The 57,671-nt window shown below is 52.2% G+C and carries 51 protein-coding genes and 1 other annotated feature (2 of these 52 cut by a window edge); of the genes, 9 read left to right on the top strand and 42 right to left on the bottom strand.

Annotation, left to right across the window (positions count from 1 at the left end; all coding sequences use genetic code 11):
• From rsmB to KZ483_RS12795, 11 genes are all read right to left on the bottom strand, one after another.
• On the bottom strand, positions 1-1,446 hold the 5' portion of the coding sequence (gene rsmB, locus KZ483_RS12845) for a 16S rRNA (cytosine(967)-C(5))-methyltransferase RsmB (protein ID WP_220353030.1). The gene continues 9 nt to the left of window position 1, outside the view; only the first 1,446 of its 1,455 coding nucleotides appear in the window; it begins with the start codon at positions 1,444-1,446; its stop codon lies off the left edge, out of view.
• A 35-nt stretch (positions 1,447-1,481) separates the two neighbouring features.
• Entirely contained in the window at positions 1,482-2,429 is a 948-nt protein-coding gene (fmt, locus tag KZ483_RS12840) for a methionyl-tRNA formyltransferase (RefSeq protein WP_220353416.1), read from the bottom strand.
• A gap of 4 nt (positions 2,430-2,433) precedes the next feature.
• Positions 2,434-2,919: a peptide deformylase gene (gene def / locus KZ483_RS12835; RefSeq protein ID WP_220353029.1), complete on the bottom strand. Its 486-nt coding sequence runs from the start codon at positions 2,917-2,919 to the stop codon at positions 2,434-2,436.
• Between the two features lie 30 nt (positions 2,920-2,949).
• On the bottom strand, positions 2,950-5,523 hold the full coding sequence (gene priA, locus KZ483_RS12830) for a primosomal protein N' (RefSeq protein ID WP_220353028.1): 2,574 nt from the start codon (positions 5,521-5,523) through the stop codon (positions 2,950-2,952).
• Complete coding sequence (gene coaBC, locus KZ483_RS12825; protein WP_220353026.1) at positions 5,520-6,731, bottom strand: bifunctional phosphopantothenoylcysteine decarboxylase/phosphopantothenate--cysteine ligase CoaBC; 1,212 nt, start codon at positions 6,729-6,731, stop codon at positions 5,520-5,522. Before coaBC ends, priA begins: the two co-directional genes overlap by 4 nt.
• Before the next feature lie 94 nt (positions 6,732-6,825).
• On the bottom strand, positions 6,826-7,035 hold the full coding sequence (gene rpoZ, locus KZ483_RS12820) for a DNA-directed RNA polymerase subunit omega (protein WP_220353025.1): 210 nt from the start codon (positions 7,033-7,035) through the stop codon (positions 6,826-6,828).
• Positions 7,036-7,051: 16 nt separating this feature from the next.
• Positions 7,052-7,669 (bottom strand): guanylate kinase, encoded by a 618-nt coding sequence (gmk, locus tag KZ483_RS12815; protein ID WP_220353023.1) that lies wholly within the window; start codon positions 7,667-7,669, stop codon positions 7,052-7,054.
• 14 nt (positions 7,670-7,683) lie between these two features.
• Positions 7,684-7,944 carry an extracellular matrix/biofilm regulator RemA gene (remA, locus tag KZ483_RS12810; protein WP_020615370.1) on the bottom strand — a complete coding sequence of 87 codons (261 nt, stop codon included), beginning with the start codon at positions 7,942-7,944 and terminating at the stop codon, positions 7,684-7,686.
• Positions 7,945-8,265: 321 nt separating this feature from the next.
• Positions 8,266-10,140: a bifunctional homocysteine S-methyltransferase/methylenetetrahydrofolate reductase gene (locus tag KZ483_RS12805; RefSeq protein WP_220353021.1), complete on the bottom strand. Its 1,875-nt coding sequence runs from the start codon at positions 10,138-10,140 to the stop codon at positions 8,266-8,268.
• Positions 10,141-10,161: 21 nt separating this feature from the next.
• Entirely contained in the window at positions 10,162-10,992 is an 831-nt protein-coding gene (gene dapF / locus KZ483_RS12800) for a diaminopimelate epimerase (RefSeq protein ID WP_220353019.1), read from the bottom strand.
• A 462-nt stretch (positions 10,993-11,454) separates the two neighbouring features.
• Positions 11,455-14,247 carry a calcium-translocating P-type ATPase, SERCA-type gene (locus tag KZ483_RS12795; protein ID WP_220353018.1) on the bottom strand — a complete coding sequence of 931 codons (2,793 nt, stop codon included), beginning with the start codon at positions 14,245-14,247 and terminating at the stop codon, positions 11,455-11,457.
• A 222-nt stretch (positions 14,248-14,469) separates the two neighbouring features.
• Here KZ483_RS12795 and KZ483_RS12790 point away from each other — a divergent pair, with 222 nt between their 5' ends.
• Positions 14,470-16,320, top strand: coding sequence for an Rqc2 family fibronectin-binding protein (locus KZ483_RS12790; RefSeq protein ID WP_220353017.1), 1,851 nt, complete (start codon positions 14,470-14,472; stop codon positions 16,318-16,320).
• Positions 16,321-16,433: 113 nt separating this feature from the next.
• Here KZ483_RS12790 and KZ483_RS12785 read toward each other — a convergent pair whose 3' ends face one another.
• From KZ483_RS12785 to KZ483_RS12740, 10 genes are all read right to left on the bottom strand, one after another.
• Positions 16,434-17,279 (bottom strand): PHP domain-containing protein, encoded by an 846-nt coding sequence (locus tag KZ483_RS12785; protein ID WP_220353016.1) that lies wholly within the window; start codon positions 17,277-17,279, stop codon positions 16,434-16,436.
• Entirely contained in the window at positions 17,270-18,181 is a 912-nt protein-coding gene (locus tag KZ483_RS12780; protein ID WP_220353014.1) for a selenium metabolism-associated LysR family transcriptional regulator, read from the bottom strand. Before KZ483_RS12780 ends, KZ483_RS12785 begins: the two co-directional genes overlap by 10 nt.
• A gap of 129 nt (positions 18,182-18,310) precedes the next feature.
• A complete protein-coding gene (locus KZ483_RS12775; RefSeq protein WP_220353012.1) occupies positions 18,311-18,748 on the bottom strand; it encodes a hypothetical protein in 438 nt (145 codons plus the stop codon).
• Between the two features lie 181 nt (positions 18,749-18,929).
• Positions 18,930-19,193, bottom strand: a complete 264-nt coding sequence (locus KZ483_RS12770; RefSeq protein WP_220353011.1) for a YlbG family protein — start codon at positions 19,191-19,193, stop codon at positions 18,930-18,932.
• A gap of 29 nt (positions 19,194-19,222) precedes the next feature.
• The gene (locus tag KZ483_RS12765) at positions 19,223-19,723 is read right to left on the bottom strand and encodes a YlbF/YmcA family competence regulator (protein ID WP_397376198.1); all 501 of its coding nucleotides are present in this window, start codon (positions 19,721-19,723) and stop codon (positions 19,223-19,225) included.
• Positions 19,724-19,838: 115 nt separating this feature from the next.
• The gene (locus KZ483_RS12760) at positions 19,839-21,599 is read right to left on the bottom strand and encodes a helicase-associated domain-containing protein (protein ID WP_220353009.1); all 1,761 of its coding nucleotides are present in this window, start codon (positions 21,597-21,599) and stop codon (positions 19,839-19,841) included.
• A complete protein-coding gene (locus KZ483_RS12755; protein WP_220353008.1) occupies positions 21,592-23,328 on the bottom strand; it encodes a DNA repair helicase XPB in 1,737 nt (578 codons plus the stop codon). The genes KZ483_RS12760 and KZ483_RS12755 overlap by 8 nt, the downstream gene beginning before the upstream one ends.
• 107 nt (positions 23,329-23,435) lie before the next feature.
• Complete coding sequence (locus KZ483_RS12750; RefSeq protein ID WP_220353006.1) at positions 23,436-24,167, bottom strand: thermonuclease family protein; 732 nt, start codon at positions 24,165-24,167, stop codon at positions 23,436-23,438.
• Between the two features lie 143 nt (positions 24,168-24,310).
• Positions 24,311-24,754, bottom strand: coding sequence for a CBS domain-containing protein (locus KZ483_RS12745; protein ID WP_220353005.1), 444 nt, complete (start codon positions 24,752-24,754; stop codon positions 24,311-24,313).
• Positions 24,755-24,842: 88 nt separating this feature from the next.
• Positions 24,843-26,051 carry a M20 metallopeptidase family protein gene (locus KZ483_RS12740; RefSeq protein WP_220353004.1) on the bottom strand — a complete coding sequence of 403 codons (1,209 nt, stop codon included), beginning with the start codon at positions 26,049-26,051 and terminating at the stop codon, positions 24,843-24,845.
• A gap of 248 nt (positions 26,052-26,299) precedes the next feature.
• Here KZ483_RS12740 and KZ483_RS12735 point away from each other — a divergent pair, with 248 nt between their 5' ends.
• The gene (locus KZ483_RS12735) at positions 26,300-26,644 is read left to right on the top strand and encodes a YugN family protein (RefSeq protein ID WP_220353002.1); all 345 of its coding nucleotides are present in this window, start codon (positions 26,300-26,302) and stop codon (positions 26,642-26,644) included.
• 17 nt (positions 26,645-26,661) lie between these two features.
• Positions 26,662-27,819 carry a putative lipid II flippase FtsW gene (gene ftsW, locus KZ483_RS12730; RefSeq protein ID WP_220353001.1) on the top strand — a complete coding sequence of 386 codons (1,158 nt, stop codon included), beginning with the start codon at positions 26,662-26,664 and terminating at the stop codon, positions 27,817-27,819.
• A gap of 80 nt (positions 27,820-27,899) precedes the next feature.
• Here ftsW and KZ483_RS12725 read toward each other — a convergent pair whose 3' ends face one another.
• A complete protein-coding gene (locus KZ483_RS12725; protein WP_220353000.1) occupies positions 27,900-28,280 on the bottom strand; it encodes an Asp23/Gls24 family envelope stress response protein in 381 nt (126 codons plus the stop codon).
• A gap of 163 nt (positions 28,281-28,443) precedes the next feature.
• Here KZ483_RS12725 and cax point away from each other — a divergent pair, with 163 nt between their 5' ends.
• Positions 28,444-29,505 carry a calcium/proton exchanger gene (cax, locus tag KZ483_RS12720; protein WP_220352998.1) on the top strand — a complete coding sequence of 354 codons (1,062 nt, stop codon included), beginning with the start codon at positions 28,444-28,446 and terminating at the stop codon, positions 29,503-29,505.
• Between the two features lie 99 nt (positions 29,506-29,604).
• Here the strand turns inward: cax and KZ483_RS12715 are convergent, their stop codons facing one another.
• The 5 genes from KZ483_RS12715 to KZ483_RS12695 all read right to left on the bottom strand — a co-directional run bounded on the left by KZ483_RS12715 (position 29,605) and on the right by KZ483_RS12695 (position 34,370).
• Positions 29,605-29,892: an Fpa/YlaN family protein gene (locus tag KZ483_RS12715; protein WP_220352997.1), complete on the bottom strand. Its 288-nt coding sequence runs from the start codon at positions 29,890-29,892 to the stop codon at positions 29,605-29,607.
• Between the two features lie 138 nt (positions 29,893-30,030).
• The gene (locus KZ483_RS12710) at positions 30,031-30,273 is read right to left on the bottom strand and encodes an HPr family phosphocarrier protein (protein WP_220352995.1); all 243 of its coding nucleotides are present in this window, start codon (positions 30,271-30,273) and stop codon (positions 30,031-30,033) included.
• A gap of 85 nt (positions 30,274-30,358) precedes the next feature.
• The gene (locus KZ483_RS12705; RefSeq protein WP_220352994.1) at positions 30,359-31,474 is read right to left on the bottom strand and encodes an aminopeptidase; all 1,116 of its coding nucleotides are present in this window, start codon (positions 31,472-31,474) and stop codon (positions 30,359-30,361) included.
• Positions 31,475-31,570: 96 nt separating this feature from the next.
• On the bottom strand, positions 31,571-32,296 hold the full coding sequence (locus KZ483_RS12700) for a hypothetical protein (protein WP_220352993.1): 726 nt from the start codon (positions 32,294-32,296) through the stop codon (positions 31,571-31,573).
• Positions 32,297-32,435: 139 nt separating this feature from the next.
• Complete coding sequence (locus tag KZ483_RS12695) at positions 32,436-34,370, bottom strand: sensor domain-containing diguanylate cyclase (protein ID WP_220353415.1); 1,935 nt, start codon at positions 34,368-34,370, stop codon at positions 32,436-32,438.
• Positions 34,371-34,736: 366 nt separating this feature from the next.
• Between KZ483_RS12695 and rpsD the strand changes: the two genes are divergently transcribed.
• Positions 34,737-35,336 (top strand): 30S ribosomal protein S4, encoded by a 600-nt coding sequence (rpsD, locus tag KZ483_RS12690; RefSeq protein WP_220352992.1) that lies wholly within the window; start codon positions 34,737-34,739, stop codon positions 35,334-35,336.
• Positions 35,337-35,531: 195 nt separating this feature from the next.
• Here rpsD and KZ483_RS12685 read toward each other — a convergent pair whose 3' ends face one another.
• The 5 genes from KZ483_RS12685 to tyrS form a co-directional block, all read right to left on the bottom strand.
• A complete protein-coding gene (locus tag KZ483_RS12685) occupies positions 35,532-37,082 on the bottom strand; it encodes a flotillin lipid rafts scaffold protein FloT (protein WP_220352990.1) in 1,551 nt (516 codons plus the stop codon).
• A 48-nt stretch (positions 37,083-37,130) separates the two neighbouring features.
• Complete coding sequence (locus tag KZ483_RS12680) at positions 37,131-37,658, bottom strand: NfeD family membrane protein (RefSeq protein WP_220352989.1); 528 nt, start codon at positions 37,656-37,658, stop codon at positions 37,131-37,133.
• A gap of 197 nt (positions 37,659-37,855) precedes the next feature.
• A complete protein-coding gene (locus KZ483_RS12675; protein WP_258881675.1) occupies positions 37,856-38,509 on the bottom strand; it encodes a rhamnogalacturonan acetylesterase in 654 nt (217 codons plus the stop codon).
• 77 nt (positions 38,510-38,586) lie between these two features.
• A complete protein-coding gene (locus KZ483_RS12670) occupies positions 38,587-39,849 on the bottom strand; it encodes a rhamnogalacturonan lyase family protein (RefSeq protein WP_220352987.1) in 1,263 nt (420 codons plus the stop codon).
• A gap of 209 nt (positions 39,850-40,058) precedes the next feature.
• Positions 40,059-41,312, bottom strand: a complete 1,254-nt coding sequence (gene tyrS, locus KZ483_RS12665; protein WP_220353414.1) for a tyrosine--tRNA ligase — start codon at positions 41,310-41,312, stop codon at positions 40,059-40,061.
• A gap of 47 nt (positions 41,313-41,359) precedes the next feature.
• Positions 41,360-41,627: a binding site (T-box leader), on the bottom strand.
• A gap of 184 nt (positions 41,628-41,811) precedes the next feature.
• Here tyrS and KZ483_RS12660 point away from each other — a divergent pair.
• Entirely contained in the window at positions 41,812-44,928 is a 3,117-nt protein-coding gene (locus KZ483_RS12660) for a transglycosylase domain-containing protein (protein WP_220352986.1), read from the top strand.
• Positions 44,929-45,002: 74 nt separating this feature from the next.
• Here KZ483_RS12660 and acsA read toward each other — a convergent pair whose 3' ends face one another.
• The gene (gene acsA / locus KZ483_RS12655; protein WP_220353413.1) at positions 45,003-46,727 is read right to left on the bottom strand and encodes an acetate--CoA ligase; all 1,725 of its coding nucleotides are present in this window, start codon (positions 46,725-46,727) and stop codon (positions 45,003-45,005) included.
• 178 nt (positions 46,728-46,905) lie between these two features.
• On the opposite strand from acsA, the gene KZ483_RS12650 reads away from it, so the two are divergent.
• On the top strand, positions 46,906-47,538 hold the full coding sequence (locus KZ483_RS12650; protein WP_397376171.1) for a GNAT family N-acetyltransferase: 633 nt from the start codon (positions 46,906-46,908) through the stop codon (positions 47,536-47,538).
• A 19-nt stretch (positions 47,539-47,557) separates the two neighbouring features.
• A complete protein-coding gene (locus tag KZ483_RS12645) occupies positions 47,558-48,736 on the top strand; it encodes an acetoin utilization protein AcuC (protein WP_220352985.1) in 1,179 nt (392 codons plus the stop codon).
• Positions 48,737-48,905: 169 nt separating this feature from the next.
• Here KZ483_RS12645 and KZ483_RS12640 read toward each other — a convergent pair whose 3' ends face one another.
• The 4 genes from KZ483_RS12640 to KZ483_RS12625 form a co-directional block, all read right to left on the bottom strand.
• Positions 48,906-49,604 carry a 5'-methylthioadenosine/adenosylhomocysteine nucleosidase gene (locus tag KZ483_RS12640; protein WP_220353411.1) on the bottom strand — a complete coding sequence of 233 codons (699 nt, stop codon included), beginning with the start codon at positions 49,602-49,604 and terminating at the stop codon, positions 48,906-48,908.
• Between the two features lie 2 nt (positions 49,605-49,606).
• Positions 49,607-50,614 carry a catabolite control protein A gene (gene ccpA, locus KZ483_RS12635; protein WP_220352984.1) on the bottom strand — a complete coding sequence of 336 codons (1,008 nt, stop codon included), beginning with the start codon at positions 50,612-50,614 and terminating at the stop codon, positions 49,607-49,609.
• A gap of 120 nt (positions 50,615-50,734) precedes the next feature.
• Positions 50,735-51,136 (bottom strand): hypothetical protein, encoded by a 402-nt coding sequence (locus KZ483_RS12630; RefSeq protein ID WP_220352982.1) that lies wholly within the window; start codon positions 51,134-51,136, stop codon positions 50,735-50,737.
• 134 nt (positions 51,137-51,270) lie between these two features.
• The gene (locus KZ483_RS12625) at positions 51,271-51,714 is read right to left on the bottom strand and encodes a VanZ family protein (protein WP_220352980.1); all 444 of its coding nucleotides are present in this window, start codon (positions 51,712-51,714) and stop codon (positions 51,271-51,273) included.
• A 102-nt stretch (positions 51,715-51,816) separates the two neighbouring features.
• Between KZ483_RS12625 and KZ483_RS12620 the strand changes: the two genes are divergently transcribed.
• Positions 51,817-52,341 (top strand): type 1 glutamine amidotransferase domain-containing protein, encoded by a 525-nt coding sequence (locus KZ483_RS12620; RefSeq protein WP_220352979.1) that lies wholly within the window; start codon positions 51,817-51,819, stop codon positions 52,339-52,341.
• Between the two features lie 27 nt (positions 52,342-52,368).
• Here KZ483_RS12620 and ptsP read toward each other — a convergent pair whose 3' ends face one another.
• The 5 genes from ptsP to aroA form a co-directional block, all read right to left on the bottom strand.
• Positions 52,369-54,132: a phosphoenolpyruvate--protein phosphotransferase gene (ptsP, locus tag KZ483_RS12615; protein ID WP_220352977.1), complete on the bottom strand. Its 1,764-nt coding sequence runs from the start codon at positions 54,130-54,132 to the stop codon at positions 52,369-52,371.
• Positions 54,129-56,012 (bottom strand): glucose PTS transporter subunit IIA, encoded by a 1,884-nt coding sequence (locus KZ483_RS12610; protein WP_220352976.1) that lies wholly within the window; start codon positions 56,010-56,012, stop codon positions 54,129-54,131. The genes ptsP and KZ483_RS12610 overlap by 4 nt, the downstream gene beginning before the upstream one ends.
• 135 nt (positions 56,013-56,147) lie before the next feature.
• Positions 56,148-56,807 (bottom strand): hypothetical protein, encoded by a 660-nt coding sequence (locus KZ483_RS12605; RefSeq protein WP_220352975.1) that lies wholly within the window; start codon positions 56,805-56,807, stop codon positions 56,148-56,150.
• A gap of 123 nt (positions 56,808-56,930) precedes the next feature.
• Positions 56,931-57,365 carry a CoA-binding protein gene (locus KZ483_RS12600; protein WP_220352974.1) on the bottom strand — a complete coding sequence of 145 codons (435 nt, stop codon included), beginning with the start codon at positions 57,363-57,365 and terminating at the stop codon, positions 56,931-56,933.
• Between the two features lie 29 nt (positions 57,366-57,394).
• Positions 57,395-57,671: the end of a 3-phosphoshikimate 1-carboxyvinyltransferase gene (aroA, locus tag KZ483_RS12595; RefSeq protein WP_220352973.1), read on the bottom strand. The gene runs 1,016 nt beyond the window's last position; only the last 277 of its 1,293 coding nucleotides appear in the window; its start codon lies off the right edge, out of view — the gene reads right to left on this strand; it ends in the stop codon at positions 57,395-57,397.

Genomic DNA, 57,671 nt, shown 5'->3' with positions numbered 1-57,671 from the left:
TCGCTTAAGGCGAGCGATAAAGAAGCCGTCGGTGCCGAAGTACTGAGGCAGCAGCTGCACGAAACCGGGGAACGATTCGTCGACAACACCGCGTTCGCGCAGCGGCACCAATACATGCTCCGGCCATGCCGTGTCCAGACGAAACGACGGATGCTTCTGAAGAAAGCCGGCAATCTGCTCCTCATTCTCTTCCCGCTCAATCGTACAGGTGCTGTAGACAAGCGTTCCACCCGGCTTCACCAATTTGGCTGCTTCAACGAGCAAACGCGCTTGCAGTTCCGCGATTGCATGAACGTCCTCGGGCGTCTTCGTCCATTTGATTTCGGGCTTACGCCTGATTACCCCGAACCCGGTGCACGGCGCATCGAGCAGCACAAGATCGAAGGATTGCTGCGGATATGTGCCTGCCAGTTGCGCTGCATCGCCTGTAACCGCCTGGACTGAAGTAAGTCCAAGCCGCTTTGCCTGCTCCTCGATCAGCGCACGCTTGTGCTCATGCACATCATTCGCAACAATGCGTCCGCGGTCTTCCATAATCTCCGCAAGGTGGGCGGTCTTCCCTCCAGGCGCCGCGCAGCAATCAAGCACCGTCATTCCGGGCTGCGGAGCGCATACCTCGGCGACGAGCATCGAGCTTTCATCCTGCAGTGACCATAAGCCTGTGCTATAGCCGTCCGTTTGTGCGAGATTTCCGCCGCCGCTCACAACGACTCCGCTTGAGACTAAGGGCGATTCAGCCGCTTCATAACCGGATTCCAGCATGCCTGTCATCGCCTTCTCCCGGGAAATGCGGAGCCGGTTAATCCGCAGGCTGGAATGCGGCGGCTCGTTACCGGCCGCGCATATCGCTTCCGCTGTCTGTTCTCCGTACAGCTCTATCCAACGTTTTATCAGCCAATCCGGATAAGAGTGGGCAATACCGATCCGTTTAACAGGATCCGCTTCTTGAATAGGCTGCTTGATTTCATCCATCCGCCGTTCCATATTGCGAAGCACGCCGTTAACCATGCCGGAAATTCCGGCGTGACCCCGCTTTTTCGCGATTTGAACCGCTTCGTTCACCGCGGCATGGGCCGGAATGCGGTCCAAATACAGCAGCTGATAGGCGCTCATCCGCAGCAGCTGGTGCACCCATGGTGCGAGCTTGTCCAGCCCTTTGGCGACAAGTCCGCCCAGACGGTAATCCAGCGTCCTCTGGTGCTGGATCGTCCCGTACACCAGCTCGGTCGCAAGCGCCGCGTCCGGCCTTGAGAGCTGCGCCTCCTGCAGCGCGCGGTTCAGCTGCAAATTGCTGTAGGCGCCCGCTTCCGCCACCTTCACCAAAGTGTGAAGCGCAACCTCGCGCGCAGTGCGGCGGATTGGTTTGCGCTTAGCCACGCCTTGTCCGGCAGAGCTTGCAGACTCTTGGCCCGCTCGTTCGCGGCCTGCGCCTTTTCCCTTCTTCACATCAGGCCGCCCAACGCCTTTATTACCAGGGCCGCTCAAGATTTCTCACCGCCAAGCATGGTCCCTGCCGGAAGCCGCGCGCCTTTCAACCATTCAGACGCCGGCATCGCTTTCTTCCCGGCAGGCTGTATGACGGTTAGCAGCAGCGCTCCCTCTCCGGTTTGTACGAGAATGCCCGTTTCGTCGGTCTTTATAACGGTTCCCGGCAGCGTACCTGCAGTTCCGCCGCTGTTGACCGGCTTGCAGCCCCAGACCTTAAACGGCTCGCCGCCCAGCAGCGTGAAAGCGCCCGCCATCGGCGACAGACCGCGCACCTGATTGAATACGCTTCGCGCCGTACGGCTCCAATCGATGCGTTCATCCTCCCTCGAAAGATTGGTCGCATAGGTCGCATCGGCGGCATTTTGCGGGATCGCCCGGACTGCTCCATTCTCAATTGCGGGCAGTGTCTGCATGAGCAGCTCCGATCCCGCCAAGCTCAGCTTCTCAAACAGAGTGCCGGACGTATCCTCGTCGGTAATCGGTACCTCCACTTTGCTTATCATATCGCCTGTATCCAGCCCCTCGGCCATATACATAATCGTAACGCCTGTCATGGTCTCGCCGTTCATTACCGCTCGTTGTATCGGCGCGCCTCCACGATAGCGGGGCAGCAGGGAGCCGTGCACATTGATGCAGCCGAGGCTCGGCGCGTCAAGCACAGCCTTGGGCAATATTTGTCCATAAGCGGCCGTAACGATCAAATCCGGCTTTAAGTCCGCGATGCAGGAGACCGTATCCGAACTCCGCAGCCGCTCGGGCTGCTCGACGGGAATACCGCGAAGAAGCGCCGCTTCCTTAACAGGAGGCGGCGTCAATGTTTTTTTGCGGCCTTTGGGCCGGTCCGGCTGCGTTACGACAAGCACGATTTCGTGCCCGGCGTCCAGCAGCGCTTCAAGCGATGGAACGGCAAATTCAGGCGTTCCCATAAATACGATGCGCATATTATCACTCTCCGCGATGACGCGGACGTGTTTCCTCGTCATATATAGAATCGGCAATGTCCGTAAACAGTACGCCGTTTAGATGGTCAACCTCATGCTGGAACGCGCGCGCGAGGAAATCGGTCGCTTCCAATTCGAACGGTTCCCCGTTGCGGTCTAAACCTTTAATCTTGATGCGCTGGGCGCGGCGGACGTCTCCATTGAGGTTGGGAATGCTCAGACACCCCTCCGGACCGAGCTGCTCGCCTTCGGATTCCACGATTACCGGATTGACCATTTCGATTAAGCCATGGTCGTCTCCGACATCGACAACGATTACACGCTTGGAAATGCCAACCTGCGGCGCGGCAAGGCCGACACCGTGAGCGTCATACATCGTTTCCGCCATGTCGGTTAACAATTTATGCAAATTTCGGTTAAACTTCGTCACTTCGATCGCTTTCTCCCGCAGGACGGGATCCGGATTTTTAACAATAAGCCTGATGGCCACGGCCATTCCTCCTACACCTGATGGTTCAACCTATAAAATAACTTGCGGATCAACATCCACGCTGAGCTGCACCGGCGGCTGTCCCTGTGCTCCGGGAAGAGCACCAATCGCCTGCTTCAGCAAGCCTACAGCATCGATGTTTCCCCGATATTTTATCATACATTGAAAACGATAGCGATCTTTCATCCTGGGGATCGGCGATGCGACGGGTCCCAGAATATCGATAAACCGGCCGCCTTCGTTACCAGATCCCTGCACGCCCGCTTCAACAGCAAATTGCCTGAGCAGCGACGCAAATTTCTCGCCTGTCGATATAAGCAGCGGAAGCTGTTCATGCGACAGCGTCACCAAGATGAGCCGGCAAAATGGAGGGTAAGCCATAAAGCGCCGATGTCCCAGCTCCTCCTTTACGAAAGCCGAATAGTCGTGACGCTGTGCAGCGGTCACAGCATAATGGTCCGGATTATAGGTCTGCACGATTACCTCTCCGGGCAGCTCATGCCTGCCTGCTCTGCCGGCCACTTGGGTGAGCAGCTGGAACGTTTTCTCCGCCGCTCGGAAATCCGGCAAATGCAGCGACGTATCGGCAGCGATCACGCCTACTAATGTAACATATGGAAAATCAAGCCCTTTGGCGACCATTTGCGTCCCGAGCAGTACATCCGCCTTCCGCTCTCCGAACAGGGTGAGCCATTTCTCGTGCGAACCCTTCTCCGTAGTCGTGTCAACATCCATCCGAATGACACGGATGCCTGGAAACAGCTTCGAGAGCTCCTCCTCGACCCGCTGCGTGCCTGTTCCGAAAAACCGGATATGCTCGCTTTCGCAGGCCGGGCATTTGGCGGGGGCAATCTCGGCATGTCCGCAGTAGTGGCAGCGGAGGGCACGCGATTTCTGGTGGAATGTAAGCGAGATGTCGCAATGAGGGCAAAGCGCGGTGTAACCGCATGACCGGCACATGACGAAAGTCGAGTAGCCTCTTCGGTTGAGAAGCAGAACCGACTGCTCTTCGCGTTCAAGCCGGACCTGTAGAGCCTTATGCAGCTCGCGGCTGAACATGGAGCGGTTTCCACCCTTAAGCTCCTCCCGCATATCGATCAGACGGACGGGCGGCATCAGCCTGCCCCCGACCCGATCCGGCATTCTCAGCAGAGCGGCAGGCGAGCTTTGCACTGGTGCGTCACTACTCACTAGTACCGCTGCGCCGCTGCCGGTTTCTTTCCTGAGGGCGTCCCTGTCAGCTGCAGCCTGGCTTCCTCGAGCGGCTGCCGCGTAGCTCTCGAGCGACGGCGTCGCTGACCCGAGTACGACAGCCGCGCCATGCTGCCTGGCCCTCCTGACGGCAACGTCTCGCGCATGATACTTAGGGCTTTCCTCCTGCTTATAAGACGATTCATGCTCTTCATCGATTATGATAAGACCAATCCGCTCGAACGGTGCAAAAATAGCGGACCGCGCCCCCACTGCAACCTGTGCGCGGCGCTCGCGGATTTTGCGCCACTCATCGTACCGCTCGCCATTCGAGAGCCGGCTGTGCAGGACCGCAACAGCATCGCCGAAACGACCCTTAAACCGTTCAACCATTTGCGGTGTTAACGATATTTCCGGCACTAGTACAATCGCTTGTCTACCATGGAGCAAACAATGCGCGATTGATTGCAAATACACTTCCGTCTTGCCGCTCCCGGTGACGCCGTGCAGCAAAAAAACGCGGGCCTCGCCCGCATCCAATGCCGACGCGATTTCGCCGAACACTTCCTGCTGCCCTTCGGTTAATGGCAGCGGTGTTGTACGGCGGAATTCCCGGCCCTCATACGGGTCGCGGCCGCGTTCCACCTCGACTAGCTTAACCCAGCCCTTCTCGGCCAGTGCCCGCACAGTGCTTGCCGCAGCCGGAACCTCTTCCAGAACCGTCTGCATCGCCGCCGGTTCGCCGCGCTCCAGCATATACCGCAGCACCTCGCGCTGCTTGGCCGCCCTCGCGGGGAAGGCCTCAAACGCTTCTTGCGCGGCCGTGCGATCCTCAGGCGGAATTACAGTGAGCACCTTACGCACTGCCAGTCTATCGCGAATCGACACCCGCTCCACCAAGGCCCCTTCACGAATCGCCGACTTCACAGCCCCGGCTTCCGCCGGATAGCGCTCCTGCAAGGCAGCCATACGCACGGTTCCGCCGTTTCGCCGTATGTAGTCAAGCCATTCCCCTTCTACCGGCAGAAGCGTATTTCCGGTCAGCTCTTCGTTATTTTGCGCAAGTGAAACCGTTGTCTCCGCCTTCCCCTTGAGCGCTGCCGGAATCATGGCCTGAAGGGCGACTGTCAGCGGACAGCAATACTTCTCACTTATCCACTGCGCCAGTTCTATCAGATCCGGAGATAACGGCGGGGTATGATCCAGCAGTTCGGCAATCGTCTTCAATTTCGCACGATCCACATCCGCAAACTGAGCAATCGAAATGACGAAGCCCTGAACGACACGGCCGCCGAACGGTACGCCAACCCTGCTGCCAACCTCAATCCATCCGATCATTTCGCCAGGCACTTCATAATCGAATGGCCGATCCGTCTGACGGCTCGGCACATCGACGATCACTTTAGCGATCATTCACCAGCCCCCTTGGCCGCCATCCGATCCGTAATCAATGTTAGAAGCCGGTCGGCAACCTCTCTTTTTTGCAATAACGGCATCGACTCGATCAGCCCTTCTTCGCCGAAAACCTGCACAATGTTCGTATCGAGGTTAAAACCTGCGCCTTCCTGCGAGACATTGTTAGCCACGACCAAGTCGCAATTTTTCCGCCGGAGCTTGTCCATTGCGTAATGCTCGATTTGATCTGTCTCCGCGGCGAAGCCGACAAGAAATTGTCCCGCCTTCCGTTCGCCGAGCGTCTTCAATATGTCGGTGGTCCGCTCGAGCTCGATAACGAGCCTCTCCTCGGTCTTCTTAATTTTACCTTCAGACCGGACAAGCGGCCGGTAGTCGGCGACCGCCGCTGCTTTTACAACGATATCGGCCGCCTCGTAACGCTCCATAACAGAGTTATACATTTGTTCCGCCGATTCCACGTTAATCATGGTAACTCCCGCGATTGGTGCGGCAGTTGCCCTGGCCGCAATTAACGTCACTTCAGCCCCGCGGTTGACGGCCGCCTCAGCTATTGCAAAGCCCATTTTCCCCGACGAGTCGTTCGTCAAATATCGGACCGCATCCAGACGCTCAACCGTACCGCCTGCCGTCACAAGCACCCGCTTTCCGGTGAGCTTATCCCTTTGCGTGAACCACTGCTCGGCCGCGCGGACAATTTCCTCCGGTTCGGCTAGCCTTCCTTTGCCGACATAACCGCAGGCCAGCTGTCCCGTCCCCGGTTCCACAAATTTGACTCCGCGTTCGGCAAGAAGCTCCATATTTCGCTCCACTGCCGGATGTGCATACATATGTACATTCATCGCGGGTGCGACGAGAACGGGAGCGGTTGTTGCAAGCAGTGTTGTGCTCAACATGTCGTCCGCCAAGCCGGCTGCCATCTTCGCCAGAATATTTGCCGTTGCAGGTGCAATAATAACAAGGTCGGCACTATCTGCCAGATTGATATGGGATACAACAGCGGGATCGAACTCATCAAACGTATCCAGATAGACCGGATGGCGGGAAAGCGTCTGCAGTGTAAGCGGCGTGATAAACTTGGCTGCCGATTCCGTCATGATTACGCGAACCGTCACACCTGCCTGTACCAGCTTACTGCACAGCGCTGCCGCTTTGTATGCGGCGATTCCGCCTGAAATGCCGAGCACGATTGTTTTTCCACGCAGCATGCAATCACCGTTCCTCTCTTCTAACGTTCGGGCCAAACTGCCGGTAAAAAAATAACAACCTCAAGGGTTGTTATTTTGGGGCGATTGATCGCCATTATACTTGCTTGTTCGGATTGCTCTCTACTATAAGCACATCGTGATAAATCTCTTCGAGCGCAACGCCTACATATTTATGCGATCTTGCACCCCGCAGGTCTGATTTACTTCCATCTCTCAGCATTCTCGCACGCCTCGAGGCTGCAACAACGAGTGAATATTTACTGTCCACTTTCGTCATCATTTCGTCAATCGACGGATATAACAAGTTTCTTTCACCTCGCTTAAGCTTTCTCGGAAGCTTCCTGCATCGTTTGAATCTCGGCAATAAACCGGTCCTTGCGGCAGTGTTCCGCTACTATAATACTTTGGATGCGATGAGCTGCAGTATCAACCTGATCATTAACGACTGCATAATCGTAATAGCGGATCAGACTCATTTCTTCAACCGCTACAGACATCCTGTGATCGATCACATCCGCATTTTCCGTGCCGCGGCCGGTGATCCGCTGCTTTAATTCGTCCAGAGAGGGTGGTACAAGAAAAATAAAGACGCCTTCCGGAAACTTTTCCTTCACCATTAGCGCGCCTTTAACTTCAATCTCCAAAATGATATCTTTTCCCGATTCGAGCGTCCGCTCCACAAAATCCCGAGGCGTGCCGTAATAATTGCCGACATACTCCGCGTATTCCAGAAGGGCATCGCGCGCGATCATGTCCTGGAACTGTTCTCTTGATTTGAAAAAGTAATTAATGCCGTCGATTTCACCCTGGCGGGGCTTCCGCGTCGTTGCCGAAACGGAGTAAACGAGATCGCTTTGTTTGTGCCGAAGCACAGAGCAGACCGTTCCTTTGCCTACGCCCGAAGGGCCCGATAAGACGATTAACAATCCTTTGGTCATAATACTCCCCGTCACTATTCGTCGTGATCGTCATCTTTCGTCGATAGCCGATGTGCAACCGTTTCCGGTTGTACAGCCGACAAGATGACGTGATCGCTGTCCGTAATAATAACAGCGCGCGTACGTCTGCCGTATGTCGCATCGATCAGCATATGGCGGTCGCGCGCTTCTTGAATGATCCGTTTGATTGGCGCCGATTCCGGGCTAACGATGGAAATGATGCGATTGGCAGAAACGATGTTTCCGAATCCGATATTGATTAACTTGATGGCCATGTCAGGTTCTCCCTCCGGTCTCTCACGTGTATGCAGCAGCATTAACACGATATATAGATGAACGCAAGAATGATGAAGTTGAATTTTTCCGCCAAATTAGGGAACCCGGCAGAGCCATTGCACTATTCTTGACGAAAACAGCCCGGAGCATACGTTTGGCCTTCCGGTTTGCAAGCTCTCTGTCGACAGCTCGTCATCAGCTTGTCTTCCGATTGCATATTCAAACCGTCATGGCAAGTGCATCCATTGCTCTATTCTAATTCATTTTGATACAACGAACAAGTGTTAAAGCGTAATCAGGAGTAAAAACGAGCAATTACTTTATTTCTTCGTTTTTTCCCATACATATTTAGTCAGACGCACCGTCATGTCATAGGATAAAAACGGCGTAATCAAGTATATACCGTTAAAATGCTTCAATGCGGTATCCAGCAGCTCTTCCGCGATCCGTACCCCTTCAGAACGGCCCGCTTCGCCTTCCAGCCCCGCCATCCGGCTGCGAACGTCATCCGATAGTTGTATGCCGGGTACCTCGTTATGCAAATATTCCGCATTGCGCCCGCTGGCGAGCGGCATAATGCCAATGAATACGGGAATGGATAAGTGCTTGGTAGCTTCGGCAATTTTTACGATAAGATCGCTGCTGTAAACGGGCTGTGTCATTATATAATCCGCGCCGGATTCGACTTTGCGTTCCAAACGCGCGATTGCCTTGTCCAAATATTTTACATTCGGGTTGAACGCGGCGCCGACAATGAATTTCGCCTTTTGCTTGAGCGGCTTGCCCGAGAAGGAAATGCCGTCGTTCAACTGCTTGATCATGCGGATCATCTCGAATGAGGTCAAATCGTAGACCGAGCTCGAATCGGGCAAATCGCCGAAGCGTGCCGGATCACCAGTAACAGCGAGCACATGATCGATGCTGAGCGCATCTAGTCCCATCATATGAGACTGCGTTCCGATCAAGTTCCGGTCACGGCACGCAATGTGCACGAGCGGCCGCAGTCCTACCTGATGCTGCACAAGCGAGGCGAGCGCCAGATTGCTCATACGCGTCATGGCTAACGAATTGTCCGCCATCGTAACCGCATCGGCTCCCGCTTCTTTCAAGGCGGCCGATCCCGCCATGAACTTACGGATATCCAGGTCTCGCGGCGGGTCCAGCTCTACGATCACGGTATGGCGCTCCCTTACGAGATCCACAATCGTAGGTTCAGCAGCTGCCGGAGCAGCTGGTTCTCCTAACCCGGTAACCTGCTGCGAACTAGCGGTAACGGCAGTGTGCTCCACAGCCGGCGGCTCGTAAGGTTCGACTGCCCCCGGCTGCGGAACATATCCGTTCAGCGCTTCGGCGATAGCGGCTATATGCTCCGGAGTCGTACCGCAGCACCCTCCAATTATTCTTGCACCCCTATCGGCGAATTTCCGTGCCGATTGCGCGAAGTATTCAGGCGTCGCCGTAAACATGTATTTGCCGTCGACGTAATCGGGAATACCTGCATTCGGAAATACGGATAGAGGCAGCGCCACGTCACCTTGGATCGAATCGATTGCCCGGAGAATGCCGTTTGGGCCGCTTCGGCAGTTGAAGCCTGCCACATCGGCTCCTTCCTCCCTCAGACGTTCGAATGCGAAGGCAAGCGGATGACCATCCTGAGTTACTGCCTCTTTCTCAACTGCAAACTGGCATATGACGGGAATATTGGATTGCTTTCGCGTGACTTTCAGCGCAATGAGCATTTCTTCCAGATCGTAGAAGGTTTCAAGCAGCAGTCCGTCAACACCTTCATTTAATAATGCGTCGATTTGCTGTTGGAAAGAATGCTTCAGCTGGCTGCTTGAGATATTCCTCCGTTTTCCGGCACGTATTGAACCGACCGCTCCGACCACATAGGCATCGCTGCCGACAGCGTTTCTCGCAATCTGAACGCCCGCACGGTTTATGGCCGCCACATCGGCATCCAGTCCGTAGCGGGACAGGCTCTCATGATTGGCCGAGAATGTATTCGTCTCGATCACCCGCGCCCCTGCTTCATAATAACGCCTGTGAACATCTTCTATAACGTTCGGCCGGAGTAAATTAAACTCTTCATATGAAACGCCGACAGGGAACCCCATCTGGTAGAGATAGGTTCCCATCGCGCCGTCGCCGGTCAAGATGCGCGCTCCCAGCGCTTCCCGCAAATCCGGTTTCATGGTCAAAACTCCTTCTGTCGCCTACAGCGTACCTCGGAATACTTCAGCTGCAGGGCCGGTCATGTAAACATGGTTGTCAGATTCATTCCATTCGATCAGAAGCTCTCCGCCCTTTAGAGAAACGGTGGCCGTGCGGTCAGTATAGCCATTCAGCACAGATGCCACGACTGTTGCACAAGCTCCAGTCCCGCATGCAAGCGTAGGCCCTGCCCCGCGCTCCCATACGCGCATGTCCGTGAAATCGCTGGATCTCACCGTAACGAACTCTACGTTTATTTTACGGGGGAACATCGGGTGGGTTTCCAGCTTGGGTCCCCATGCCGCAAGGTCAAAATTAACGGCATCGTCCACGTAAATTACACAATGCGGGTTGCCCATCGATACGGCAGTGAAACGGAACTCGCGGCCGTCTACCTCGATCGGGTGATTGATAACCGGGTTGGCATCAACCGTTGTCGGCACCTGCAAGCCGTTCAGGATCGGCTGGCCCATATCGACGCGGACCAGGTCCGCCTTGCCGTCCTTAACCGTCAGTTGAACCTGCTGTACACCGGCGCCCAATGTTTCTATCGTAATTTCCGTTTTATCGGTTAAGCCGTTATCGTAGACATATTTGGCGACGCAGCGGATCGCATTGCCGCACTGCTCCGCTTCCGAACCGTCGGAATTAATAATACGCATGCGGAAATCAGCGTTCTCCGAAGGCAGAATGTAGACGAGGCCGTCGGCCCCAATGCCAAAAAAACGGTTGCAAACTTGCTCCGCAAGCTCGGCCACATTGTCAGGTAAGCTCTTCTCGCCTGCGACAACGACAAAATCATTGCCCAGTCCATGCATCTTCGTAAAGTTCATTTGCTTGCACTCCTTTTGCCAGAACGAAAACCATTGACGTTCTTAATTTCCTTTTAGCATACCGCAAAGAAAGTCCAAAGGCTATTCATAATTTGCAGCATTGTTTGCACTAAAGTACACCCCCTAAATCCCCCTGGAAGGGGGACCCCGAGGGCTCCGCCCTCTGGACACCCGAAAGGTATAACGTGGGAGTTTGAGAGGCGCGTGCTAGCTAGTACGGTGAATTCCTCGCTTTCGTCCCTTTCGGGACACGCTTTTACTGTGGTGCTCGTGTGCGACCTGATGTCCCTGCGGGACTGTCTAACGATCAAAGTTTCGAAATTTGTTGATGCTTCGGATTCCTCGCTCTCTTCCCATACGGGACCGCTTACTTTATGTATGCGTGTGTGACCTTGTCTCCGTGTGGGAATTGGCAGCACACTGACCGCACCCTTGGGGGGATGCGGTCAGATGTAGTGTTTTTTATCTGGCTACGGGCTTGGAGCGGCCTAGCGGCCAGTTTGATTTTTTCTTCTTTTCGGTCGTCCCGAGGACGCTGCCTATGCCCATAACGAACGTTGGAATGCCGGCGGCTACAAGGACCAGGCACCAATCGCGGAAGCCGAGCGGCACCGTTTTGAAAATTGGCTGCAGTGCTTCGATGTACAATACGCCGAGCATAAGCAGAACCGATGATAATACGGCAAAGAGCAAATATTTGTTCTGCAGAATGTTGCGGTGGAATATCGATCTCGAGCTGCGGCAATCGAATACATGGATGAGCTGAGCCATAACCAATGTGGCAAAAGCGACCGTCTGCGCTTCAACCAGATTCGCCGCGCTGTCAGGTGCCTTGCTGAGCGTGATCCAGAACGCCGCAAGCGTGCAGACGCCGATCAGAATGCCGCGGCTGATAATTTTCCAGCCCAGCCTTCTGGCGAAAATATTTTCTTTGGCAGAGCGCGGCTTGTGCTGCATCAAGTCTTTTTCAGCTTGATCGACACCCAGCGCCATAGCCGGAAGCCCGTCGGTTACGAGGTTCACCCATAAGATTTGTATCGGTACAAGCGGCAGCGGAAGGCCTGCCATCATTGCAAGGAACATCGTCAATATTTCGCCGACATTCGATGCGAGCAAATAACGGATGAATTTGCGGATGTTCTCATAAATGCCCCTGCCCTCTTCGATCGCCGAGACAATCGTTGAAAAATTGTCGTCGCTCAGTACGAGCGAGGACGCTTCCTTCGATACGTCCGTTCCCGTTATTCCCATTGCGATCCCGATATCGGCTGCCTTGATCGCCGGCGCGTCGTTAACGCCGTCGCCGGTCATAGCGACTACATGCCCTTTGCGCTGAAGTGCTTTTACGATGCGCAGCTTGTGCTCGGGTGAAACCCGCGCATAGACGTAGATGTTATCGGCCAGCCGGTCAAGCTGCTCGTCGCTCATTGCCGCAAGCTGTTGTCCGCTTACCGATAATCCCCCCCGCGGCATGATGCCGAGCTGGCCTGCAATCGCTTCAGCGGTTAATTGATGGTCGCCCGTGATCATAACCGTCTTGATGCCCGCACGGCGGCAGGTGGCAATAGCTTCGCGAACCTCGCGGCGCGGCGGATCGATCATTCCGCTCAGCCCGACGAACACAAGCTGGCATTCAACATCAGCCTCGACCTCCGACGCGTCATGCGGGCGCAAATCCCGGTACGCGAAGCCAAGTACGCGCAGCGCCGACTGAGCCATCGCTTCGGCCGCTTCGGTCACCCTCTGTTTAAGCGTCGAGGTGAACGGTACGACTTTGCCGTCCCAAAGTACGTAAGAGCACTGTTCCATCAGCATATCGGCGGCGCCTTTCGTACAGATGAGTCGTCCGCCTTGATGGGAGACCAGGACGGACATCCTTTTCCGTTCCGAGTCAAACGGATATTCCTTCACCCTCTTGTATAAACCGTCAAGAGATTTTGCGGACACTCCGAGTTTGGCTGCCAGAACCGTCAATGCTCCTTCAGTCGGGTCACCCTTCAGCACATACTCGTCCTGAATTGCGGTATCCTTGGTTTTTTTTCGTTTGGTTTCGTTCTCCGCTTCAATTTTCATAACCGAAGCGTTATTGCATAATGCCGCTACCTGGAGCAATCGGCGAAGCGACAGATCATGCTTCACATCGACCGGCTTACCCTGTTCATAGACGGAGCCGGCAGGCTCGTAACCTTCACCGGTCACTTCCATTTGACGACCGCCGATCCAGAGCCTTGTAACCGTCATTTTGTTTTGCGTCAGCGTGCCTGTTTTATCCGAACAGATAACGGAAGCGCAGCCTAATGTTTCGACCGACGGCAGCTTGCGTACGATGGCCCTGCGTTTGATCATCCGCTGGACGCCGAGAGCCAGTGCAATCGTCACAATAGCCGGCAGGCCTTCCGGAATGGCGGCTACAGCGAGGCTTACGCCGGCGAGGAACATTTCATAAGCAGGCTGCCCGTGCAGAATACCGGCAAGCACAACCAGAACGGTCAAGCCCAGAGCTACCACGATCAATATTTTCCCAAGCTGTTCCAGACGATGCTGGAGCGGCGTTTCCATCGATTCGGTTTGCTGGATGAGATTGGCGATTTTCCCCATTTCCGTAGACATACCGGTGCGAATGACGATCCCCCGGGCGGTGCCTCGCGTAACCATCGTGCCCATGAAGCCGATATTGCGCAAATCGCCTAGCGGCAGGTCGGACTCCTCAATCGGATTGCAATGCTTGCCGACAGGAACGGATTCGCCGGTAAGCGCCGATTCTTCCGCATAGCAGCTGTTCGTTTCGATAAACCGCAGATCCGCCGGTATGCGGTCGCCGCTCTCCACCAGAACGATATCGCCCGGCACAAGCTCGCTTGCCGGAAGTACGATGACCTGCCCCCCGCGCAGCGCTTTGGCTGCCGGCGCCGACAATGCTTTCAACGCGCGCAGTGACTTTTCCGCCCGAAACTCCTGAACAAACCCGAGAACGGCGTTCAGAACTATAATCGCCACAATCGTGATCGCATCCAAATATTCGCCGAGCAAACCCGAAATGAGCGTAGCGCCCATGAGCACCAGCACCATGAAATCTTTGAACTGACCCAAAAACAATTTGATTGGGGAGATCTTCTTTCCTTCAGACAGTTCGTTGCGTCCGACCCGGCTGAGCCGATCAGCGGCTTCGTCCGGCGTAAGACCGGTTTCCAGCGAAGCTTCAAACGACTGCGCAAGTTCGTTTGTCCCCATCTGATGCCATTTCCCTTGTTCCATGCCCTGTCACCCTCCCGTTACTTGCCGCCAAACGGACAGCCTATATTGCCTAAATGTATTCGGACAAACTGCGAAATATCCCATTCAAGACTTAAGTTTTTGTCCAAACTATGGCATGATAGGGAGATGAAACAGGACAGAGTACGCTTCCGATGAGTTTTCCGCTCATTCAGATTCAAAATCGGGAGTGTCACAATAAACTTGAAGGAGAAATGAACCCGCATGGCATTAGATGGAATCGTTACCCGTGCCGTCGTCCATGAGCTTCAATCGTGCGTCGGCGCGCGCATTCATAAAATACATCAGCCCACCGAACATGACCTTGTTTTTCAAATTCGCGGCGGCGGGTCCGGCGGGAAGCTGCTGATCTCCGCCAATCCGACTTATCCTCGGGTCCAATGGACGGAGCAGTCGTTCATCAACCCTCGTGAAGCTCCGATGTTCTGCATGCTCCTCCGAAAGTACTGCGAGGGCGGGCTTATAGAGGCTGTCCGCCAAATCGGAAGTGAACGGATCATTCATATCGATGTAAGACAGCGCGACGAGCTGGGCGACATATCGCTGAAGACGCTCATCATTGAGCTGATGGGCCGCCACAGCAATATTATATTGCTCGATGCCGCTGCGGGAACGATTCACGACGGTATCCACCATGTAACACCGGCGATAAGCAGCTACAGGATCGTCATGCCCGGTTCCGTTTATACCGCCCCTCCGGAGCAAGGTAAACGGGATCCCTTGGAAATACCCGACCAAGCTGCATTTATGGACGCTGTTCATGCCGTACTGACAGCGAAAGAGGATGAGAGCGCCGACCCCGCAACCCAGGTCACCGGAGCAAGTCCTGGGCCGAAAATGGTGATAAACACCGAAGAATCAGGCAATCCTTCGGCTAAACTCCCGCCGGATAAGCTGCTTGTGGCGGCGTTTAGCGGAATCAGTCCGCTGCTCGCCAGAGAAATCGTTCACCGGAGCGCTGCGGCCGGAGAAGCTGAGAGCGGCTACGTACATTTATGGTCTGCCTTTCATGAAATGATGAGCGAGCTTCGCGAACACCGGTACCAGCCGCAGATCGTCACCAGCGACTCTACCGGCAAAGCCGTCTTCTCTGTTACGCGGCTTTCGCATGTCCAGGGTCTCACCGAGACCTACGCGACCGTCAGCCTTTGTCTGGAGGCTTTCTATGGCGATAAGGCGATTCGGGATACGGTTAAACAACGGGTATCGGATCTGATTCGTTTTCTCCATAACGAGCTTAACAAGAACAGCAAGAAGCTCGAGAAGCTTAAGGAAACGCTGGATGAAGCCAGGGATGCGGATAAATTCCGAATACGGGGCGAGCTGCTCACAGCCTATTTGCACCAATTGAAGCGCGGCGACGAGTGGATCGATGCAATCAATTACTACGACGAGGAGCAGCGGATCATCCGGATCGCTCTGGACCCGCAGCTGTCTCCTTCGGAAAACGCCCAGCGTTATTTCAAGAAATATACAAAGCATAAAAACTCCTTGAATATCGTGAACGAGCAAATGGAAAACGCCAGAGAGGAGATGCTTTACCTGGAGGCGCTGCTGCAGCAGCTGGAGAGCGCGTCATTATCGGATATCGATGAGATTCGCGAGGAATTGGTCGAACAGGGCTATTTAAGAGACCGGACCAAACGCGGCGGCAAGAAACGCAAACCGGCGCGGCCGGCACTGCTTTGTTATACATCTTCCGAGGGAATACCCATATATGTGGGCAAGAACAATACGCAGAACGATTTCTTGACGAACAAAACTGCCGGTCCAAACGAGACCTGGCTGCATACGAAGGATATTCCCGGCTCGCACGTCGTCATCCGAGCTGCCGAATTTAATGATCAAACTCTGGAGGAAGCCGCGATGCTGGCCGCCCATTACAGCCAAGCGCGATCGTCCAGTCACGTGCCGGTCGACTATACGCTTGTCAAGCATGTGAAGAAGCCTAGCGGCGCCAAACCGGGCTTCGTTATTTACGATCATCAAAAAACGCTGTTCATCACACCTGATGAACAGCGCCTTAAAAATCTGCCTTCGCAAATCAAAACATAATGCCTTCCATCACGCTGCGCCGCGGAAGCTGCATATAACATGCAGCTTCCGCGGCGCAGCTCTTCTATCTGACGCGTTGCGGCGTTGCGGTCTTGAAGCCGCCCCCTATCTGCTTACCTCGATGCCGGATTAAGCTGCTTCAATACGCCGGCGTCGACCGTTCGGCTGCCGATCGTGCCGTGGAACACCACACCTTGACGTTCTCCATGATAATCGGAGCCTCCGGTAACGATAAGGCCGTATTGACGGGCCAACCGCTCGTACCTTACTTCATCATCCGTTCCATGGTCAGAGTGGAATACCTCGATCCCCTCCGCTCCGCTGCGAATAATCTCTTCGACCAGATCGTCATCGCCGTACAAACCGGGATGAGCTATTACACTTGTTCCGCCCGCTTGGCGTATCCATTCGACAGCCTCGAAAGGATTTAGCCTGGGCGGATTAACGTACGCCGCGGCGCCTGCCGCCAGGTAGCGGTCAAACGCTTCCTGCATCGTATCGACGATGCCTTTGGCAACAAGCAATGACGCCATATGCGGCCTTCCGATCGTCCCTCTGTCCTTTCCCTGCTTACGCGCTTCGTCAAGCACTTCATCCAAAGATATCGGGATTCCAAGTGAACGGAGTTTCTCAATAATCATGAGGTTTCGGTTATCCCTGACTTCAGTAAGACTGCCGAGCCTCCCGCGCCAATCGTCGCTCTGCCAATTGGTGTAATACCCCAATATGTGAACGTCGCGGCCGCCTGCAGACGTACTGATTTCTACGCCGGGCACGACTGTTATGCCGAATTCCTCTCCCGCTTCCATCGCCTCCGCGATCCCTTCCACAGTATCGTGATCGGTAATGGCTACTGCGGCAAGTCCGGCCTCTTTCGCCATGCGAACGTTTTCCCGGGGCTGCTGCATCCCATCGGAAGCCGTTGTATGGGTATGAAGATCGGCGCGGCCTATAACCATTGCTCGAGGTCTCTCTCCCGAAGGAAGGTGAGGAACGTGACGGCGGATATCGGCAGCAGCGCGGATTTAAGATAAATCGAATAAAATTGACGTTTAAAATTGACATCTTTGAGTGGGATTGTATGAATAAGCCCAAGCGCGACCTCATGCTTGACCGACGAGCCCGACACGAACGATACGCCTAGCCCGGCTTCGACCGCCGACTTCACCGCTCCCGTGCTGCCAAGCTCCATCACGATTTTCAATTCCGCCGGATCGATTTGTTTATTTTTCAGCTGCTCTTCCATAACCAGCCTCGTCCCCGATCCTTGTTCCCGCAGCACAAACGGAAATTCCAGCACATCCGCAAGGTGCACTTCCTTCTCTCGTGCGAGCGGATGCGATTTACCCACGATTAATCGCAGTTCATCGCTCATTACGGCTTCCATGTGCATGTCCGGATGGTTGACCGGGGCTTCGATCAAACCGAAGTTCAGCTGATGATTTAGGATCTCTTCCATGATTTGAGCGGTATTCATCACTTTCATGCTGATTGAAATATGCGGAAATTCCTGCCCGAACGGGCCAAGCAGCCGCGGCAGGATATACTCTCCAATGGTCAAGCTGGCTCCAAGCTGTAATCTTCCTTTAAGCTGTGTCGTAAATTTGGACATCTGGGTATCCGTGTCGCGGATCAAATCGATGCTTCTCTGCGCGAAAGGCATAAGCGCCCTGCCCGCTTCGGTTAATTCAATTCGCTTGGTCGAACGCTGCAGCAGCTTCGTTCCGAAATAATCCTCCAGCGACTGTACCTGCATCGTCACGGCCGGCTGAGTCATATGGAGTGCAAGCGCTGCGGCTGAGAAGCTGCCTTTCTCCGCTACGGTAAAGAATATATGAAGTTGATGAAAGTTAAGCGCCATTGAATCCATCCTTCCTCTCTCTATCAGTCATTATATAATATACCTCAGAAAAAGTATCCACAATCATACAAAAAAGCATGAGCTTTATGGGCGCATGCTTCGTCATTATGGGGAGCGGTTTATCATTTTTTATTTCCGTTTTCTGCTATTTTTTATTAAAGTCATTCTTCTGGAATGTCTGAGCCAGGAATAGTATGATTTCAGATCTCGTAGTTCTATAGTCTCAGACATACGGCCTAGGAAAGTAACGACAATCATTTTGTGCAGCGGATTGCCCGCCAAATCCGTTTCTTTCTCCAGAATGGCGAATTCGGCGACAAAGACAAGATCGTCGTCAATTAAGTATACGTCCTGTTCATTCCGGTAATAAGGCTCGATTCGTCCTTGTTTCAAGCACTGCCACATATAATCGGCGATGTCCTCGAAACCGGTTTTCTCACTCTCGACTCGATCCGCCCAGCGGATTTTGGCATGGTTCGTGATGACGATATCCGCTACCTTCTTATCACCCAGAACGACGTGAAACGACTCATAAGTGTTCCATCTTTCCGTCATCTTGTCTTTCATCGCGATCCACCCCTCCCCTGGAAGTAGGCCTTATTATCTATATTTACATTTGATTTCATTGTAGCATGCCTGTCCGATTTTTCAACATTAAAATAAAGTCGCACCAATAATGTAACATTATGGATTATTGCGGTTAAAAAATGGCTCCCGCCCGTTGAACCGGTATCGGGAGCCTGTGAAATCACAAACTATAAAACCGAGTTTTATCAGGCACATTGCGTTCATACTCGGTTTTAATTTCATTTCGATACGAACGTTCTATCTTCTTAACGAACGGAAGGCGCTGAATGTTGCGCACAATATCGTCAGCCCGATCGGCGTTCATATACATGACCACATAATGCATCTTTCGGGAGATATAATGAATCGTCCCATATTTGTCTAATGAACGGGCCGCTTTGATATCATTGACCCAAATAATGTAGCCTACGCGTTCCGAAAACATGATTGCCCCCCGTTCCGAGTTTCGCTCCGTTACCCGCAGCCGCCGCTGCTGCAGCCGCAGGAACCGCCGCTTCCGCAGCCGCCGCCTTTTGCCAATGGGTCGTTGCCCGGCACTTTAATCGTTTCCGAAACTGAAGCGGCTATTTGCTTGGCAATTTCATGCAGCAGCTCATCGACCGCCTGTTCTGCCGCCTTGAAGCGGATTACGCTCTCGATTTGGCCCAGCTTAAGCTGTATCGCGTCTACTACGTCTTTAGCCGCATTAAAGTCCGGATGAAACCGGCCGAAACGCTGGCATTCCTCGAATTTCTCCTTCGCTTTCGCGAACTGCCGGACGAGTGCAGCCACTTCTTGATCGCGGTCCACTGCGCTTTTCCAATATGCATATTCGGCTACTTCAGCCGATTGATTAATCATGTCGCCAATCTCATATGCGTTCAACAACAAGGCCGCCATGTCGAGCGATGGATTCGCATCGGATTTATCCGGGATTCCATGCAATATATTCTCGGGAAGCTCAGTCGTTGGTATCGCCTGCACGATATGCACCCCTTTATGAAGGTTTAGGCTTTGCCTATTTGCTATCATACCATATTGAGAGGAGAAAAAGGTAGGTCAAGCTTGGCTGCGAGTGCAAATACACAATTCATTCACGGTTTACCGCTTCCAGTGGAATAACGAGCATCATTTCCTGCCACATATCAGGGGTAAGCTGTACCGAAGCAGGCTTACCGTTCTCGTAGATACTTCCGATAACTGTCCACTGGCTGCCTTCATCTGTAATCCGTTCGGGGACAAAAGGCTGTACTTTCCCTTCCCGTTTTAATTTAACCGATGTTCGCCAGCCTAAAGCCCTCTCCAGCAATTCCCTGCGGGTAGTTGGATGATAGGTCCGCAGCTGCTTGATCCACATCGCCGGAACTTCATCCAAGCCGGAAAAAAGCGATCTTACGGACGGAACCTCCGTGAGCAGCTCGAAAGCGTGAAATGAACACGGATCGGCGAACAATCCGGCGGCTTCAGCCGATTGACGAAGGCCGGCAGATATCGTCCGGGGAACAGCGGTCCGCACAAGCTTTACCGCTGCAGGCTTCTCCATCCACCCGCTAATTGCATACCTGACTGTTTCCGGCAACCGTCTGCCGGAGGCGCCCTCCAGGAACGCAATTACGTCCACGCCGGAAAAACCAAGCTCCAATGCTTTCGCGGAAGAACGTTCTGTTATTCGATATACGGAGATAAAATCGGAACGTTTGCGTTCTCCGATCAGCTCCAGTGTCCACAGCACGGATGCAGGAGCGTATGCGGAAAGCATAATTTCCCCGTCCGGAGAAATATGAATGTTCTTGACCGAATCGTCATCCGAGTTGGAGCCCGAAGCCGGCCACGCCGGAATGAGCCAGCGGACAAGCTGCTCGCCTGCTGTCGTATCAGCCAACTCCATCCAACCGCATGCGGCCATTAACCGGCACCAGTGCCGCAATGATTCCGGTCCTAAGTCACCCGAAGAATTATTGAACTCGAGTTCCAATTCCGAGAGCCGTGCCCATTTCATCGGTTCAAGAGAAGAAAGAAAGGCAGCGGCATTCCCGATAGAGGCAACTCGAACCGCATACGTTTCCATCACGAATCGAAGCAATTCGGTTTCGCGCGCAATCCCAGGCAGGTCGAGCCATGCTTCCCAGCGCTTCCGGTGCACTTGAAATGCTTGAGGGGACTCAGTCAGCTTCATTTGCTTCAATGCAATGTCCAGGATGAAAGCCAGCGGCAGAGGATATTCGATCGCTTGAAACTGATTGAAATCAAATATTTCCAGATCATTGGCCTTAATATGAATATGTGCCGCGCTCTTATCGATTGACCTCCTCGTAAGGACGCCTTTTACCGTTTTATCCATCCCGGACCGGGTCATTTCGGCTATTACATGAATAAGTTGCACTCCCAAAGCCGGGATATATGTATCGCTCTCCCTGTACACGATATTCGAAACGTCATTAATTTCCGCATAGGGAATAGACCAGGAGCTGATCGTCCTTTGCCAGATGAACAAGGTGTCGCGCGGGATAAAATAAACCTTTTCCCCCCACCCTTTGCGCACGGAGAAGACGATTCCGGCTTCGGCGAGCCGAAGCAGTCCGATCCGGTACTCGGAACCGGCGATACCCGGGGCAGCCGGCTGCTGAAGCAGCTGTTCCTCTTTGAAAGGCAGCGAACCGAAGCGATGAACGATTGCCGCGAGTGTAACGGCAGCAGGCTCTGTCAGCGCAGACCAGGCTGATGCTGTGCATGATTCGTTACGTGCCGCTTCCGGCCACTTGATGCCTCCCTCACACTGCCAGAGAGTTAGCCCGGCTATCTTCTCAGCATGATCAGGCGTCAGCCTCTCCACAATATCGCGGCTATTCATCGGGCTCTCTCCTTTTCATCCAGGTTTCATAGCTTTCCCGCATCAACTTGCCGCTGCCCGTCAGCCACTCCTTCACTTCATAGCGGTAGCCTTGTTCAATCAGGAACAGCTGACGCTTCTGTGCGTAGTAGGTTTCTTTGGTCCCATCGGAGACTAGCGTGTAGAACCAAGCATTGTTGTCGCCCTGCTTGGGACGCAGTATACGCCCGATCCGCTGCGCTTCCTCTTGGCGGGAACCGTAGCTTCCGGATACTTGAATTGCAACAGCTGCATCGGGTAGGTCAACGGCGAAATTCGCTACTTTGGAAACGACCAGCACAGGTATGACCCCGGCTTTGAACGACGCATACAGCTGTTCACGCTCGTTATGCGGAACCTCGCCGGTCAGCACCGGAGCCTTCAGCGCAGCCCCGATGTCATGCAGCTGCCGTATATATTGACCGATCACGAGCGCAGGCTTTCCTTTATGCTTCTGCAGCAGGTGTTTGACAGCTTCGATTTTCGCTTTGTTTTCGCCGGCGATCCGGACTTTGGCCCTCTCTTGGGCGCGCTCGTATCTCTTCATCTCCTGATGCGGCAGCGACAAGCGGATTTCCGCGCACTCCACATTTGCGATCCAGCCGCTGGTCTCCAGCACTTTCCACGGCAGATCGAAACGCTTTGGGCCGATAAGCGAGAATACATCCTCCTCCCGGCCGTCCTCGCGGACCAATGTCGCTGTCAGCCCGAGGCGCCTTGTCGCTTGAAGCTCTGCAGTCATACGAAATACGGGAGCCGGGAGCAGATGGACCTCATCGTAAATAATAAGGCCCCAGTTCCGCTCCTGAAAAAGCTTCATATGTGTAAACTCGCCGTCTTTTTGACGCCTGTTGGTCAGTATCTGATACGTGGCGATCGTTACGGGCCGAACCTGCTTCGAGGTTCCCGCATATTCCCCGATTTCCCCGTCTGTAAGCGTCGTCTTATCAAGAAGCTCGGTCTTCCATTGTTTCACGGAAGTCACGTTCGAGGTTAGAATCAGCGTATCACAGCCAAGTCTGGCCAAAGCCGCGATCCCGATTACCGTTTTCCCCGCACCGCAGGGCAGAACGAGTACCCCGCTGCCGCCGTCCTCCTTGCCTTCCCGGTAAAACAAATCGACCGCATGCTTCTGATATTCGCGCAGGCTGAATTTGCGGCCGCCACCGGTTTGCTCCCTTAGCTCCACATACAGTGATTCCCCGTGCCTGTATCCGGCCAGGTCTACAACCGGGTACCCCAGCCGCGTTAACTCCTGCTTAAGCGCACCGCGGCTTTCAGGCTTCATCAGCCTTTTCCCTTCACTCCCGGCGCCTTTAATGAACGGCCTGACGCTCGAACGTCCCTCGAGCTCCCCGAGCAGCTCCTCATCGCCATGCAGCAGAAGCCCGCCTTCAGGCGACCGTTCAAGCGTGAGCTTACCGTATCGCTCCGCAAGCATTCGAATGCCGCTCGTCACCTTCACCGGCAGCTCATAACTGCTAAATGCGCTGATAGAAGCAATGATCTCACCGGCAGACATTCCCGCGGAAGCCGCATTCCAAATGCTCAGAGGCGTCATTCTGTATGTATGAATGTCTCCGGGCCGTTTCGACAAGTCGGCAAACCGGCATAGCGTCTCGCGCGCGGCATCCGCATCCCTGTGCCTGTCGTCGAGGAGCACCGTGAAATCCGCCTGTACGATGAGCGGCCGGTCTTCCCGTTTATGCATTTCATCATCTCCCTTAAGATTAGCGATGCAGCAGCAGCTTATATCTTATAGTTTGAGATAATGTGCCGGTTTTTATCCCCTTACAGGTATTTTCTGGTAACAAAAGCTTAACGCAGCGCTTTTCTGAAGCCTGCAGCTTTTGCTTCATCCTCGGTGCAGAACATCCGCTCAGCCTTCGTTTGAGCGTAGGCTTGAGTTCCCGGAATATGATAAATTTTATTTTCGCCTCGAATGTTTCCTTTTATTTGGGGCTTCCTGCAAGGCACAGCAGAGGCGGAGTCGCTCTTCCAAGAAGAATTGTCCGGAATTGTCAGACCCGTCTTCCCCCACAGACCGGCGTTCTCAGCCCTCGCCGTTCGTTCAAGCGCGGCAAAATTATCGGCATAGGTAACATTCGGCGGAATGGTCATAACAGATGCAAATCCGTCTTTTAAGAGAAGCTCATTGAACATCGTCGACTCCCCATCGACAAAGACATAGCGAAGCAGCCTGCCGTATTTATCGGTATCTCCGGTATCGGCAAACATGATTATGGTTTTCCCTGTCAGCTTGCCGGAAGTATATCCGCTCGCCTTTAATCCCAGCTGCCGGCTTTCTCCTTTGATCTCCGGGGTGTTCACCCCGATCAGACGAACTTTATTCCCGGAATTGGTGGTGAAGGTGTCACCGTCCACGATCCTCTCCACCTGCTCGACCGTGTAAGGCTTTCCCGAGAGAAGAGGGTAGTTGCTCGTTATTGCACGGATTGATGGGTTATCGGATGCCGGCGGTGCGTCAGTGCATCCCGTTAATACTATAAAGATCATAAATAAAAGTGCTGTATGTACACTAACTTTCATAATAAAGAATGACCCTGCCTCTCCTAAACAATCGGTGTTCACAAAGAAACGCGAGCCGGGCTGCGCCGAATCGCGTTCGCTGCATCTGATAAAATAAGTTACCGGCTCGGGTACGACTGTGCCGAAGCCCGTTCACTTGACGTCTAATGAAGGGCAGACGGTTCCCGGTGCTCATGCTCGGAAATGCTGCTGAGAGCATCTCCCGCTTCGTTGACGAAAATTTCGCGGATAGCAAGGTCACCGATTGAAACGACGCCCATCAATTCCCCATTCTCAACCACCGGAAGCCTGCGGATCTGATTTGTCGCCATCAGCTTGGCCGCATCGTCAACCGTAATGCTTGACTCAACGGTCTTCACTTCTTTAGTCAATACTTCAGACACCGATGTTGATCCGGAATGCTTATTGGCATACCCTCGCGTAACCAAATCCCTGTCGGTAACAACGCCGATCAGCTTTTTCCCTTCGACGATCGGCACAAAACCGATATCATTCTGCTTCATGAGGACGGCCAGTTCATAAATGTTATCTTGTGTCGTTGCCGTAACGCAATCGGTTGACATGATATCTTTAATTGTTTTCACCATTTTTTCCTCCTCGACGAATGTCTTTCATCCATCGATTAGGTTTGCCTTTCATTGCCGCGATCATGCATGAGTCTGGTCCCATATGCTGCTACAATTGGCTCACCCGAGTAGACAGGTGCTCGGATGCATAATTCTCGGCCATAGAAATCATCAGTTTTGCAGAGACCAGCATCGACTGTTCATTAAGGTCGAACATCGGATGATGATGGGGATATACCGCTCCGCATGCCTCGCCGCCCGCTCCGACAAACATAAAGCAGCCGGGTATCTCGCGCAAATAATAGGAGAAGTCTTCTCCCGCCATAATGAGAGTCGACGTTTGAACGGCTTCCGGACCAAACCGTTCCGCAGCGACGCGGAAAAATCGCGCAGCCTCCACGTCGTCATTGACTACTGTCGGATATCCGTCGCGATAGTCGAGGACTGCGTTTGCGCCGTGCATCGCTGCCGTTTGATAGACGATGGCTTCCAGCCGTTCCCTAATACGCGCTCTCGCTTCCTCCGAAAACGTACGTACCGTCCCTGTGAGTCTGCAGCGCTCCGCAATGACATTGCCGGTCGTACCCGCATGGAAGGAGCCAATCGACAGCACAGCGGGCTCAAGCGGGTTCACACTGCGGCTGACAATGGTTTGGAGCGCCTGAACAAGAGCCGCTCCCACTACAATCGCATCGACGGTTTCATGCGGCAATCCGCCATGGCCGCCTCGTCCGGTGATATCGATATAAATTTCATCGGGAGCTGCCATGAAAGGACCGCTTCTTGCGGCAACGATGCCGTATGGCAGAGGAGTCCATAAATGAACGCCGTATATAACATCGACGCCTGACAGAGCTCCGCCCTTTATCATGCCGACGGCTCCGCCGGGCGTTACCTCTTCAGCAGGCTGGAATAACAGACGTCTTTCCCCCTCGAGACTTTTCCGACTCGAAGTGAAGTATTTGGCGATACCAAGCATGGTAGCCGTATGTGCATCGTGCCCGCAGGCATGCATAACGCCGGGCAAGGTTGATGCGTAATCGCACGTTTTCTCGTCTTGTATCGGCAGTGCGTCGATATCCGCACGCAGCGCCACGACCGGCCCCGGTTTATCACCTCTGATCGTCGCCACAAGACCGAAACCGCCCAAGCCCTCCTTCACCTCGCAGCCAATCTCTTCAAGCTGCCGGGCAATCCAGCGGGATGTCTCCTTCTCTTGAAACGACAGCTCCGGATGCCTGTGCAAATATCGTCTCCACTGCACCATATCCGGATAAACGGTTTGCAGCATCGCATCTAAATCTGTTCGCTCTTCCATGCGCACAAACCTCCTTACGGTCGTTTACTTTGTCTTTTATTGTATCAGAACGAAGGACGGTCTAGAAAGTCATTCCGTCGTAATAACCGATCATTTTTCGTAAAAATGTCACTTTTGGCTTAGTTGAAGAGGCTCAGTCAGGCTTGCGCTTGCTGGGGAAAAATACTATCATGAATAAGAAGAAAAGGCGGTGTCCACTTGGCAAACGCCATACAATTTCGTCCCTTAAGCTTGAAGGAGGATCATCCATGATAATTGAGAATACAGGCCTAAACGGAATGACCAGCGACCTCGCGCATCTCGACGAGTCGGCGGAAAAACTCGGCTTCGTGCGCTGGCAATGGGAATATCACCGCGCAACGTACGATCTGAAGCTGGAAGACCGGACTAACCGCGAAGACTACTTCTTGCGTTTTAATGTCCGCGCAATTGAAGGCAAGCTGGAGTCCTCGCACGCCGTGCTGCAAGTGGAATCCGTTTACATAGGACGAGCCACCTTCCCGCACGGCCTTGATTATGAGTCGGCGATTCCTCAACCGATTCTGAATGCAGCCACTCAGAGGCTGCAAGAACTTAAGAAACTCCTCGCTTAGCAAGCGGCGGTCCTCAGATGAAAACAAAGACGAACGGCCTGCGCGGCAGGCCGGATTTCTTGCTTCTTGTCCTGATTTTGGTCCTTGTCGGTTTTGGACTCGTAATGGTGTTCAGCGCCAGCTCTAACACCGCCGTCGTTTCCAAAAATTTTAATTTCGACGCGTTTTACTTCACCAAACGGCAGCTGTTGTGGGCGGTTATAGGTATAGGTGCGATGTTTATCATTATGAATATTCACTATACAAAGTTTAAAAAAGGGTATGTCCTCTACTTTATCCCAGTCATCATTATGCTTATGCTCGTTCCGTTCATCGGTGAGGAAAGAAACGGCGCACGCAGCTGGTTCGGTATCGGATCGCTTGGCATTCAACCAACGGAATTCGCCAAGCTGGGACTCATCCTTTATTTAGGCTCGCTCATCTCCAAGAAAGGCGAGAAGTTTAGAGATTTTAAAAAAGGTCTGCTCCCTGTCTTCATCGTCATCGGTTTCATCTGCGGACTCATTATGCTGCAGCCGGATCTTGGCGCCTGTATCGTTATTGCCGCTTGCGCTCTCATTATCATTGTCGCCGGCGGCGCTAATTTAAAGCAGCTGTTTCTTGCCGGAATCATAATTACCGCCATCGTGTCTGCATGGGCAAGCATTTCCATTATGAACAATCCGAAAGCATGGAATTACCGGATTGACCGGTTTACCGCCTTTATGAACCCTGAAGGCGATGTGCAGGGAACCACGTATCATTTGTCCCGTTCGTTGCAAGCGCTCGGTCATGGCGGATTAACAGGCGCAGGCTTCGGAAACAGCGTTCAGAAGCTGAAATATTTGCCCTATGCTTACAGTGATTTCATCTTCCCGGTTATCGCCGAAGAATTCGGATTCATCGGCAGCTTGCTGTTTCTGCTGTTCTATCTGTTCTTTCTGTGGCGGGGCCTCCTAATCGCGCTGAGGTGTCCGGACATTTACGGAACAGTGGTCGGAGTAGGTATCGTCGGGCTGATTGCGGTTCAGACGATCATCAATATCGGCGGAGTCACGGGGGCGATGCCAATTACGGGCGTCACGCTTCCGTTTATCAGTCACGGCGGCTCCTCGCTGCTCGTGACGCTTGCGAGCATGGGTGTGCTTCTCAGCATATCGCGAGAACATAACCGCGAGAGTAAAACGTCGAAATAAAAAGACGACCGGCTGGCATCAGCGTGTCGTCTTTTTTATGCCATAAAAACAACCGCCCGGCACCGGGCGGTCAATTTGTGTTATTTCAGCCGGGCAGAAGGCTCCTCCGCCTCTTCTTCCTTGAAGGCGACGCCTTCCACTTTCACATTCACTTCCACAACATGCAGTCCGGTCATATTTTCAACCGCTTCTTTAACGTTTTCTTGCAGCCCCCGGCATACTTCCTGTATCGGAATGCCATACTTCACTATAACGCGTAAATCGATGGCGGCTTCCAGCTGGCCCACTTCAACCGAAACACCCTTTTGCGCATTTTTGCCGCCCAGCCGTTTGGCCAATCCTTCGGAAATGCCCCCTGACATGGCGGCGATTCCGGGAGTTTCAAGTGCTGCCATTCCCGCGATGGTGGCGACTACGTCATCTGCAATGCGAATTATGCCTGTCTCTAGTTCATCGGTCATGCCACACACTCCTCTATCACCTTATGTTTCCATTGTAATGGAAGCTTAGAAACGAAGCAAGGCATATTGTGTCAACCGATTCTTAAGTTTACATGTCCAGTATTTTCCGATATAGTGTTAAAAAGATTTCCATATCACTTATTTGCAAATGAGGTGCAAGAAATTGAAACAAAAATTGTTTTTCACTGCATTGATTGTACTATTTGTACTGAGTGGCGTCAGTCACTACGCTCATTTTGGTACTATGATAGAATTCACCTTCTCGGCACTTGCCATTCTGTTCGTGGCAGGCTTTCTCGGCAAAGCGACAGAGAGCGTGGCTCATTATGCCGGCCAGCGTTTGGGGGGCTTTCTTAACGCTACCTTCGGAAACGCTGCTGAGCTGATTATTGCAATATTCCTTGTCAGGGAAGGTCTGTTCGACATGGTGAAAGCGAGCATCACCGGCTCAATTATCGGGAATCTGCTGCTTGTTCTCGGTCTGAGCGTTCTTCTTGGCGGATTGAAATACAAAGAACAACGATTTAATATCCAAATGGCAGGCCATAATGCTTCTCTCATGGTCCTGTCAGTCATCGCGCTGTTTATACCGGCCGTCTTTATTTCGACGGCGCATTTTTCCGCGCATAAAGATAAAATCCTGAGTGTGACAATTGCCGCTATTCTCATCATTGCTTACTTGCTGTGGCTTGTATTCTCGATGGTCACTCATAAAGACGTTCTGGAGGATGTAGAAGAAACGACTCCGGATCACGGGGAGGCCCCAGCCTGGTCTAAACGCATATCGATTCTATTCCTGATTATTGCAACCGCAATGACTGCGTTCGTCAGCGAATGGCTCGTCCACACCTTGCACGGATTCACTGCGGCGTTCGGCTTGTCCGAGTTGTTTGTCGGCGCCTTCCTCATTGCCATAGTCGGCAATGCCGCGGAGCACAGTGCTGCGGTAATACTCGCGATGAAAAACAAAATCGGAGCCGCCGTCGAAATCGCGGTCGGCAGCAGCCTGCAAATTGCGCTGTTTGTCGCACCGGTGCTTATCTTTGTGAGTTTGCTGTTCGGCAATACGATGGATATCGTATTCACTCCCCTTGAGCTTACCGCCATTGCCGTTTCCGTATTTATCGCCAAATCGATCTCTAAAGACGGTACGACAAACTGGTACGAGGGAGCTCTTCTGCTCATCGTTTATGTGATACTCGGCATTTCCTTCTACCTTGTGTAAACTGAACTGCCGGGCAGCAAATAGAAGACGCCCCCGCATGACGGGAGCGTCTTCTTCTATTTGCTGCATAATACATTGAGAATAGAGCGCTGCAGGCGGCTACGCTTTATTGTTCATTGCTTCATAAAGCTGAGCTAAATTACGCTCCAGCTTGCTTATGATCTCTTTGCCGATGGCTTCGGCTACAAGACCTGCCCGGATTGCGAAGTCGACTTCTCTGGAAAAGCCATATATTTGCGTGTCCAAAACCTCTTCATAGAGGGGACATTTTCTCGTAGCCAAATTTTCCATTTGCACTTCGATAAGCTTTTCAATTTTATGGGCATCTTCCTGAAGGAGATTGATCGCTTTTTGATGCAGATGAATAAGAACATCGGATGAAGACATCGTACTCCCCCTTATGCGCATTTCTCGCCGTCTTCTTTATTCTTATATTAGACGAAAACAGACGAATGTACAAGGTAAAAACAACAAAGCGCCCCACTGAACGTTCAGCGAGGCGCTTCATTGCCGGATGTCATCCGTCTATTCGGGTAAGACCGCAATATCGAGGTTGTGTTTTGCGAATACTTCAGCCATAGCGACTTTTGCTTCGTCAGCGTCAGGACCATGCACATGAAGCTCATAGGAATGACCGCCGACCAACGTAGTGAATAGACCGAGTATGCTCTTGACGTCGATATATTTGTTCTCGGCTTGGAGAACGATTGACGACCGGAATTTATTGGCCGTTTGGGAAATGTCTACGATTGCAGCGTTGTTGGACATAGGAATCCCTCCACTTATTAGTTACATTCACTAGAAAAGCTTTCCTACATCATAACCCGATTTCCCCTTCCGTACAAGAGGGCTTTTACTTCAAATTTTCCGGGTTAAGCGTTTCCAGTTCCGGTACGACGAACCTTCCGTCTTTGCGAATGAGACGGTCATCGAAATAGATTTCTCCTCCGCCGTACTCCGGGCGTTGTATAAGAACAAGGTCCCAATGTACCGCCGAGCGGTTGCCGTTATCCGTTTCTTCGTAGGCTTGGCCCGGCGTGAAATGAAGACTGCCGGCGATTTTCTCGTCAAACAGGGTGTCTTTCATCGGATGCAGGATGTAGGGGTTGAAGCCGAGGCTGAACTCGCCGATATAACGGGAACCTTCATCCGTATCAAGAATTTCATTCAGCTTCGCGGTATCATTACTGGTCGCCTCAACAATTTGTCCGTCTTTAAACGTAAAGGAGATATTCTCGAAAGTCACGCCTGAATATACCGACGGCGTGTTATAAGTAATTTTTCCTTGGACAGAATCGCGGACAGGAGCAGAAAATACTTCACCATCGGGGATATTGCGGTGGCCCGAGCATTTTTTCGCGCCGATGCCTTTTATTGAGAAAGACAAGTCGGTACCCGGCGCTGTAATGCGTACCTTGTCCGTGCTTTTCATAAGCTGCAGCAGCGGGTCCATCGCCTTCTCCATCTTGGCATAATCCAGATTGCACACATCAAAATAAAAATCCTCGAACGCTTCGGTACTCATATTGGCAAGCTGCGCCATTGAAGCGCTGGGATAACGCAATACGACCCATTTCGTATGCTTGACCCGGCGTTCCGAATGAATGGGATGACTATACAGCCGCTCATATAGCCGCATGTTTTCGCTTGGCACACCGGCGAGCTCACTCACATTCTCACCGGACCGGACCGCTATGTAAGCGTCCATCGCTTCCATTCGTTTAAGATCGTAGGACGCCCATACCTCGATCTGTTCTTTGGACGCATGCTGCAATAAGGTTCGCAGTACCGAACGATCGCTTATTTCGACGAAGGGACGGCCTCCCCGTTTGGTTACCTCTTCAATCAGACATTTGACAACTTCCCGCTCGGAGCCGATTATCTCGATAAGGACATTTTCTCCGGGCTGCACATCGATTGAATAGCCGGCAAGGTTGGATGCCAGCACTTGTAAACGCGGATCACGCATCGAAATCACTTCCTCCTGCTTGATGGATTCTTCTTGTTTATCCTACCATGTTTTAGGTCATGTTGCACATATTGCGTCGCTGTAAACCAGCCCCCCTTATTGAAGCGTCCGGAACGAAATATCGCTGTTTCGCGTCTCTTTCATCTGACCGGCCCCGGTCTTATAATGAAGCACTGAATGCTCCTGCAGCCTAAGAGGCAGCATCCGGGTTTTATCAATTAGGAGTTTATAGGTGGTATGGACGCGAAGCGTGGAGAGCATTTGGTCCAGCTGTCTGCCCGATTGCTCAAGCTCTGCTGCCCATTCCTTCCTGAAAGCATTTAACGAGGCGCTATGGTGTCCGTCTTTGATGGCGGCGACTGATGGCTCAGCTGCTTTCCGTTGCAGACTGTGAAACTCGTTGCGTATGTTTTCTCGCCAATACTTTTCATTTGCAGTGTCATCCGTCTCAATCATAAGCATCGCTGTACGGGCACCGGACTCTGAATTAACGATTTCCGTATTCTTCGCCGACGCCTGGACATGGTTGAGAAGGTCCAGCGGCTCGATTATCCCTGTAGATGCTATATTCCCATCCGATTGAACCCGGATTTGGTTATGGTCCTCAACAATGCCTTGAAAAGAAACAGGAGTCAAATTACCGGCATCAGCTGAAACTATTCCTGTGATTCCCGAAAAGGCATAACGATCGACACCTGATAAACCGGACACCGATAAAGAAAGAAGCTCATCGGCTGTTTTCCCGTGTGTCGGAGAGGTGCAGCCCGATAAAATAATGAAAGCAAGGATTGTTATTGGCTTTATTTTTAATAGTCTCAACATTATTCACTCCCGGGTCGAGCATTATCTTTGTCTTACGTATCGTCTGCCGCCGGGCACCGCTTTATGCGATAAGCCTTAAACCAGGTCAAAAAATTAACACGGATGCACCTGCACTGCCTGCGCCGGCACATCCGTGTTCTTATTTCGTGAGGCCCACTCTGCGAATCGAAACGTTGTTACGCCCATTGTTCTTTGCTTCATAAAGCGCCATGTCCGCACGGTAGAACAGCGACTCCACACTTATTTTCTCATCCTCGGACGTCCATTCGGAAATACCGCACGAAACTGTTACCCGGGGGTCCGTATTCTCCTCCACCCGCGAACGAATCCTTGTCGCAATTGTATACGCCTGGTCGGATCTTATTTGCGGCAAGTACACGGCCAGTTCTTCTCCCCCCCACCGCGCGGCAATGTCGCTCTCACGGATGCATGTGCGGATAATGTCGCTTACGGCAATGAGGATCCGGTCGCCGATTTGGTGGCCGTATGTATCGTTTACGTGCTTGAAATGATCGATATCGACCAGTACCAGCGAGCCTGAGGAGTCTTTGCGCTGCTTGGACTGAATTTGTTCATTCAGATAATGCCTGGCATGAAGTCCGGTCAAATTATCGGTGATGACCATTCGCCTGACCTCGGCATGGAGCGAGGCATTGGAAATGGCAAGTCCGATATGTATCGAGAGCACCTGCAGCAGCTTGAAATTATCGTATGAGAAATAATTAGGGCTTTGATGCGAAACCATGATTACACCGACCACTTCGGAATTCGCCATTAAAGGAGTCGCAATGAGTGAACGTGAACCCGTCACATCCATAAGTTTGGAATCGACTACCCGGCTCGCCCGATAATCCGAAATAATAAGAGGCTCTCCGGTTCTAAAAACAATTCCGCAAAAACCATATTCTGTCGTGTAGTTCTCATCGGCCGCTGTCGGCAAGTTGCTGGACATGACATGGAATTGGTTCGTTTCTTTATTAAGTTGAAGAACATTACAGTAGTGGGCTTTAAAAATGTGCAGCAGCTCAGTCATTGTAAATTGAAAAATCTCATTCAACCGGAGCGATTGATTGATCCGCTTGGTAAGATCATTAATTAGCTGGAGCTCTCCGATTAATAAATTGGATTGTTCAAACAGTTTTGCATTCTCAAATGCAGAGCCCGCCGATTCGGATAATGTCATAAATACATGCAGGTCCGACTCGTTCCACATTTGCTTCTCCATAGTAATGCTTAGGACGCCATAAACAGCTTGTTTACCGCCCATCGGTATGGCAAGCTTCATTCTGCCGTGCTCCTCGCACTCTATTACCGGCTGTCCATTCAGGAAAGCCTTTGTATATATATCAGCCGCCAGATCCCGGGCATACAGAGGCTTCACCCGAGTATCACCGTACAAATAATCCTGCGATAAATATAAATCGATATTTGAATAAGGGTATAAGCTTTCCAATTCGACAAGCAGAACATTTAATACGGATGAAACCTCATATCGGTCATGCAGGCGCCTGGAAACCTCAAACAGTGTTTCCCTGCGGTCTGCCTCTCGAGCGGTGAGCTGAAGCTGCGCTGCCATTTCCCGGACAAACCTACGCTCGAATTGATTGTAGAACAGGATGCGGAAATGAAGGGCGGATGCCGCTAATTCTGCAACCCCGTTCCCTAAGCTTCCGTCAACAACCATCACAAGCGCTGCAAAAGCCAGGTTATCGCTTCGTTTCAGAATGGGCACAGCTGCGGTGTCACCGTCTATCTGAGGTTGGCCTTTGCGGCAGGAGGCCGCAGCAAGCCGCTCGCATTTTCGAGAATCATAGCGTCCTTTCACCGGAAAACCTGTGGATGTAATAAGCGCCCCTTGTTTCCCGCAAAGTCCGATTGCGTTGCCAAGTAACGTTAGATCGGCCGCATCCGCCAACCATTCGGCGAAACTGCTTTCCAGCAGTGATTCCAGAACAATGTTATCCTCTTCTTGAATATCTTCATTCTCAAACCAAATCGAAGGAAGCTGCGTTGCTGGCTGGTTCCCTAAGGTATGGTCCTCAAATGCCGGATTATGTAAATGGAGCGGGTTCATCACCTGTCATCCCACCTTTGCGGTAATTCGCAAATTTCATTATTATAAATCTATCATACTCCAGATTAGGTAAATATGCACTATTTTTGCCCCTTATGAATAGGTCTTAAGGTTCAATTCAATGCCTTTATCTGAAAACTAAAAAATAATATGACTATTTACTTGACATTAGCCTCTGAATTTATATAATATTTATAGTTGAATATTGGGCACGGTTTTGTGTCACCCTCACGGAGGCTGTCTCTGGCAGGACTGCGGCTGAACATGCCTGTCAGGACTTGAACGGTTTATACTTTTAAGCGCAGACAGCACTCGGCGAAACACCCATTTTCAAACATCCCATTTGAAGAAGGAGTTTTACGACACATGTCAAGATATACGGGTCCTAAATTTAAATTAAGCCGCCGCCTCGGCATTTCCCTAAGCGGAACGGGTAAGGAATTGAAACGCGCGTTTCCACCGGGACAGCATGGTCCTGGACAACGGAAAAAAATGAGCGGCTACGGCATTCAATTACAAGAGAAACAAAAATTGCGTCATATGTACGGAATGAACGAGAAGCAATTCCGTAATCTTTTCGATAAAGCATCGAAGATGAAAGGTATTTCGGGTGAAAACTTCATGGCCCTTCTCGAGAGCCGTCTGGATAACCTTGTATACCGTCTCGGATTTGCCAACTCCCGTGCAGGCGCACGCCAGCTTGTATCGCACGGTCACGTTACCGTTAACGGCAAGAAAGTCGACATCGCATCCTATACGGTATCTGTCGGCGACGTAATCGGTCTTCGCGAACGCAGCCGCAACGTCAAATCTGTTAAAGAAGCGCTGGAAGGCCGCAACTTCCTGCCTAACTACCTGGAATACAACGACAACGCTGTAGAAGGTAAATTTGTTAGACTTCCGGAGCGCGCAGAGCTTCCGCAAGAAATCGACGAGAAACAAATCGTCGAGTTTTACAGCCGTTAATAACGAAGCGATCCAAGGCTTGCCCTGGATCGCTTTTTTTAATTATGCACAGCCATCCTGCAGTTCCGGACGTTCCGTCATACATTTGCAACGGGCATTGGTTTGCCCGCCCGACCATTTGGCCATTATAGCTGCGACAAATAAGCAGAGGTCAAACCGCTTTGAAGCGGTTTGACCTCTGTTGTCTTTACTTACTTATTGTTTCGGTTCCGAAGGTAATATCGTCGAAGGCAGCGGAGGTGAGACCGAACCCGGTTGGACAGGCGGAAGCGATTGGTTTGCTCCGAGCTGCGGTACAGCCTTTGACGTGAACCCTCTGACTATAGCGTTAAGGTCAATCCCCGATACGCTCTTCAGCATTTCCGGCGCCGTAGCCATAAGAGAGGTTACATAATTACTTAACCGCGCCGCGCCTTCTCCGTGCCCTGTGTCGACGACGGTCAATTTATCGATTCCTTTTATCGGTTCGGCGACTTTGCCTGCAAGTTCAGGCAGCATCTTTACGATAATATCCAATACTGCGGCTTCACCGAATTTTTCAAATGCTTCCGCCAGCTTTTCTTTCGCCTCGGCTTCCGCTAACCCCCGAAGCTTGATTACCTCGGCGTCGGCAGTCCCTTTCGCCCTCTCCGCATCCGCGATGGCGAGACCTTCAAGCCGTTTCTGCTCGGCGTTGGCCCTCGCTTCGGCTTCGATTCTGTATTGAAGCGCATCCGCCTCGCGAAGACGCTTCGCTTTATCCGCTTCCGCCGCCTGTTCCACCGCGTATCGATCGGCGTCGGCTTTCTTCTTCACTTCCGAGTCATATTGCTTCTCTCGGCGCAGGATTTCTTTCGTTTCCAGATCGATCTCCCGCTCCTTGCGTACCAATTCCACCTGCATCTGCTCTTCGACGACGCTTTGCTTGGAACGCGCTTCCTGCACGGCATACGCTTGGTCCGCTTCGGCCTTGGCCATATCTTGATCTTTCTTAAAGGCGGCTATTTTAAGCTCTTTCTCTTTGGATGCTTCGGCAATGTTCGTATCGCGAAGCAGCTCCGCCTTTTGGCCTTCCTCCTCCGCCCGCGCCTTCTGAATGCGCGAATCCCGGACCGCTTCGGCTTCGGCTATGTCGGCGTCCCGCTTTACCGCGGCAATCCGCGGTTTCCCAAGCGCATCGAGGTAGCCGTGTTTGTCACGCAGATCCTTAATCGTGAAAGATACGATCTGCAGCCCCATCTTTTTCAAATCCCGCGCAGCAACGCCTTGAACCTCCTGGGCGAATTTATCGCGGTTTCGGTACACCTCTTCCACAGTCATCGACCCGAGAATCGCGCGCAGATGCCCCTCCAGCACCTCCTGCGCTTCTCCCTTTAGCGATTCGGTGGGCTTGCCCATGAACTGCTCCGCTGCAGTTGCCACATCCTCAACGGCACCGCCGATTTTAATGATGGCAACACCGTCGGCCATAACCGGAACACCTTGCTCCGTGTACACTTCCGGTGTAGAAACTTCCAGCTTGTGAGAGAGCAGCGAGAGAAAATCAGCTTTCTGAAAAACAGGTAAAATAAAGGCTCCCCCGCCTCGAACGATTTTAATTTTACGGCCGGTCTCATCGGTCGCGAGGTTTCTGCTGCCGAGAAACGTACCTGTGACAATCATCGCCTGGTCCGGGCTGACCGTCTTATATCGCGCCCAGAAGGCCAGACCCAGCAAGATCAATACACCTGCAACCGTAAGCGGAATGGTTAAATAATCCGGAATCATAATTAAATTTCTCCCCTCGATAATTCATTTCTTCGTATATCCGCTTGCCTACAGCTCCAGCTTTGAAACATACAGCGTGTTGTCCTTCACCTCAATGACTACGACACGCGCACCTGAAGGAATCATCGATCCGTCAAAGCTGGCGGCGATTTGGTTCGACACGCCGGCACCCGCTTTAATCATGACTTCCCCATAACCGACTTCGGGAATAGGAACGAGCACTTCCGCGATAACGCCGGACAGCTCTTTCATTGAGTAGCCCGTGGAGCTCTCGCTATTCTCCATCGGCTTCACATAGAAGAAGTACACGCATATGCCTGCAATTACGGCGAATAATACCGCAAATCCAATAACAGCGGCACCGCCTAATTCGCTGTAACGGTCGAGCATCATACCCGCACCCCCGAAAACGGTGATTCCGCCCACGACTGTCATCGGCTGTAAGACGGGATGCCCGTCAATGGAGAGGAAATCTAGTGCCCCGTCAAGCGCCAGGCTGAGCCAATCGCCGAATATGACACTAATGACGGCAAATAAAGCACCCCCGATCAGGCAGGACAAAAAAAGCGTCTCCATCGTCCCCCTCCCTTCGTACCATCCATATTCTTGAAGCTGAGCCGATATTTATTACGCACTTACACTGAGGAAGTTGCGTTCTTTCAACCGCCAATATATAGAAAAACGGCCGAACCGGCTGTCAGGCAGGTTCGACCGTGTAATCTGTTTCAGTATTAAGGCCATGGCAATGATTGAGTCTCTCTTTTGGCAAGCCGTTATTTTACATATTCGGACAGTCCGATGTTCAAATCTTTTATGCCTTGGGCTACCAGCTCAGCTATCCGTTCCGCTCCTTTCTCGGTAAAATGAGTACAGTCCGTACCATTCACGGAGACCATAAAAAAAGATGATGCGTGTTCGTAGCCGGTCGAAGCATAACATTCAAGGCTTCTATCCATTAAATCGATCAACGGGACGTTTTCTGTCGCAGCGAGCTCTTTGATCGCATCGCAATAATCGGGAAAATCATTAATAAAACCGCCATCCTCATGATGCAGCCTTGCAACAGGTGTTATCAGCACCGGTATCCCTTTGCGCTCGCGCGCTCCATCCACATACATTTTCAAATATACTTTATAGGTTGTTTGCGGCTTGGTATATCGTTCCGGCTTGCTTAACGTGGAATCGTTGTGCCCCATCTGGATCAATAGATAATCGCCTTCCTGCATCTCCGATAAAATATCGTTAAGCCGTCCCTCCGTAACGAAGGTTTTACTGCTTCTCCCCCCAATCGCATGATTGAACACTTTTATATTTCCGTTAAAATAATTGCCGATAAACTGCCCCCAGCCCGCTTGCGGGAATTGGCCCTTGCCGTAGCTTTGGCAAGTAGAATCGCTCGCCAAATAAACACTCAATTGCCTGGTCATGAACAGCATCTCTCCTATTTATGAGTGTGAGCAAACTCATTCACCGGCTGCGGTGAAGAGCTGCTTGTCAAAATACCTTAGCGGGCTTCACCGCCGGGATAAAGCGAGCTGTACAGTCTCTTTGGTTGAGGCAATGACGGACCCGCGGCGACCTGCGCCGGATCGAATTCGCGGCTTGAGAAAATATAAGCCGTTTCGTCAGTGTAAATAATAATCTGTTCATGTCCTTCCCCAAACAAATCCGCATGTACGGCATAGCCTTCGATGGGAAACTCCGTGACCACGTTCATAAAACCGTCGTATAGTGCCGGATATACACCTCCGCCCCTACGGTATGCCAATATATAATCGAGCCGGCTATCGTCCCAACTGCTGACGGTTTCGATTATGGTCAGCCAGCCCTCGGTTTTTCGTTCCTCTTTCCATAATTCCCTCCCCTCGGAGTTCAATAGAAACATGCCGTCTTTACCTTTGAGATTCCCACCCGTATCGCCTCGGACGATGCGGTCAAGACCGGCAATCTGCAGCCCATGAAGGTCCGCCCGGAACTTGCCGAGCGCCACATGCTGAGACTCAATAGAACCGTCATATCTCCACAGCTCCCTTCCATTCCGGTCGTACATCACCGTAACGCTCCCGCCGATTACAAGCTCCTTCTCTCCGTCGCCATTAACGTCCCCAACCCAAATGCAATCGGCGTGGTCGTCCAGTTCGCTGCAGCTCCATAGTAGGCGTCCGTTATGATCAAGCAGATCATAACCGGCCATAACCTCGTCGCGGCCGTCGCCATTCAGATCATGTACCCAGGGAAAATGTCCCGGGTTCCCCTGGTATGTCCAGAGCGTCCGAAACTCCGAATCGAGCGCCCACAAACGGTGGTACCGGTCCTTTAGGATGATATCGGTCGGCCGCTCGCCCCCGGATAGATTGGCGATGACGATACAATCGTGCGCTTGCGGGTCAGGCAGTGCAAATGTTCTCATGACCGCACCGGTCTCACCGTCAATCACATGAAATCGATCGTTCATTATGCATAGCACTTCAAGCCGGCCGTCTCCGTTTAAGTCATATATTTGGGCCGGATAATCGGATCCTGGGCTTCCTGCCTTGGGATCGGGCTTGCCTAACTGCCACAATAGTCTCCCGTCCATATCATAGGCGGTCAGGCACTGTACCTGATGCGGGATATAACGGACATCCTGCCGGTTACCAGGCTGAACCATGACAATTTCCATCCTGCCGTCTCCGTTCAAATCCCCGAGCAAGGCCTTGCAGCGGGGCCCGGCTTGCCGGATGTCAAGCTTGCCGAGCAGCACCGGCTCCGCATGCATCTTGGTCATCGGTAATTCCTCCTGTTATCGGTTTCCATGCTGCAACTACCGCTGCATTTCCGTATCTTAACCGATCTCCGCGAGACCAACAATCATACTTTTTTGCCTGATTTGAACTTTTCTGCAGCACCCACCGCGCTCTGTCGCCTTTCCGCAAGAAAAAGAGGACATGTTCAACGGATTAACCGTCGTAACAAGCCCTCTTGGAACAGTTCTGCTTATTGGATTATAATTTTGGCAAATTTACGTTTCCCGACTTGAATAACATCCCCATCCGCAATTGCAACGTCGGCGCCAGGGTCGTCAATTTTGTTCTCGTTAATTCGAACGGCTCCCTGCTGAACGCTCCGTTTGGCTTCGCTGCCCGAAGGCTGAAGACCTAAAGTGGTGAGAAGTTTAACTATGCGGATTCGGCCGTCTTCAAGCTCGGACGCGGCAAGCACGATCTGCTCGATATCCTCTGGCAGGGCACGCTGCTGGAATACGGTGACAAAATGCTGCTCAGCCTGTGCAGCCGCCTCCTCGCCGTGGTACATGCGCACGAACGTTCGGGCAAGCTGCATTTTAGAATCTCGCGGATGCACCGTACCGCCTGCAATCCCTGCGCGCAGCGATTCAAGCTCCTCGTTGCTCATATCCGTGGCGAGTTCATAGTATTTGACCATCAATTCATCCGGGATCGACATCGATTTACCATAAATCTGATTCGGCTCCTCGTCGATACCGATGTAATTGCCAAGGCTTTTGCTCATTTTCTGAACGCCGTCCAGCCCTTCGATTATGGGGGTCATAATCGCCGCTTGCGTCGCTTTGCCATACTCTTTCTGCAGGGTCCGCCCCATGAGCAGATTAAATTTCTGATCCGTGCCGCCGAGTTCTACATCACTCTCAAGAGCCACAGAGTCAAACCCCTGCATAAGCGGGTAGAAAAACTCATGAATGCTGATCGGCTGACCTGATTGGTACCGCTTGGTGAAATCATCCCGTTCAAGCATGCGGGCAACCGTCACTTTCGCGGAAAGCGTAACGACATCGGCGAAATTCATTGGACCAAGCCACTCTGAGTTGTAATACACTGTCGTTCGCGACGGATCAAGAAGCTTGAATATCTGCTTCTGATAGGTTTCGGCATTCCGCTTTACATCTTCCTCGCTCAGCTGTTTGCGCGTTTCGGATTTTCCGGTCGGATCGCCGATCCGTCCCGTGAAATCGCCGATAATGAGCTGCACTTCGTGTCCAAGCTGCTGAAATTGGCGCAGCTTGTGAAGTACGACCGTGTGTCCGATATGGATGTCCGGCGCCGACGGATCAAGTCCCAGCTTTACTTTCAAAGGTTTTCCTGTAGCGACTGAATTTACAACCTTCGCTTTTAATTCGTCCTCAGGCACGATTTCGACGACACCGCGCCGGATGACGTCCATTTGACGCTCCACTTCGTGTTGCTGCTTGGGTGTCAACTTTTCCCATTTCACCATCTCATGATCCACTCCCGTCCGGAAATAAAAAAAATCCTTTCGTCTCAAGGGACGAGAAGGATTTGCTCGCGGTACCACCCTCGTTAGAGCGGCCGTAGGGATCACCGTGCATCCCGGACGGAAAATATCTGCTCTCACTTCATTTCATAACGGATTCGCTCCGGAAACGGACTACTTATAACGTTCTTACACGTCGTTCGTCCGATCAGCTCGAGGCGGTAATTCAAACTGCAGCGCGTACCGGTTTACACCAACCACCGGCTCTCTGAAACAACTATCTGCAGTTCTACTTAAGCCTGTCCACACTATTCTGATATGCACTTTTCTTGCTATTCGTTATACCACAGCACAATGCAATAAGTCAATCTGTCATTAACCGCATTAACCGAGCTGTTTCCGAATCCCCTAATATATGGACAAAAAACTGTCTAATTCTGCACTTTGCATCGATTTATGCTATAATATTTCTGTTAATCGGAGGAGGAGTATTATAACTATGGATCAAGACCGTCAACAGAATACGAATGGACACAGCAGATGGCGGACATTCGGAATTGTGACGCTCATTACAGTCAAATGGTTATTTATTTTCGGACTATTAATCGGACTGCTGACTGCGGGAATTGCAGCGGGCTATGTCGCATCCTTCGTGAAGGACGAGCCCATTAGAACAAGAGCGGAAATCGAAGCTAAAATTAATGAGAACTCCATAACCGGCTTTGTTTATTTCAACGACGGGATTACCCCGGTCGGACAGCTGCGGACTGAGGAAGACCGACGGATTGTGAAACGCAAGGATATTCCCCAGCATGTCATCGACGCGGTATTGGCCACCGAAGATAATAATTTCTACAATAACTTCGGTATTGATTTTAACGGACTCGGCCGTGCCATAAAACAAAAGCTGCTGAATGAGGAAACTCAAACCGGAGGCAGCACGCTTACGCAGCAGCTGGCGCGGCGCGTTTTTTTAAATCTTGACAAGACCGACAGCCGTAAAGCAAAAGAAATTTTCCTGTCGCTTAGATTGACAAGATTTCTGACTAAAGATGAAATATTAACGGCCTACTTAAACAAGGTTCCATTCGGAAACGGTAACAGCGGTTACAATCTGTACGGCATCAAAGCAGCGGCTAAAGGTATCTTCAATATCACCGATTTGAATCAGTTAAACATAGCGCAAGCGGCTTATTTGGCGGGATTGCCGCAGCGCCCTTCCGCTTATACCGCATTCACCAGCAAAGGCAAATTCAATGAGAGCGGCTTCAAGCTGGCACTGGAGCGGCAGCATAACGTCCTCAAATATATGCTGGAAAACAAGCGGATCAATTCAGAGCAATATCAAACGGCCCTGAAGTTTGATGTCCGTTCATCTCTTGCCAAACCGGCGGAGAAAGCATATTCGACGTTTCCGTACTTAATGCTTGAATCCGAGCGCCAGGCGTCCGAAATATTGTTGATGCAGAAGGATCCCAAATTAACGATTGAAGACGTGCGCAAGAAAGAAAACGCCCCCTTGGTAGAGGAAGCACGCGAGCAGCTTCTTCGCGGCGGCTATCATATTTATACTACAATCGACAAACGCGTTTACAGTCTGATGCACGAAATTAGCTCCGACAGCAACAACTTCACACCTTACAGTAAAGAGAAAGGTTTGGAGCAGATTGCGGCCGTTATGCTCAATCATAAAACAGGCGCTGTTCTGAGCATGATAGAAGGCAGAGACTTCTACACGGAACAGATGAATCACGCGACCCAGATGACTCGGCAGCCCGGCTCCGCCATGAAGCCGATCGCGGCATATTTGCCGGCCATTGAGAAGGGTCTCGTTCAACCGGCCAGCATCCTTGACGATTCGCCTATGGTGTTTAAGGATGGGGTAAAGGGTTTCCACATCCCGATGAACTCGAACAAGAAATTTTACGGCCTGGTAACGGCGCGCGAAGCGCTTGACCGGTCCTTGAACTTGCCAGCTTTGAAAATTTTCAACCAGATGGTTACGATTCCTGAAGCCTGGAAGTTCGCCCGTAAGCTTGGCATCTCAACAATCCAGCCGGAAGACTCTTACGCGCAGACAGGTGTAATCGGCGGCCTGAGCGAAGGCGTATCGGTTGAGGAGCTCACGAACGCATATGGCGCAATCGCCGATAACGGCATTTTTAACGAAGCCTATATGATCAGCAAAATTACCGATGCAGACGGCAATGTCGTTTATGAGCATAAGCCCTCGCCGCTGCGGGTGTTCTCGGACCAAACGGCATTCCTCATGACAGACATGCTGCGTACGGTCATCTCCGATCCGAGTGGAACCGGGCATTCCATCGCGTCCAAATTTAAAGGGTACGGCAAAATTCCCGTTGCAGGCAAAACCGGGACTACGCAGGACTATGGCGATGTCTGGTTTATGGGATTCACGCCTGACATAACTCTTGGCGTATGGGCGGGGTATGAAGAACAGATACATACACTTTCAAAAGACGGACGGGCTCGCGCGAGAGTAATCTGGACGCAGATTATGAACTCCGTCACCACAGATCGTCCCGACCTATTCCCGACGAAGCAGTTTACGATGCCCTCCGGTATTGTAAAAGCAACGGTATCAAGCGTTAGCGGAATGCTTCCTACCGATTTGACCCGTCAAACCGGAAAACTGGTGACTGATTATTTCAACAGAAATTATTTGCCTACGAAACTGGATGACGCGCTTGTGAAAATGTCATATATCCGTTATAACGGAGTCAACTATATTCCACAGCCGTCAACTCCTGCCGATATGGTCCGCGAACAGATTGTCGTGAAGCGCAAAAAGCCGCTGGATCAGCTGATGGCGGAAATCGCAGCGGCACAGGCGAAGCTGCCGCAGAAGAGCAGACGCCCAATGAGCGCATACCTGCCCGCGGACGCATCGGATGATGCTCCGTCCCAGGTCGACCCGCGTGTGGATGACGGTAAAGCCCCTTCCCCGCCGGCTAATGTAAGGTTGGAGCCGGTGCAAGGAGCTTACAAGATCACTTTCGCGAAATCGCCGGATGGCGATGTGGTCGGTTATCGGTTATACCGTTCTGTTGACCGGGCGCCTTACGCTAACATTGCTCCCTCGATACTTACCGGCGATAGTATGCAGTTCGTTAATGCTGCCGGCGCCGGAACATACAGCTACTATGTCACGGCCGTCGACGTGGCCGGCAACGAATCGATGCCGAGCATCATCGTCTCATCAGACGGGTCGAGCTCCTCGCCTGGACCTACGCAGCCAGGTGACGGAACGGAACCCGGCCCGCAAGGGACGGATGGCGGTAATGTTATACCTGATCCCGGAGCCGGAGCTGGCGGGGAGAGCGCCTTAGCGGCGCCTTCAGCACCTTCCGGTGTCAAGGTGGAAGCGACGGATCTCGGTATCAAGCTTACCTGGGCGGATAACGCTTCAGCGGAGCAGGTAACCGAATATAACGTATATTACAGTGCCCAGAACGATGGGAAGTTCAATAAAATAGGGTCCACCACTGAAGCCCGATTCGAGTATGTATCGCCCCTTTCGAGCGGTTCCTTCCGTGTCACGGCTGCCAACCAGAACGGTGAATCGCCTCCTTCGGAAACGGTTCATCTGCAATGACAAAGCCGCCCATTTGCATCGGATTAAGATGCAGATGGGCGGCTTCAATTTTGTTATAAGGCCACTCATATTATTCAATCCTCGATCGTAGACAAATCTCCGGTTGGAAGGTTTAATTCCCATGCCTTCAGAACCCGGCGCATAATCTTCCCGCTTCGTGTCTTCGGCAGCTTCTCTTTAAACTCGATCTCGCGCGGTGCGGCATGCGCGGAAAGACCTTCTTTAACGAATTTGGATATATCGGCCTTCAGCTCTTCAGATGGATAATAACCTTCGCGAAGCGCTACAAATGCTTTGATGATTTCGCCTCGCATCGGGTCAGGCTTGCCGATCACACCTGCTTCCGCTACCGCAGGATGCTCCACGAGCTTGCTCTCGACCTCAAAGGGACCTACCCGTTCGCCGGAAGTGTTGATGACATCATCAATTCGGCCTTGGAACCAGAAGTAACCGTCCTCATCCATATAAGCGGAGTCTCCTGAGACATACCAGCCCGGAATACGGAAATATTCTTCGTATTTGGACGGATTATTCCAAATCTTACGCATCATGGACGGCCATGGCGTCTTAATCGCCAGGTTTCCCATCCGGTAAGGCGGGACCTCATTACCGGTATCGTCAATAATCGCCGCCTGCACGCCCGGCAGAGGACGTCCCATCGAGCCGGGCTTAATATCCATGCTCGGATAATTGCAGATGAGCTGCGCCCCCGTTTCCGTCATCCACCACGTATCGTGGATCCGCTGGTTGTACACTTTGAGGCCCCAGCGCACAACTTCGGGATTAAGCGGCTCGCCGACGCTGAGCACGTGCCGCAAGCTGGATAAGTCGAATTGACGGACAACATCGTCCCCTGCGCCCATTAACATCCGGAATGCCGTCGGAGCGCTGTACCAGACCGTCACTCCGTACTTTTTAATAGTCCCATACCAATCCTGCGGGCTGAACCGTCCTCCGCGTATAACGTTCGTCGCGCCGTTAAGCCAAGGAGCAAAAATACCGTAAGAAGTACCCGTCACCCACCCCGGGTCGGCTGTGCACCAGTAAATGTCGTCAGGCTGCAGGTCAAGTACGACGCGTCCGGTGTAATAGTGCTGGATCATGGCATTTTGCGCATGGAATACGCCTTTGGGCTTTCCTGTTGAACCGGAGGTATAATGAATCAGAAGTCCGTCTTCCCTGCCAAGCCATTCAATCTCCGCTTCCTCGGAAGCTTCGGCCATCTCGGCATTGTAGTCAACAATCCCGTCTCCTGCTTGGACGCCATCGCCGAAAACAATGATATGCTTGAGCTCGGGGAGCTGATCGCGAGGAATCCGGGACAGCAGCGAAGGTGTCGTTACGATCGCCGCAGCACCGCTGTCCTGCAGCCGGTCCTTGACGGCGGTTTCCATAAACGCTTCGAATAAAGGTCCGACAACGGCGCCTACCTTGAGTGATCCCAGCAAGCTGAAGTAGAGCTCAGGCGTACGCGGCATGAAAATAAAGATCCGCTCGCCCTTTCCGATACCAAGTCCGCGAAGCACATTGGCGAAACGGTTCGACTGCTTTGACAGCTGTTCAAATGTATAGGATTCGTCTCTCGCCGTGTCGCTATAATAAAGTGCGATTTTATCGCCTCGCCCTTGCTCCAGGTGGCGGTCAATCGCTTCATAGGCCATGTTGACTTTACCTGTGGTATGCCAGGAAAACTGCTGTTCGATTTGTTCAAAACTGAACTGTTCAACCGTTTCTTCATAGCTTTTCATGTTGGAGCCGGATGCCGTCGCCGGGATCCGTTCTTGATGCATGTCTACCATTTTCATCATCCCCTCCTGCCCATTGTTAAACCGTCCGCCGGGCATTTTAACCATAAAGGAACGCCGCGGCAGAATACGCTTTCATATTATATCATAGCGTTTAATCATTCAACCATTCTTTTCATTTAAGCTTTTTTTTGCTATAAGTAGGTTAGACCTTGAAAGGAGCCGGTACCCATTGGAACATCGGAAAATGATGCATACGCAGCGTCTCCCCTACCTTAACCGGGAACTGGTTATCGAGGGACCGATACCCGCGGATGTCCTCTCACGGCTTGTGCTTCATCCGGATCTGGACGCTTTTCGAAGGCCTAATGAGCAGCACAAGGCGCTGATTGAAATCGCAGAGCTGGAAGAAGGCCGCATCATCGCGGCACGGGACGGTGAGACGGTGATAGGATACGTAACCTTCCATTATCCGGACGAAATGGAGCGCTGGTCGGAGGGCGGCATGGAGGATTTAATCGAGCTTGGAGCTGTCGAGGTAGCCGACGATTACCGGTCGCTCGGGCTTGGCAAGCGAATGATCCGAACCGCGTTTGAAGGATCCCAGCTCGAGAATGCAATCGTATTCACGACTGAATATTATTGGCATTGGGACTTGGAGGGGACGGGACTCAATGTCTGGGACTACCGTTCCATGATGGAGAAGCTGATGCAATCCGTCGGGATGATCTGGTTCGCGACAGACGACCCGGAGATTTGCGCCCATCCGGCCAACTGCTTGATGGTTCGGATCGGCAAGGAAGTACCTCTCTCTTCTGTGGAACAATTTGACCGCGTCCGTTTTCGGCAGCGGTTCATGTATTGAGGAAGGATGATGAAGCCCGATGACGGCAAATGCCGTATTTATCCAACATACAGGTGCAGCCCGATATAAATTCAATGAAAATCACCCGTTCCATCCTCAACGCCTGACGCTTGCTTCGGACCTGCTGGAAGCTGCAGGGGCGCTTGAGGCTGGACACAAAATTCAATCCTCAGCTGCTGAGGACGAGCTGCTGCAGCTTGTTCACCGCAGCGATTATATTGAAGCCGTGCGACAGCTCAGCAAGGACACACCCGGCGATGAATGGGTTTTTCAAGCTGAGCGCTATGGCTTGCGCTCTGAGGACACGCCTTATTTTCCAGGGATGCATGATGCGGCAGCGGAGATCGTCGGCGGCTCGGTGCTTGCTGCAGATCTCGTCATGACGGGACAGGCCCTGCATGCTTACCACATGGCCGGAGGGCTGCATCACGCCTTCCCGGATCATGGCTCCGGCTTCTGCGTCTATAACGACGCTGCAATAGCGATAGCTAGAATCAGAAGGCTTTACGGCGCTCGAGTTCTGTATATCGATACGGACGTACATCATGGTGACGGCGTTCAGTGGGCTTTTTACAACGACCCCGACGTTTGCACATACTCAATTCATGAGACGGGCAAATATCTCTTTCCCGGTACCGGATTCGCTCACGAACGAGGTGCGGAGGAGGGTTATGGGGCCAGCTTTAATGTCCCCGTCGAGCCCTATACCGAGGACGATTCCTGGCTCGAGAGCTTCACGGATTCCATCGAGAAGGTCGCAGCCTCGTTTAAGCCGGACATAATCGTGAGCCAGCATGGATGCGATGCCCACGCTTTCGACCCGCTTTCTCATATGCACTGCAGTATGCGTATTTATCAGAAGATGCCTGCCATTATTCATCGTCTGGCCCACCGGTTTGCCAGCGGACGCTGGATTGCAGTCGGCGGGGGCGGATATGACATATGGCGCGTTGTACCGCGCGCTTGGGCGCTCGTATGGCTCGAGATGACGGACCATCCAATTGCTTCCTTACTCGCAGCAAGCGGAACTAACGAACGTCTGCCGGAGTCCTGGCTGAGACGTTACCGTCTTGAATGTCCGGATGAACTCCCCACCCACTGGCTGGATGATACGAGCGACTGGCCGCCTATACCCCGGCGTTCGGAAATCGAAGCCCGTAACCGGCAGACAACGGCGATCGCAGTTCAAGATATATAGTGACGGTTTGTCGTGCGTCACAGCATCGGCAGGCACGATAGTCAATTAGTAACGTAGTGAGAAATTTTCGCAGTCCGGTAATTTAAAAAGGCTATTCTACCTGACCCTCCATGGTGGCGGGTTAGCGGAATAGCCTGATTATTGTGTCTGAACACCACAGGGGCGCAGATTACATATGTTGGATCATTTCGTCGATGATGCGATGCGAGTTGACTGATGCTTGTACAGTAAATTCTGCGAAATTGACATGCGCAGAGCCGTCGGCTTTATCCGACATGGACCGGATGACGACGAACGGTTTGCCGTTCATCACGCATACTTGCGCCAGCGCCGCGCCTTCCATTTCCGTACATGCGCCGCCGAGTTCTTCATACAGTTCCCGAACGGCTTCACGGGAAGCGATAAATTGATCACCGGAAAGCACTTTCCCCTTGGCACTGCGGCCGGGGAATAACCGCTCGCATGCATTCGCTGCGAGCTCGACAAGCGCCGGGTCGGCGATGAACTCGGATACCTCCTGGAAAGGAATCTGTCCGCGGGCAAAGCCCAGCGGCGTACAATCCATATCATGCTGCAGGCACGTCGTCGAGACGACGATATCGCCGATGTCCAGGGTTGGATCAACCGCTCCCGCAACTCCGGTAAACAAAACGCAGTCGACCCCGGCATCTATGAGCAGCTGTGTACAGACCGCGGCATTCACTTTGCCTACACCCGATTTGCAGAAAACGACTTGGCGTCCATGAAGCGTGCCTTCCACATAGGTGATGCCGGCTTTAATAAATGAACCGGTTTTCTCCACATGCTTGTGGAGCAGTTCGATCTCTTCCACCATTGCGCCGATTATTCCGATTCTCGAATATCCCATCGTCATTCCTTGCTTCCCACCGACTGGCGAGTGACGATCTCATGAGGAAGTACGACCTTCCCTTGTTCAACCGACTCTTTCTTCATCAGCTTAGTTAGCAAGCGCATCGAAACCGCGCCGATATCATACATCGGCTGGGCGACTGCGGTCAGCTGCGGCCGAACCATCGAAGCCATGCGGCTGTTGTCGACGCTAATGACAGAGATATCTCCCGGCACCTTAAGTCCTGAATCTTGTATGCAGTGTATGGCGCCGATCGCCATCTCATCCGTAGCTGAAAATACCGCTGTAGGGCGGTCTTGCAATTCGAGGAAATATTTCATCGCTTCCACGCCGGATTCATACCGGTAGTTCCCGATACGCACCATGTTCTCGTCATACGGAATGCCCGCGGCTTCAATCGCCCGCTTATACCCTTGATAACGCGCGTAACCGTTGGCGGGATCCTGCAGCGTTCCGCTGATCATGGCAATCTTCCGGTGTCCTTGCTCAATAAGCATCCGTACTGCGTCGAAAGCGGCGCCTTCATGATCGATATCCACTGATGGAATGGAACCATTATCGTCAGTCGTCGCACAAAGCACAATCGGTACATTGGCTGTCTTGAATGCCTGCAGATGCTCGTCCGTCACCGCTCCACCCATAAACAGGAGACCGTCGACCTGCTTCTCCAGCAGCGTATTAATGACGCGAATCTCTTTGTCCTTCTTCTTATCGGCATTACACAGTATTATATTGTAGTGATACATGTTGGCTATATCTTCAATGCCCCGGGCAACTTCAGCGAAGATAGCGTTGGAAATGTCGGGAATAACCACTCCTACGGTCGTCGTCTTCTTGCTTGCAAGTCCGCGGGCTACAGCATTCGGACGATAGCCGAGTCGTTCGATCGCTTCAAATACCTTTTTGCGCGTCTGCGGTTTTACGTTCGGGTTGTTGTTTACGACCCGTGAAACCGTGGCCATCGATACGCCTGCTTCTCTTGCTACATCATAAATGGTTACCGTCACGGTCCTTCTCTCCATTAGCTCAAATTTTGTTCTCGCGCCGCATTACTTTACCGTAATGATACGACAAAATATTACTTTTCGCAATGATTGCCGAGATGTTCGCCTAATGTCAAGCTGATATCATGTGCGGCTTAATTGAATAAGCCGTTTATGTAAGTCTGCCATCCACGCATTATCACCGGCGGATTGCGCGATAGCGTATAAAGCGAGAAGCATGTCGATACGCTCCTCCGTGCGCCTTTTCAAGGCATCGGGATCCGATAGTTTGCGGTCGTGGTATGCCTCTACCAACAAATCTGCCCATTCATTCCATTCGTTAAACAAATACGTCTGTTTTTCCGGACGGTTCCCGAGTTTGCCGATCAATCCGGTCAAATCCGGTTTCACTTCCGGAAACACTTCGCTTCGGTTGCAAGACTGGCAGGAGTAAATCGGAACATTATCAATTTCCACCTTGCCCGAATAGATAACGGTACGCAGTTTCATCAGCATCACATCGCCGCAAGGACAACGTTTATGCAAAATAGTCACTCCTTCTCATAGCAGCGGCCTGCGCTCAGTCTGAAAGCATAAAGACAGCGCCCAATGATAAGGTATTCGACTTAGTTCATTTGAAGTCCTTCTTCATGTTATCTTGTAATTTTTGCATTCTTTGGTCAGGATGTGAGCTTCCGCCACCATTTCCGGACCGCAGGAACCGCAATGACAAGCATGGCCAGCGCTCCGCCGATACAATCGTTTCGTATGTCATGAATATCCGGCGTTCGTCCCCCGACAAACGATTGGTGGAATTCATCAGTCACCCCATACAAGCCGCACAGCGCGACGATAAGAACCTTGTACTTCCAGCTGTCCGCTTTGCTTCCGAAGCCGAAATCAATGGCCAGAGCCAGCAGAAAATAAGCGATGAAATGTCCCCAATCGAAATTGGTCATGCCGGGAAACAATTCCCGGAACCAGGGTAAGAAAGTATTTAGCTCATCCCCGGTCTGTGCGGAAAAAATAAAAATGACAGCCATTACTATAACCGCAGGAATAGCGTACAACCAGCTTCGGCGACGCTGCTCGATTTCTCCCGCAGCCGATTTCGTTTGCTTCATCGGTTCACCTTCGATACAATAATTAAGATCATTTATTTTCTAATAAATTCATTGCTTTCGAAGTTTACTTCGAAAAACTGATGTTTCAGGAGGGTGAAGACAATGACGCTGCAAGGCAAGACAGTAATCTGTCTGCTCGACGACGAATTCGAAGATTTAGAGCTTTGGTATCCGGTTTACCGCGTCAGGGAAGAAGGCGCGACCGTCCTCTTCGCAGGGCCCGAGAAAAACCGCACTCATATCGGTAAATACGGCGTTCCCGCCAAAGCCGACATATCCTTCGACGAGGTGGACAGCGCCGCAGTTGACGGACTTCTCGTACCCGGAGGCTGGGCGCCGGACAAGCTGCGGCGATACCCGCAGGTGCTCCAGCTTGTAAAAGATCTGGACGCCGCACGCAAGCCGATCGGACAAATTTGCCATGCCGGCTGGGTGCTGATCTCAGCGAAAATATTGAACGGCCGCAATGTGACGTCGACACCGGGTATTCGGGACGATATGGAGAACGCGGGAGCAACCTGGATCGACGAGCCGGTTGTCGTCGACGGCCACTTGATATCGTCGCGCCGGCCGCCGGATTTGCCGCCATACGGCAAAGCGTTCGTCGAAGCGCTTCGCGGTCTTTAGTTAGCCGGTCCGAAGCATAGGCTAAGCTTAAGAGGTCCTGAATGCGGTGGACTTCACATCCATATCGCTGGATTGGTCGTTTTGAAAGGCTGCCAGCATCTCGTGAATGCTTTTGCTGGTTTTGCACTTCAAAAGCTTCTCGAACATCGAACGGCTGGCTTGCTGCTTAAGGCAAAGCAGCCGTTCTTTTATGGGCAGAATGGCATGCGCCGACATGCTCAGCTCATCGACATCAAGCGCAAGCCAGAGCGGCAGCGCTCTCAGATCGCCTGCAAGCTCTCCGCATACGCCGACATGTATACCGCCGCGCTTCGCCGCTTCAACCGTCATCTTCAGCATTCTCAGAACAGCCGGGTGATAGGGCTCATACAAATGAGAAATTTGATCGTTCATTCGATCAACTGCGAGGGTAAATTGAACCAGATCGTTGGTGCCGATACTGAAGAAATCGACCTCTTCCGCAAGTATGTCCGCAATCATAACCGCCGCCGGCAGTTCTATCATTATGCCGACTTCGATATTCTCATCGAAGGAATGCCCTTCCGCCGTCAGCTCCTGCTTTGCTTCCTCCAGGAGGGCATTAGCTGCTTTCACCTCTTCCAGGGAAGAGATGAGAGGATACATGATTTTCACCTTTCCGAAGCTGCTTGCCCGAAGGATGGCCCGAAGCTGCGTTTTGAACAAGTCGGTTTTGTCCAGACATATACGAATCGCCCGGTAGCCAAGAAACGGGTTATCTTCTTCAGGCAGCTCGAAATAGTCGAGATGCTTGTCACCGCCGATATCGAGCGTGCGGATAATGAGCGGACAGCCGCCGAGCTTCTCGGCAACGCTTCGATACACCTCGTACTGCTCCTCTTCTTTCGGGAGACGGCTTCTGTCCATGTAAAGAAATTCGGTGCGGAAGAGCCCGACGCCGTTCGTTCCGCTGGCAAGCGCTACATCCAGTTCCTTAAGGGAACTGATATTCGCGGCAAGCTCGATCTCTTTCCCGTCTTCAGTGACAGGCTTGACGCTGACAATGCCCTTAAGCCTTTGATTCGCTTCATACTGGCGTTTCTGCAGCTCGGTATACTGCTTCACTAACGAGTCTTCGGGGTGCAAGTGCACAATGCCCGTATCACCGTCTACGATAAGCATATCACCGGTTTGAATAGGCTCCTCGAGCTTCGATTCCAATCCGACAACCAGAGGAATTCCCAGCGCTCTGGCCATGATTGAGGAATGAGAGGTGGTGCTTCCGACAAGCGTCGCAATACCAAACACATGATTGGGGTTTAAGTGCGCCAGCTGCGAAGGCGAGAGTTCTTTGGCCACGAGAATAAAGGGCTGCGTATCGGAAGGCAGCGTTATTTCCGGGGCGCCGAGAAGATGCTTGAGAAGGCGGTTGCCTACATCTTTAATGTCAAGAGCCCGTTCCTTCATATATTCATCGTCAAGCAGATCGAACATCGTGACGAAATGATCAATCGCTTCCTTCACGGCCACTTCGGCCGCTTTATATTGACGTTGAATAATGCCCTGTATTTCGTTCATGAATACCGGATCGTCCAGTATTGCCAGATGAGCGTCGAAAATATAGCTTTCCTCTGTCCCGACCACCTCGCGCAGTTCGTCTTTCATCTGCTCGATTTCCACTTTCGATGTGCGGATGCCTTCATATAAACGGTCGAACTCGCGCGCCAAATCGGCAACGTCGATCTTTTGCTCCGGTAAATCCCACTCCCAATTCGGCAGTACAAAAGCCTTTCCGATCGCGATGCCCGATGATGCTCCAATTCCTTGAATCACGCCGTATCCCCTCCACCGCTTCTCTCTTTCAAAACGACCGACATTACCGATGCTTGACCCCGTTTCACGCCTTTAAACGGCGCAAAGCTCCACGAGCGAACCCTGTCGGAGTTCGTAATAACCATCGGCGTTGCCAGCGATTTACTATCCTTGCGGATCTGCTGTAAATCGAATGTGATCAACAGCTGCCCAGGGTTCACCTGGTCTCCTTCCTTGACGACGGCCTTAAACCCTTTTCCTTTTAACTGCGAGGTATCTATGCCGATGTGCAGCAGTACATCCAATCCTTCCGGCGTGCGAATGCCGATTGCATGCATAGAAGGATAAATGTGAATGACTTTCCCCTTGACAGGTGAGACGAGCTCTCCTTTTTCCGGCATAAAAGCGACCCCCTCGCCCACGAGTTTCCCGGCGAAGATTGGATCAGGCACTTCGCTCAGCGGAATCATCCGGCCCTGGACCGGAGAGCTGAACAAGACCCTTGAAAGGTCCCTTCGAATGGCCTTGTCCATCTCTTCTCTGATCAGCTCGGAATAGGTGCCGAAGACGATCTGCACATTGCCTCCTCCGAGCCGGATAACCCCGGCCGCACCAAGATGCTTGAGCGCACTGCTGTCTATGAGTTTGTCGCTGACCACCTTTAAACGAAGACGGGTGATGCAAGCCTCCATCTGCTGGATATTCTCCTTGCCGCCGATGGCCTGCAGAATAAGAGGTGCCCGGTATGGAATGTCGCCGGCCCATTCATCCAGCTGCGAGCCTTCCTCGCGGCCTGGTGTCGGAATACGGAAACGGCGGATGGCCCAACGGAACAGAACATAATAAATAAGGCCGAAGACGAGTCCGATCGGCAGCAGGAGCCAGCCTTTTGTAGCAAGATGCTCGTTTATGAGAAAATCGATCGCTCCGGCAGAGAAAGAGAAGCCGGCGCGGATTCCAAGCTCGTAAGTAAACCACATCATCAGTCCCGAGAGCAGCGCATGAACAACAAACAAATACGGAGCTACGAACAAAAACGCGAATTCGATCGGCTCCGTCACCCCGGTCAGAAAGGAAGCAAGCGCCGCTGTCAGAAATGTCTTGCGGATTTTAGGCTTCAGATCCTCCCGCGCTTCATGAATAATCGCAAATGCTATAGCAGGGAGAGCAAACATCATTGTCGGATAGAGACCCGCCATAAATGCGCCCGCAGTCGGATCTCCGGCGAAAAACCGCGGCAAATCACCGAAGAGCATCGTACCGTCCGGCAGCTCGTACCCACCCACCTGGAACCAGAACACATGGCTCACGAGATGATGAAGGCCGAAAACTACTAATATGCGTAGCACGAACCCGAACAGAAAAACACCGAATCCGCCACCTGACGATACAATATCGCCAAGCGCCATCAATCCGTTGTGCAGGCTTGGCGCCAGCTGCACCATTAAGATCGCCCACAGGGCGGAAAACAGGCTGACAACAAGCGGTATAAACCGGGGACCGCCAAAAAACTGGATATATTCCGGGAACTTGATCGACTTGAACCGCTCGTTGAACATGCTGGTTACAAGCCCTATGATAACACCAGTGAAAACTGTCGGTTCAAGCTCGTAATGACTGGCGTTAATAATCCCTGTATAAATGAACATGCCGGCCAAAGCCGCCAGACCGGCGGCGCCGGCATTGCTTGTCATACCCATGGCAACGCCGAAGGCGAATAAGTATGGGAGAAAACTGAAAAGCGCTTCTCCTGCTGTATGAAGATGCGACTGCATGCCCGGAAGACCTATAGACGCCCAAGGTAAAGTACTCAAGCTGAGAAATATTGCGGCTCCCGGCAGCACAATGGTAGGCAGCATCAACGACCTGCCAAGCTGCTGCAAATGACCCATTATGTTCATTCGCATTCCCCCTTTACCCTACAGCGTTGGGCTTTCTCTAATGTTGATGGTAAGCCTTTGACTGGACTTTGTCAAAAGAAAACGGCGGACCTAACGGTCCGCCGCCTCGCTCTTCATACCGCTCCAACCTGTTTTCTAGAAACGCTGTCCGAATTGTTGACCTGCAGTATAGCCAACTTTGGCAAGTACAGGACCATCCTGTGCAGAAGCGTTCGTAGCTTGATATACCGGGTTCGATTGTTGACCGGCTTGCGAGAATTGGTTAAAGCTTTGCGTGCTTGCGCCAAATCCAGCTTGCTGCTGCTGGCCTGCAGTATAACCAAGCTTAGCAAGAACCGGGCCATCTTGTGCAGCCGCGTTCGTAGCCTGGTAAACCGGGTTGGATTGCCCACCGGCTTGCGAGAACTGGTTAAAGCTTTGCGCGCTTGCGCCAAATCCGGATTGATGTTGTCCGAATTGGGCAGCCGTTGAACCTGCATGAGCAATGACAGGTGCAGATTGGTTGCCTTGGCCTGCCGTGTAACCGGCATGAGCGATAACCGGTTGAGCAAAATTCTGCTGCTGGCTGCCGACAAACGATCTGTTTTGCGCAAAACCTTGGTTTGCGAATTGAGAAGCGTTTTGTTGTTGGCCTGCAGAGAAGCCAACATGGGAAATAACCGGACCTGCGTTTTGTTTTCTGATGCCGCCTTGGTATTGCGCTTGCACGAAACCGAGCGGTTGGTATCTGTTCGCTTGTGCTTGCTGACCGCCGAACTGCTGGTTCTGGAACCCGCCTTGCGAAATCATGCTCACTGGTTGTCCTCCTTGGAATTGTAAGATGTCGGTTTTCCTAAGACTGGTCAGTCTAAAGGAACCTTTCTTATTGTTGGAGAGACAAGCGTTTTTTATGAAAAGTTCTCGAAGCATAAATTATGGTTATTTTTTGGATTTTCCATGCGGCAGTAGTATCGAATCCTCAACCTTTATACAGCGGTCCATAATGACCTGCAAGCCTCCTCGGCCTGCGATTTCCGCTGTTACTTCATTGTAAACGCCGAGCTGCAGCCAAATTGCCGAGGCGCCGATCGCCGCTGCTTCCTCCGCGACCTCGGGTGTATGCTCGCTGCGCCGGAACACATTTACAAGGTCAACCTTTTCCGGAATGTCTTTTAGAGAAGGGTAGCTTTTTTCACCGAGAATAGAATCGGCATTAGGGTTAACCGGAATGATACGGTACCCTTTGGCCTGCATCGCCTCCGAGACCATGTATGACGTGCGCTCGGGTTTATCGGAGAGTCCGACGACCGCAATAGTATTCGACTGCTCCAAAATGCGTTTGATTTCTTCCCTCGACGGGTTTTGAAATGCCATAACCGTGCATCCCCTCTCTCACTGAAATTCTATTCAATCCACTCGACATTGGCGCCCAAGGCCTTTAAGTGATCAAAATATTGCGGGTACGATTTGGCCACGTGGTGGGCGTCGCGAATCCGGAGCGGTTGTTTGGCGCGCAAGCCGACGACAGTGAGCGCCATTATAACCCGATGGTCATAGTGAGCGTTAATTTCGACGCCCCCCTCCACTCCTTCGGGACGGCCGTGAACGATAATTTCGCTTTGACGCTCTTCTACGTTCGCGCCGGCCTTGCGAAGCTCGTTCAAATAATCGGTAATGCGG

It is taken from the genome of Paenibacillus sp. sptzw28 (assembly GCF_019550795.1).
Taxonomy (GTDB): domain Bacteria; phylum Bacillota; class Bacilli; order Paenibacillales; family Paenibacillaceae; genus Paenibacillus_Z.
The sequence above is the reverse complement of the archived record's forward strand: the minus strand, read 5'-3'. Positions and strand labels throughout refer to the sequence as shown.

Excerpts from the sequence above, each read along its gene's own strand:
- KZ483_RS12745 (WP_220353005.1), bottom strand. The coding sequence starts at position 24,754 with ATGGTGAAAACAATTAAAGATATCATGTCAACCGATTGCGTTACGGCA.
- KZ483_RS12770 (WP_220353011.1), bottom strand. The coding sequence starts at position 19,193 with ATGTTTTCGGAACGCGTAGGCTACATTATTTGGGTCAATGATATCAAA.
- priA (WP_220353028.1), bottom strand. The coding sequence starts at position 5,523 with ATGATCGCTAAAGTGATCGTCGATGTGCCGAGCCGTCAGACGGATCGG.
- KZ483_RS12680 (WP_220352989.1), bottom strand. The coding sequence starts at position 37,658 with ATGGAGACGCTTTTTTTGTCCTGCCTGATCGGGGGTGCTTTATTTGCC.
- KZ483_RS12620 (WP_220352979.1), top strand. The coding sequence starts at position 51,817 with ATGACGCTGCAAGGCAAGACAGTAATCTGTCTGCTCGACGACGAATTC.
- KZ483_RS12790 (WP_220353017.1), top strand. The coding sequence starts at position 14,470 with ATGGCATTAGATGGAATCGTTACCCGTGCCGTCGTCCATGAGCTTCAA.
- KZ483_RS12740 (WP_220353004.1), bottom strand. The coding sequence starts at position 26,051 with ATGGAAGAGCGAACAGATTTAGATGCGATGCTGCAAACCGTTTATCCG.
- KZ483_RS12735 (WP_220353002.1), top strand. The coding sequence starts at position 26,300 with ATGATAATTGAGAATACAGGCCTAAACGGAATGACCAGCGACCTCGCG.
- KZ483_RS12700 (WP_220352993.1), bottom strand. The coding sequence starts at position 32,296 with ATGTTGAGACTATTAAAAATAAAGCCAATAACAATCCTTGCTTTCATT.
- KZ483_RS12715 (WP_220352997.1), bottom strand. The coding sequence starts at position 29,892 with ATGTCTTCATCCGATGTTCTTATTCATCTGCATCAAAAAGCGATCAAT.
- KZ483_RS12660 (WP_220352986.1), top strand. The coding sequence starts at position 41,812 with ATGGATCAAGACCGTCAACAGAATACGAATGGACACAGCAGATGGCGG.
- KZ483_RS12625 (WP_220352980.1), bottom strand. The coding sequence starts at position 51,714 with ATGAAGCAAACGAAATCGGCTGCGGGAGAAATCGAGCAGCGTCGCCGA.
- KZ483_RS12795 (WP_220353018.1), bottom strand. The coding sequence starts at position 14,247 with ATGGAACAAGGGAAATGGCATCAGATGGGGACAAACGAACTTGCGCAG.
- dapF (WP_220353019.1), bottom strand. The coding sequence starts at position 10,992 with ATGAACTTTACGAAGATGCATGGACTGGGCAATGATTTTGTCGTTGTC.
- KZ483_RS12610 (WP_220352976.1), bottom strand. The coding sequence starts at position 56,012 with ATGAACATAATGGGTCATTTGCAGCAGCTTGGCAGGTCGTTGATGCTG.
- KZ483_RS12695 (WP_220353415.1), bottom strand. The coding sequence starts at position 34,370 with ATGAACCCGCTCCATTTACATAATCCGGCATTTGAGGACCATACCTTA.
- KZ483_RS12785 (WP_220353016.1), bottom strand. The coding sequence starts at position 17,279 with ATGGTTATAGGCCGCGCCGATCTTCATACCCATACAACGGCTTCCGAT.
- KZ483_RS12805 (WP_220353021.1), bottom strand. The coding sequence starts at position 10,140 with ATGAAACCGGATTTGCGGGAAGCGCTGGGAGCGCGCATCTTGACCGGC.
- KZ483_RS12780 (WP_220353014.1), bottom strand. The coding sequence starts at position 18,181 with ATGGCGCTTAACTTTCATCAACTTCATATATTCTTTACCGTAGCGGAG.
- rpsD (WP_220352992.1), top strand. The coding sequence starts at position 34,737 with ATGTCAAGATATACGGGTCCTAAATTTAAATTAAGCCGCCGCCTCGGC.
- KZ483_RS12675 (WP_258881675.1), bottom strand. The coding sequence starts at position 38,509 with ATGACCAGGCAATTGAGTGTTTATTTGGCGAGCGATTCTACTTGCCAA.
- KZ483_RS12600 (WP_220352974.1), bottom strand. The coding sequence starts at position 57,365 with ATGGCATTTCAAAACCCGTCGAGGGAAGAAATCAAACGCATTTTGGAG.
- gmk (WP_220353023.1), bottom strand. The coding sequence starts at position 7,669 with ATGACCAAAGGATTGTTAATCGTCTTATCGGGCCCTTCGGGCGTAGGC.
- KZ483_RS12725 (WP_220353000.1), bottom strand. The coding sequence starts at position 28,280 with ATGACCGATGAACTAGAGACAGGCATAATTCGCATTGCAGATGACGTA.
- KZ483_RS12685 (WP_220352990.1), bottom strand. The coding sequence starts at position 37,082 with ATGATTCCGGATTATTTAACCATTCCGCTTACGGTTGCAGGTGTATTG.
- acsA (WP_220353413.1), bottom strand. The coding sequence starts at position 46,727 with ATGGTAGACATGCATCAAGAACGGATCCCGGCGACGGCATCCGGCTCC.
- KZ483_RS12775 (WP_220353012.1), bottom strand. The coding sequence starts at position 18,748 with ATGAAAGACAAGATGACGGAAAGATGGAACACTTATGAGTCGTTTCAC.
- KZ483_RS12645 (WP_220352985.1), top strand. The coding sequence starts at position 47,558 with ATGACGGCAAATGCCGTATTTATCCAACATACAGGTGCAGCCCGATAT.
- KZ483_RS12760 (WP_220353009.1), bottom strand. The coding sequence starts at position 21,599 with ATGAATAGCCGCGATATTGTGGAGAGGCTGACGCCTGATCATGCTGAG.
- KZ483_RS12670 (WP_220352987.1), bottom strand. The coding sequence starts at position 39,849 with ATGACCAAGATGCATGCGGAGCCGGTGCTGCTCGGCAAGCTTGACATC.
- KZ483_RS12750 (WP_220353006.1), bottom strand. The coding sequence starts at position 24,167 with ATGAAAGTTAGTGTACATACAGCACTTTTATTTATGATCTTTATAGTA.
- KZ483_RS12755 (WP_220353008.1), bottom strand. The coding sequence starts at position 23,328 with ATGCATAAACGGGAAGACCGGCCGCTCATCGTACAGGCGGATTTCACG.
- KZ483_RS12640 (WP_220353411.1), bottom strand. The coding sequence starts at position 49,604 with ATGGGATATTCGAGAATCGGAATAATCGGCGCAATGGTGGAAGAGATC.
- fmt (WP_220353416.1), bottom strand. The coding sequence starts at position 2,429 with ATGCGCATCGTATTTATGGGAACGCCTGAATTTGCCGTTCCATCGCTT.
- coaBC (WP_220353026.1), bottom strand. The coding sequence starts at position 6,731 with ATGCTGCGTGGAAAAACAATCGTGCTCGGCATTTCAGGCGGAATCGCC.
- remA (WP_020615370.1), bottom strand. The coding sequence starts at position 7,944 with ATGGCCATCAAGTTAATCAATATCGGATTCGGAAACATCGTTTCTGCC.
- KZ483_RS12710 (WP_220352995.1), bottom strand. The coding sequence starts at position 30,273 with ATGTCCAACAACGCTGCAATCGTAGACATTTCCCAAACGGCCAATAAA.
- ftsW (WP_220353001.1), top strand. The coding sequence starts at position 26,662 with ATGAAAACAAAGACGAACGGCCTGCGCGGCAGGCCGGATTTCTTGCTT.
- KZ483_RS12705 (WP_220352994.1), bottom strand. The coding sequence starts at position 31,474 with ATGCGTGATCCGCGTTTACAAGTGCTGGCATCCAACCTTGCCGGCTAT.